The following is a 56,312-nucleotide window of genomic DNA, read 5'->3' as shown; positions in this document are numbered from 1 at the left end:
GTGTCGCGCTACACCTGGGCCCTGACGTCGAACCTCTACGTGGGGCCCTTCAACGGCGGTGGCCGGGCGGTGGATCCCAACCGCGTGGGCGTGAGGACGCGCACCTGGCAGGCCCGGTGGCAGGCGCGCTACGAGGACTTCATCCTCCGGACCTACTATTCGGAAGGCGTGTGGCGCGTGGCCGTGTGGCAGCCGGGGCCGTCGCTGTACCTGCTGGTGGCGGGCGTGCTCGTGGCCCTGCGGCGCCAGCGCGGCCTGTCCCCGCCGTGGATCCTGCTGGCCCCGCTGCTCAACGCGCTCTCGTGGCTGCTGGTGACGCCCAACCCGGACCTGCGGTTCGTGCAGTCCACCGTGTTGCTGGCGCCGGTGGCGCTGGCGCTGGCCCTGGCGCCGCGCCGGGTGAGGACCGAGGCGGCCGCGCGTCCCCTGCCGGAGGACGCGCCGCCCATGCCCGTGCCGCGCGAGTCCGCGGCCTGACGCAGGGGCCTACTTGTGCGGCACCACCGTGCCGCCGCGGAAGGCGGAGTCGCGCAGCACCAGGCCCTCCTTGAAGAGGCGCGCGGCGCGGTTGCCGACGAAGAAGTCCTTGGGGTCGCCCCGGCGGAAGGTCTTCTTCACGAACTCCTCCACCTCCAGGTACAGGCGGCGGAACTTGTCCGGGGCCGCGTCGCGACGGCCCGTCTGGGACGTCACCTCCAGCTCCACCCACATCTTGCCGCTGAGCAGCTCGCCCTCCTCGTTGCGGCGCGACCGCTCGATGAAGATGACGGGCGAGCGCACCTCGTCGATGCGCCAGAAGCCCTTGTCCGGGCCTCGCTTCACCTTGTCCACCATGGCGGGGCCAATCTCGCTGGCCACCAGGTAGAGGTCCTCCTCCGGCAGGCGCGGGATGTTGTCCGGGGTGGCCCGGAAGGGCACCCAGTCCGGCGGCACGCGCCGGGGGTAGACCTCCAGGACGTGGCGCTCCAGGAAGCGGAAGAAGGCGACCTCGTCGTCGGGTGCCATGAAGAATTGGAGGATGTTGGCCATCGCGGGCGACCTCATACCCTGGAAGCACGCTAGAAACACAGCCATGGACACCTGGCTGCGCTCGCGGATGCACGAGCTGAACGACCTGAACAGCGTCATCAACCTGGCTTCCTGGGACCGGGAGGTCTACCTGCCCTCCAAGGCGGCCTCCGCCCGCGCCCAGCAGCTGGCCACCGTCCAGGCCCTCCACCACGAGCGGCTGGTGGACCCCCGCCTGGGCGAGGCGCTGGCCCGCGCCGGCGAGGGCGGCCCGGACTTCGCGGCCCTCACGCCCGACGAGCGCGCCATGGTGCGCGTCCTCACCCGCGAGCGCGACCGCGCGGTGCGCCTGCCCGCCCGGCTGGTGACCGCGCTGGCGGAGGCGCAGGGGGAGGGCCTCCAGGCCTGGCGCGAGGCGCGCACGACGAAGCGCTTCGCCCGCTTCCAGCCCGCGCTGGAGGCGCTGCTCGCGCTGCGGCGTGAGCAGGCGGACGCGCAGGGCCACGACGGCGAGCGCTACGACGCGCTGCTCGAGGGCTTCGAGCCCGGCATGCGCGTGAAGCGCCTCACCCCGGTGCTCACCGCGCTGCGCGACGCGCTCATCCCCATGGTGGCCGCGCTGGGCGAGCAGAAGCGCCCCTTCCCCGCGTTCCTCTCCGGCCGCACCTACGACACCGGCGAGCAGTGGCGGTTCACGATGCGGCTGTTGAAGGCCGTGGGCTTCGACCTGGAGGCGGGCCGCCAGGACGTCAGCATCCACCCCTTCACCAACAGCGTGCACGCGCAGGACGTGCGCCTCACCACGCGCCTGGACGCGGCGTGGCCGCCCGCGGCCCTCTTTGGCACGCTCCACGAGGCGGGCCACGGCCTGTACGAACAGGGCTTCTCCCCGGAGCACCACCGCACGCCGCTGGCGTCGGTGCCGTCCATGGGGCTGCACGAGTCCCAGTCCCGCCTCTGGGAGAACCTGGTGGGCCGGGGCCGCGCCTTCTGGGTGCACCACTTCCCCGCGCTGAAGGAGGCCTTCCCGCAGGCGCTGGCGGACGTGGAGCTGGACGGCTTCCACGCGGGCATCAACCACGTGGTGCCGTCGCTCATCCGCGTGGAGGCGGACGAGGTGACGTACAACCTGCACATCGCCCTGCGCTACGAGCTGGAGCTGGCGATGCTGCGCGACGAGTTGCCCGTGTCGGAGCTGCCGTCCGCGTGGAACGAGCGCACGCGGCGCTACCTGGGCATCACGCCCCCGGACGACACCCAGGGCGTGCTCCAGGACATCCACTGGGCCTGGGGAGAGCTGGGCTACTTCCCCACGTACTCGCTGGGCAACCTCTACGCGGCCTCGCTGTACGCCGCCGCGAACCGGGCGCTGCCGTCACTGGAGGTGGACCTCACCCGGGGCGACACGTCGTCGCTGCTGGGGTGGCTGCGCGCGAACCTGCACGCGCACGGCTTCCGGCTGCCCGCGGAGGAGCGCGTGCGCGCCATCACCGGCGAGGGGCTCACGGACCGGGACTTCCTGGCGTACCTGCGCGCGAAGTACGGCGCGCTGTACGGCGTGAGCCTCTAACGCGCTTCAGGCCGCGAACACCAGCGGGCGGCACGCGCGCGCCAGGTGCAGCGCGTCCCGCGCGAGCGCGTGCGAGTCCGGGTCCTGCGCCTCCAGCCACGCGGCGCGGGCCACCTGGCTGCCCAGTTCGAAGCACAGGCTGGCGGTGCGGCGCGACAGCCGGCTCTCCTTCTGGAGCGCGCGCACGTTCAGCTCGCACAGCTCCGCGCACTGGCGCAGCAGCCGCACCGCGTCGTCATCCGCCGCGATGCCCTGGGCCACCAGGCGCGCCATGCCCGCCTCGCAGGCCGTCTGGCACTGCAGGCTCGCGGCGATGCACCGGGAGACCTCTGTCCGCGCCCCGCCTGTCCTGGCTCCCAGCATGACCACGCCCTCCCTTTGTGCGGCGTCAAAGGTACGCACGCACGCGGTTCTCGCAACCGGCACCGGAGCCGCAGATGGCGCTTGAACACCTGCGTTCCAGGGTCATGGACAGCGAGCCGCACAGGGATGCACAAGCCCCGCGCGTGATTCAGCCGAATCGTAGCCTGGCTGCCTCTTCGTCGCGGGCGAACGTCAGCTTCCCAGCACCGGAAAGGGTTGGAGCAGGGCGATCAGCTTGTCGCCGTACAACTTGATCCGCTTTTCCCCGAAGTAGGGCAGCTGCGACAGCTCCTCCGCGCTCGTGGGCGGCTTCGACGCCAGCGCGTCCATGAGCGGGTTGGTGAGCACCACGCTGGGCGTCACCTTGCGCAGCGTGGCCTGCTCGACACGGAACGCCTTGAGCGCGTCCTCGCGCTTGCGCCGGTGGGGGTCGCGCGGACCCTTGGGCTCGCGGTCCAGGTCCAGCTCGCCCCGGGTGGCCTTCTGCTGCTGTTCGCGGATGAGGGCGAGGATGGCGTCGCCGTGCGCGCGCACCACCGCGCCCCGCACGCCGGCCGCGCGCGCCAGGTCCTTGTGCGTGTCCGGCTGCTTCAGGGCCAGGTCGGTGATGGCCATGTTGGACAGCATGCGGCCCATGGGCACGTTGTCCTTCTCCGCCCACTCCAGCCGCAGCTTGTGCAGCCCCTGCGCGATGGCGTGCGCGAGCGCGTACTGCACCGGGGACAGGCCGCTGCGGGACAGCTTGGGCTTGTACTCGGCGCCCGTCTCCGGCCGGGCCTCGGCCTCCGCGCACATGCGCTCGCAGTCCAGCAGCACCTCCTCCAGGATGTCCGCCTCGCGGCACGCGTCGCGCACCTGACGGCCCAGCTCGCAGAGGTAGCGCACGTCGTTGGCGATGTAGTCCCGCATGCCCGGGGGCAGGGGACGCAGGGAGAAGTCGGACTGCTGGTGCTCCTTCGGCAGCTCCACGCCCAGCCGCTCACGCGCCAGGTCCGCCAGGCCCACCTTGGGCCACCCCAGGAGCGTCACGGCGCGGTGCGTGTCGAAGAGGCCTCGCACGCGCACGCCCGCTTCGGCCAGGAACTGCAGGTCGCCCTGGGCGGCGTGGAAGTACTTCGTGCGCCCGGGGTCCTCCATCATGGGGGAGAGCAGGCGCGGATCCACGCCCGGCTGGAGCGTGTCGAAGAGGAAGATGTCCGTGTCGGTGCCCAGCTGGAGGAAGCACAGGCGGGCCCGGAAGGCGTGCATGGCGTCCGCCTCCAGGTCCACGGCCACTTCCGGCGAGGCCTCCAGCACCCGCGTGGCGGCCTCCTCGCCCGCGCGGTCCACTACATCCACGGCTCCCTGAGGAAAGGTCGGCATCGCGGGGAGCAGGCTAGCGGACCGGCCCGCCCCTTTGACGTGTTTTTTCCCGAACCGCCGCTAGGATGGCCCCGCCGATGAACGACGCCCAACGTCTTGAAAAGAGCCTGCTTGGCCACATGGGCCGGGCCATCGCGGACTTCCGCCTCATCGAGGCCGGAGACCGCATCATGGTGGGCGTGTCGGGAGGCAAGGACTCCTACACGATGCTCCACCTGCTGCGCGAGCTGCAGCGGCGGGCCCCCGTGAAGTTCGACTTGCTGGCCGTGAACCTGGACCAGGGCCACCCCGGCTTCCCCGGCCACATCCTGGAGGGCTACTTCCAGAAGGAAGGCTACGCCTACAAGATGCTGAAGGAGGACACCTACAGCATCGTCCTGGAGAAGACCCCGCCCGGCAAGACGCAGTGCTCGGTGTGCTCGCGCCTGCGCCGGGGCATCCTCTACAACGCCGCCGTGCACCTGGGCTGCAACAAGATCGCCCTGGGCCACCACCGCGACGACCTCATCCACACGATGCTCCTGAACATGTTCTTCGCCGGGAGCCTCAAGGCGATGCCGCCGCTCCTGAAGAGCGACGACGGCCGCAACGTGGTCATCCGGCCGCTGTGCTACGCGCCGGAGAAGGAGATCATCCAGTTCGCGGAGGCGAAGCAGTTCCCCATCATCCCCTGTGACCTGTGCGGGTCGCAGGAGAACCTGCAGCGCAAGCGGATGCAGAAGCTGGTGGAGGACCTGGGCAAGGAGATCCCCAACGTCCGCCAGAGCCTGCTCAACGCGATGTCGAACGTGCGCCCCACGCACCTCTTGGACAAGACGCTGAACCCGGACCCGCTGAACGCGACGGAAGACGGGCCCGCGGTCACCCCCCCCACCACCGACACGCAAGGGAGCGCCAGTCTATGGCTCGAGAGCAGGCAGTGAAGGCGCGCAAGGAGCGCAACGCGGCGCTGGTGGAAGCCATGCTGCTGGCCGCCATGGCGGACGGCAGCGTGTCCCAGCGCGAGATGCAGACGCTGCTGGCGCGCGTGCTGGAGCGCCCGGAGTTCGAGGGCACGCAGTCCGGCGAGCTGAACCTGCTGGTGGAGTCCAGCGCGGTGCGGCTGTCGGAGGCGCGCAACCTGGAGGAGGTGCTGGCCTCGCTGCGCCGCCGGCTGCCGGACCACAAGAACCGGATGCTGGCCTTCGGGCTGGCGGCGGCGGTGGCGCTGGCGGACCAGCGGGCCACGCGCTCGGAATTGGGGCTGCTCAAGACGTTCCAGGCGGCGCTGGGCATCTCCGAGGACGAGGTCGCGCAGATCATCGACGTGATTGAGCAGGGGGGCAGCCTGTCGGAGGCGCTGGGCGAACCCCTGGAGCGGCTGTTCGCGGAGGTGATGGTGCTGGTGCTGGCGGCGGACGGCCAGCTGAAGGAGGCGGAGGCCCGCGCGATGGTGGAGAGCTTCGCGGCGGATCCGCTCTTCCAGAACGTGAGCCCGGAGCGGGCGCAGGGCTTCGTGAGCGAGTCGGTGGCGGCGCTGGCGTCGGACGGGCTGCCCCAGCGGCTGCACGTGCTGGCGCACGGGCTGGCCACGCACTCCCAGCGGGTGAAGGCCTACCAGCTTGCCACCAAGATTGCCCACGCGTCCGGGCGGACGAGCACCGCGGAGCAGCGCATCCTGGACCTGCTCCAGGCGACGTTCGGTCTGGCGGACGATGAAGTGGCGCGGTTGGACCAGCAAGGGTAAGCAGGGAGTCGCATGACCCCGCAAGTCCCCTCCGGTCCACGGCACTCCTTCCGTTTCGGCCTGCCGCCGTCGCTGGGCAGCGAGACGGCGCGCGAGCGTGCGGAACGGCTCGCGTCGTTCCTGCAGCGCGCGTTGGGCAAGCTGGTGGAGGTGAGCGTCGCCACCAGCTACGAGACCCTGGCGAAGGACCTGCTGTCCGGGCGCGCGGACGCGGCCTGGGCGCCGCCCTTCGTGTGCGCGCGCATGGAGGCCATGGGCGTGCGGGTGCTGGCGCGAGGGGTGCGCCGGGGCATGTCCAGCTACCGCTCCGCGCTGGTGGGGCGGGCGGGCTCCGGGCTGACGCTGGAGAAGCTGAAGGGCTCCACGGCGGCGTGGGTGGACCGCGATTCGGTGGCGGGCTACCTCTTGCCCAGCGCGTACCTCAAGACGCAGGGGCTGGAGCCGTCGCGGGTGTTCGTGGCGCAGCAGTTCACGGGCTCGTACCAGGGCGCGCTGGAGGCGGTGCTGGAGGGCAGGGCGCAGGTGACGAGCGTCTTCTGTCCGCCGGCCTCCACGGGGCTCACGTTCACCACGGGCGTGGAGGACGTGCTGGGGCGGGGGATGGGCGCGAAGTTCGAGCTCCTGGCCTACACGGACGAGGCCCCCAACGACGGCGTGCCGGTGGCGATGGGGCTGCCCGCCCCGCTGGTGGCGGCGCTGGAGGCGGCGCTGCTGGGGCTGACGGCCACGCCGGACGGGCAGGCGCTCCTGCGAGACATCTTCAACGCGGAGCGGTTCGAAGTGGCGCCGCGCATGGGCTACCGCGCGCTGTACCGCGTGGCCCTGGCCAGCCTGTAGCCGCGACGCGGTCTCGACGGAGCAGCGGCCTCCTCGCGGGCGGACTGTCGCGATAGCGCACCGGCCTCCTCGTGGGTGGCCTGTCGCGATAGCGCGGCGGCCTACTTGTCGGAGTCGGAACCGCCGCCGCGCGCGGGGCGCCGGGCGGAGGAGACGGACCCTTCCGTGGGGCGAGCCGTCTTCGCGGGCACCTTGCCGCCGACGGAGTCCTCCGGTGCGCGCACGGCCTTCGCGGCGGAGCGGCTGCCGGTCGTATCCGCGGAGGACTTCACGGCCTTCGCGGCGGGACGGCTTCCCGTGGAGCTGTCCGGCGCGCGCGACGGCTTCGAGGCGTCGGCGCGAACAGCGTCGTGCCTCGCGGTGGACGAACGGGGGGCCTCCCCGCGCACGGCCTCGTGCTTCGCGGTGGACGGGCCCTCGTCCTCATCGCTCAGGGGCCGGGTGTCCGCGAGGCTCGCGCCGGTGTGCTCCCGCGTCCTCACGGGCCGGGCGTCCGGGCGGCTCAGGCCGGAGGTCTCCCTCGTGCGCGGCGGCCGCCCCACGCCGGAGTCCTCCGGAGACGCGGCGGCCTTCGTCGACGACTGGCTCACCGACGGCTCCGGCGCGCGGGGCGGCGTCTTCGCCGGAGCCGGCTGCGCCTTGCCCGCGGACGGCGTCGTCCCCGTAGTCCCGGAGACCGGGGCCTTCGCGGCGGCCGCGCTGCCCGGCCGGGCCATCAGGCGCGGGTCGAAGTAGATCATCGTCGGCTCGGCCGCGAAGCGCTCCTCCTCCAACTCGTCCGCGTAGACGTCCCGCATGAACGCCGCCAGGTGCGCGCTGGTGCCGTGCAGCTTCTCCTGCTGGAGGAACTCCTCCAGCGCCAGCTGCAGCTCGCCCGCCGTGGTGAACCGGTCGTCGCGCTTGCGCGCCAGCGCCTTGAAGACAATCGGATCCAACGACTTCGGGATCCCCGGCACCGCCTCCGAGGGGGGGACGATCTTGTGCCCCACGACGGCCTTGAGCGTGGCCATCTCCGTCTCGCGCTTGAACAGGCGCCCGCCCGTCAACAGCTCGTAGAACACCGTCCCCAGCCCGAACACGTCCGAGCGCGCATCCAGCGGCTCGCCCCGCGCCTGCTCCGGGGACATGTACGCGTGCTTACCCTTGATGGTGCCCACCACCGTTTGCGACAGCTTCCCCTGCGCCTTCGCCACCCCGAAGTCGATGAGCTTCACGCCGCCGTTGAAGCCCACCAGCACGTTCTGCGGCGACACGTCCCGGTGGATGAGCGACAGCTTCCGGCCGGACGGACTGCGCGCGTTGTGCGCCGCGTCCAGCCCCGCCGCCGCCTCCGCGATGATCCGGCACCGCAGCCCCAGCGGAAAGCCGCCCGGGTGCGCGGACGCGCGCGGTACCAGCGAGCCCAGGGGCTCGCCGTGCACGTACTCCATCGCGATGTAGTACTGCCCGTCCACGTCCCCCATCTCGTAGATCTGCGCGATGTTGGGGTGGTTGAGCAGCGCCGCGATGCGCGCCTCGTCCAGGAACATCTGGAGGAACTCGTCGTCCTCCGACAGGTGGGGCAACAGCCGCTTCACCACCAGCAGCTTCTGGAAGCCCACCGGCCCCTTCTGCCGGGCAAGGTAGACGGCCCCCATGCCGCCGGTGGCCAGCTTGCGCAGCAATTCATAGCGGCCGAACGTTTCCACTCCGGCCGTGACGATAGCCGCGTCAGCGCGGATCTCAAAAGCCCGAGCACCCCCAAAAACGCGAACCGGGCCGGCCCCCTGGAGGGACCGGCCCGGCCGCGCTGCGTCACGACTTTGTATCGGCTACGGCCCCTCGGCTACGGCGTCGGCGCGCAGACGCTGCGGTAGCGGATCTCCACGGCCTGGCCCGGGGTGGGCACGGAGCCCGCCGCGAAGATGACCGCGTTGCGGCCCGCGTCGTAGGTCCACTGGTCCGCACCCAGGGGGCGGCCGTTCACGCGCACGCTCATCTCCTGCGTGCCGTCCGGCGTGGCGGTGAGCGGGAAGTCCGCCTGCGGCTCGCCGGCCTTCTGGATGATGGGGTCCAGGAACCCGCGGTAGTCCCCCTCGCAGATGGAGCCCACCGTGCCGCCCGTGCCCCTGGCGACCGCGGCGAAGCGGTCCGCGCTGCTGCTCGCGGTGGAGCAGGCGCCGTTGGGGATGAGCGCGTGCAGGTTGCTGCGCTGGGACATGCCCGTGCCCTTCAGCGTCTGGAGGAACTGGATGTAGCTGTCGGGCGTGAAGCCGGAGTGGTCGTCCTCGTCCGCCAGCACCACCACCGCCATGCGGGCCGCGGCGCGGGTGAAGCCCAGGTTGCCGTCGTTGGGCTGCGGGGTGCGGACGTCGTCGGCCTGCTCGGACAGCGGGGCGGACAGGGCCTGGCGCGTCGTCTCCAGGCCCTGCACCAGGTTGTGGCAGAGGCCCACGTCCAGGTTGGCCTGGATGGTGGCCGCCGCGTTGGCGCTGTTGCCGGACACCACGCGGGCGCGGCTGCCGTCCACCGGGAAGAGCCGGCCGGCCTCACCGCCGTTGGCGCCGCCGCCGCACAGCCCCTGGCGCTGCACCAGGCCCGTGCTGGTGACGCCCACGCGCACGTCCACGTTCAGCTCCTTCGCCCGCTGCAGCCAGCCGGGAATCGCGTTGCGCAGGCGCTGCTGGTAGGTCTCCATCGTGGTGGTGTTGGAGACCACGAAGAGCACGTCCAGCTGGCTGTCGGTGCCCTGCGTGAAGCGGTCCACCTGGATGCCCTCGTGGTTGGTCTCCGCGAGCAGCGGGACGAGGAAGCGGTTGGGCTCCGTGTCCGCCTGGAAGTACAGCGGGCTGTAGTGCTGGCCCAGCACGTTGCGGGCGTAGTCCACCTCCATCTCGAAGCCCTCGCCGGGCTGGAGCGTGATAGGCGCCGTCACCGGCGTGAGCAGCGAGAACTGCTTCGACGTGCCGTTGCCGATGGTGGCGTCCGCCACGGTGAGCGGCTCGCTGCAGCGGTTGGACAGGAACGTCTTGCGCGGCCTGGCCGGGCAGTCGTAGCGAATGGGCCCGAAGTCCACGAAGGACGGCGTGGCCACGAGGCAGGACGGGTTGGACACCGCGTGGATGGGCAGCGTCACCGTGGGGTAGGCCGGGTTGTTGACGGTGAGCATCAGCTCGCCGTTGAACTCGCCGCCCGTGGTGGGCGCCTTGAAGGCAATCATGGAGCTGAAGGCCGTGTCGTAGAGCACCACGCCGCCGGTGATGGGACCGCCGGGCATGGAGAACACGCCGCCGCCGTCATTGGACAGGTGCACGTCCTTGATGGCGCACTCGGCCCGGCCCGGGTTGCGGAAGTAGAAGCCCAGCACCGCGCCGCGGCCCGGCACCACGTTGGCGAACTCCAGCTTCGGCTGCGGCAGGAGCTCGTAGACGCAGGGGCCGGAGGCGCGGGCGCGGCCCGTCAGGACGATGGCGCGCTCGGGCGTGAACAGGTCGTTGGACTGCACGTAGAGCGTCGCGCTGAAGGTGCCCTCGTTCTTGGGCTCGAAGTAGACCTTCAGCTCCAGCGCGTCGTCGCCCGGTTGGATCTGCAGGCCGTTGGCCTCCAGCGCGGGCCAGGTGCCGCCCTTCCACGTATAGCCCTGCGTGCCGCGCGTGGGCGTGCCCACGTTGAACTGCACCGCGTCGCCGTCGGCGCGCACGCCGGTGAAGGTGAGCGGGCCGTTGCTGCCCGCGTTGGTGATGCGGATGACCTGCTCCAGCTTGCCGCCCACCGGCAGCTCGCCGAAGTCCAGCGCCACCGGGGCCACCGCCAGCGTGGGCCGGCCACCGCGCGCATCCAGCATCACGCGGGACTCACGCGACTTGTCGGACGCGTACGCCACCGTGAGGTTGCCCACGTTGGGGCCGGAGAAGCGCGCGGCGAACTCCATGCGCATCTCCACCACCTCGCCCGGCTGCACCGTGCTGCCCTCCGGCTTGGTCAGCGGAGAGAAGGCCCGGTCGCTCGTCGCCAGCGCGGAGATGGTCACCGGGCGCCAGGTGATGTTGCGCGCGCGGGTGAAGGACTCGGTGCGCTCGTGCACCGGGATTTCGTCGAAGGGCACGGGCGCCGGGTCGAACACGAAGGCGCTCGCCACGGAGTTGCCCTTCAAGTCCACCACGGACGGGGTGCACGTCTCGCAGGAGATGACCTCCAGCCGCGCGCCCATCTGCCCCAGCGCGCGGGGCAGGTACTTCGTCTTCACCACCTGGGTGCTGTTGGGCGGCACCGTGATGGTGTCCGGCGTGAAGGGGTCCGCCTGGTCGCCCGCCACCTTCAGCGTCAGCGGCAGGTCCACCGGGTTGGTGACGGTGACCTCCAGCGTGCGGTCGCTGTCCACCTCCAGCGTCTCGTAGTCCAGCACCGGCGGGTTCACGCCGATGCGCGTGGGCGTGCCCAGGCCCTGGACCTGGAGCTGCTGGAGCGCGCCCACGTTGGCGTCCGTCGTCACGCGGAGCGTCTCCTCCACGGGCCCCTCCTTCAGGGGGTGGAAGCGCACCTTGACGACGTGCGACTCGCCCGGCGGCACGCGGCCGCCTCCGTCCGTCAGCTCCACCTGGTACGACGGGTTGTTGCCAATCCCCAGCGCTTCCAGCGCGGAGAAGGGCACGTAGCCGACGTTGCGGATCCGGACCTCCTTCTCACGCCACTCGCCCACCGGCACCTCGCCGAAGTCGAGCGCGTCCACGTCCAGCACCGCCGTGGCCTGCACCCCGCGCGTCTGGTCCTCCTCGTGACACGCCATCGTCCCCGCGACCAGCGACGCCAGCAGGACGAACCGACCCCTCCACCCCATCACCATTGTCCGCTCCCCACCCTTCCCCACCACACGCACACGGATGCCCGGGACACGTGATCCATCTCGGGCTTCCCCTAATCAAGACCCGTGCCGGGCGGGGCCGTGGCCCCGCGCCCACCTGAATTCAGGGACTTGGCTCATGGTCCGGCGGCCAAGTGAGCGCTGGAGGGAACCGGGTTGCCCTGGAGGGTGAAAGGTTTTTCCCGACCTTTTGCCAACCTGCACCCCCAACTTTTCAGGTCATGAACTGGACGCTTCAGTCGCCGGGCCCGCGGAGGCCCCGGCGACGAAGGCCGCGATCGCATCGGCGATGGCGGCGGGCTGCTCCAGGTGCACGTGGTGGCCGCCTTCGAAGAAGCGGGGCGGGGCGGCCAGCGTGCGCAGGGCGGCCAGCCGCGCCTCCAGCAGCTCCGGGGCGGGGGACAGGCCGTCGGTGCCGCGAAGCAGCTGCACGGGGCAGGTGACGGCGGCCTCCAGCGCCAGCCACTGGGCCTCGTCGTAGCCCTGGCCGAAGCGGCGGCGGTGGCGGGGGTCGAAGGTGAAGGCGAAGTCGCCCTCGGACGTGCGGCGGGTGCCGTGGCGCGCGAAGAGGAGCGCCGCGTCCGGGGAGAGGGTGGGGTTCGCCTGACGCAGGCGCTCCGCGGCGGCCTCCACCGTGGGGTAGCGCTTGCGGTTCGGCGGCCGACGCGAGTCGTCCAGGAACCCGCGCAGCCGCTGCAGGGCGCCCGCGGCCGGGCCGCCGGAGGGGCCCAGGCTCTCAATGAGCGTCAGGCTGAGGACGCGCTCCGGGCGCGCGGCGGCGTACGCGAGCGCGACGATGCCGCCCAGCGAGTGTCCCACCAGGTGCACCGCGGGCAGGGCCAGCCCGTCCAGGGTGGCCTCCACGTCCAGCAGGTGGTCGCTCAGGTGGTACGCGGCGCCGGGGCCCGCGTGGCCGCTCTGGCCCATGCCGCGAAAGTCGAGCAGCACCGTGCGCCAGGACCCGGGCAGGTGCTCGCAGAGCGGATCAAAGCCGTGGGAGTGGTCCAGCCAGCCATGGAGGAACAGCACGGCGGGCGTGCCCTGGGGGCCGCGCTGCCGCACGTGCAGCGGCAGCCCTTCTGCGTCGACGGTGAGGGATTCGAATGCGGCGGCGGGCACGGGAGCCTCCTCGTGCCTTCACGCCTTACTCCGTCCCCCCGGGTGCTGGCGACCCTACGCGACGCTGCTGGACGACGCCGCCGGGCGCGGCGGGCCGCCGGTGTCCGGCTTGCCGAGCACCATGGCCAGCTGCCGGGCCTGGCCCTCCGTGGCGCAGCGGTACTCCTGGGTCTTGCCGTTGGGCCGGTCGATCCGAATCACCCAGACGTCATTCTCCTTGGTCACCACAGGCGCTTGAGACATGCATTCCCTCCGTGTCCGGCAAGAGAAGCATCCTTCGTGCCGACCCCATGGATGGAGCCAAATGCCTGATTTCCGGCCGTCTCCCGCACCAGGCAGGCAGGCGGGTGACAAAATTCGTTCAGCGAGCCGACAAATTTCGCCCGCCCGGCTCGCACTCCTTGCGTAGTCCCGGGGGGCAGGCCGGTGTCGTTGGAATGACAATCATTGCTCAGCCGGGTCCGGCCACTCCCAGGCGGAGCGGTAGCCGCCGTCCGTCTGGGTGCCCTCGATGAAGCGCGCGTAGAAGGGGTGGCTGCTGAGGGTGGCGGAGTCGCCCACGACGAACAGGTGCCGGCGGGCGCGGGTGAGGGCCACGTTCATGCGGCGCAGGTCGTTGAGGAAGCCCAGCTGCCCCTCGCTGTTGGAGCGGGTCAAGCTCACCAGGATGGCGTCCTTCTCCCGGCCCTGGAACGCGTCCACGGTGTCCACCTCCACCTCCGGGTGCACGGCCTCCAGCGCCTCGCGCAGGTGGCGGGCCTGGGCGCTGTACGGGGCGATGACGGCGACCTCGCGCGGGGACAGGCCCCGCGCCAGCAGTTCGCGCACGCGGGCGATGACGTAGGTGGCCTCACCCGGGTTGAGGAGGCTGTGCGTGGTGGGCTCCACCTCTTCGTCGAAGCCCTTGCCCGCGGTGTCCAGGTAGAGCACGGGCGGGGCGTCCACCTCCGCGCCGGGGTTGAGCACTTGCGCGAGCGTGCGGTCCGCCACGGACGGGTGGGCGCGCAATTCGCCGCCGTACATCTCCTTGGAGGGGAAGGCCATGATGGCGGCGTTCATCCGGTACTGCTCGCGCAGCATGCGCTTCACGTCGTCGCCGTGGTCCTGGAGCAGGCGCTCGAAGAGGCTCACGCCCAGGCCCGCCTTCGCGGCCTCCTGCGACAGCACGGTGGGGGGCAGCTGCTGCGGGTCTCCGGCGAGCACCACCTTGGGCGCGCGCAGGAAGCCCAGCAGGGCCAGCGGCTCGGTGGCCTGGGTGGCTTCGTCCAGGAGGGCGCGGTCGAACTCCTCGCCCGCGAGCACGCCGGAGCCCAGGCTCGCGAGCGTCACGCACACCACGTCCGCGCGGGCGAGCACGGCCTTCACGGCCTTCTTCTCCAGCTTGCGCGCCTCGTCCATCAGGTCCTTGGCCTCCGCCGTGGAGGAGCGGGCGTTGGAGAAGCGCTCGCGGCTGCGGCCCTGGTTGCGCTGGCGGCGCGCGTAGCCGAAGAGGTCGAAGGCCTCGTCGAACAGGTCGCGGCTGACGACGCGGTCCGGGTGCTCCTCCACTACGATGTCCAGCGTGTGCTCCTGCAGGCGGGCGGCGACGCGCGCGGGGTGGCCCACGCGGATGGCGCGCAGCCCCTGCTCCAGGCACAGCTCCAGCAGGTGGTCGACGGCGGCGTTGCTGGCCGCGGTGCACAGGAGGCGCTCTCCGCGCGCGACGGCCTGGGCCGCGACCTCCGCCAGCACGGTGGACTTGCCGGTGCCGGGCGGGCCGTGGACCAGGAAGAAGTCCTCCGCGGCCAGGGCGCGCTTCGCGGCGTCCTGCTGCTCCGGGTTGAGCGGGCGGGTGGGGATGAAGTCCTTCGTGTTGTCGAAGCGCGGGGGCTCGTTGCCCAGCAGCACCTCGCGCTTGTGCCGCTCCTGGCCCTTGTCCAGGGCCTTCACGCGCTGGAGGCCCGCGCGCACGCGCTCGTAGGTGACGTCGTTGGGGACGACGTCCAGGCGCAGGAGTCCTTCGGAGAGGTACGCGGGCGGCTCGCGGTCGAAGGCGAGCTGGATGCGGGTGGAGGTGGCGCGCGACACGAGCGCCTTCGCCGGGTCCTTCACCTCCGCGCGGCGGGGCAGCACCGCCACGAAGTCGCCGTTGGACAGGCGCGTGGGCAGCTTCCCCCGGTCCGCGCGGGCGAGCGTGAGGAGGATGCGGCCGCCCAGGCCCACCTCCTCCTCGACGGTCTCCAGGTCCAGCACGGACAGGCCCTGCTCCTCGCGCTCGCGCAGGGAGAGCCCCTGGGCGAGCGCGGTCGTGCGGGCCTTCTCCGCCTCGCGCTCCTGGGCGAGCAGCGAGGCGAGCTTGTCGAAGAACGAGACGTCACGGGCCATGCCCCGGGTCATGCCATCCCGGGGCGCCCGCCGTCACGGCCCGTGTGCCGGACTGTCCTCCCGCATCACTGGCCGGGCTACTGGCAGGAGTACGTGTACGAGGCCGGCGTGCTCCAGGTGCCGTCCGGGTTGATGTTGCGCACGGTGTAGCCGCTCGCCGGGTAGGCCGTCGTCCAGCAGTCGCGGGCGCGCACGTCGTTGCGCAGGGCGGTGCCCAGGTCCCAGTTGCCACGGCGGCGCTGCTTCTCGTACGCGGCCACGCGGTCCACCGCGTCCACCCAGGTGGAGTCCCCCGCCAGCACGTCGCGGCGCTTCTCCAGGAACTTCTGGAGCCAGGCCGTCTCCGTGATGCCGTTGTAGCCAATCACCGGCGCCACCTGCCCGCTGTTGCCCAGCGCCGTGTTGGCCTGACGGATGAGGTCCTTCATGCCGTCGAAGCCGTGGTTGATGGACGCGTCGTAGAGCGCCGCCTTGGTGAGCGCCTGGGTGAGGCCCCACTTCGCGGCCTCGTTGATGGTGGGCGTGTAGTAGAGCGCGTCGCTCACCTGGTCCTGGCACTGCTTGAAGTCCGCCTTCGTGGCGGCGGTGTTGAAGCTGGCCGCCCAGTCCGCCGTCCAGTTGCCCACGGCGTCCAGCTCCGCCGTGGACGCCTGCGACTCGCCGGTGGACAGGAATCGGTTGTTGATGACGGTGAGGCCATTCCAGTACTTCGCCAGGCGGTTGCCATTGGCCTCGGTGCGCAGGGCCCGGTAGCACTGCACCACCTGGATGGCGTCGCCCGTGCCGGTGCAGAAGCCCGCGCGCCCGTTGGTGTAGCCGCGCCCGTCGCCGATGTTCTCCGAGTAGGCGTAGTCCAGCGTGGGCGTGTCGTTCTCCCAGATGCTCGTGAGCGCCTCCGCCACCTTCTTCTGGTTCGCGGTGAGGCCCGTGCCGCCGGGGGACGTGCCACCGCAGCTGTCGGACTGGACCTTCACGTTGGCCGCGGTGAAGGACGTGTTGGAGTCCGTGGAGTAGTTGAACGTGTACGACGCGCTCACCGCCACCGTCAGCGACGACGTGCGCGTGAACGTGCACGTGCGGCCCGACTGCGTGTGCGTCCAGCCGGGTTGATCATCATCGCACGTCACCCCCGTGGGCACGTCCAGCGCGATGACCGGGTTGGCGATGGCCACCGTGCCCGTGTTCTTGAACACGAGCGTGCCCCAGTAGTCCGGGCCGTCGTACGTGTTCGTCGTCACCGAGTGCGTGCACGCGCCCAGCGCCTGCTCCACCCCCGCCATCGCAGGGGACTCCGACTCCCCCGCCGCGCCGCAGCCGGTGGCCAGCGCCACCAGCCCCACCGTCATCCACATCCGTGAACGTTCCATGTGCCTGCCCCCACCTGGGAAAAAGGGATGCATCCCAGATAGAGCAGGAATACTGGAATTGAATGCGAACCGCCAGCGCGCTCAGCCGGGGGCGTCCGGCAGCGGCAGCACCCGCCACAGCTGCGGCTTGTCGTACTGCGGAGGAATCATCCCCAGGGGCCAGCCTTCGGCGGTGAGCTCCGCGTACTGGTACCCGCGCCCCGCGAAGGGGATGCGGGTGCCGGTGCCGGGCAGCCCCACGCCGATGGCCGCGTGCGCGAGCGCGTCCGAGTAGAGCATCACCGCGTCCACGCCCACCTGCCGCAGCAGCATCAGCGCGAGCACCGCCTTGGAATCGCAGTCGCCCCGGTCCTGCGCGGGCACCAGCCCCGGCGGGACGATGCCGAAGGGCTCGTCGCCGGGCAGCTCGTAGCGGATGCGGCGCACGAAGCCGAGGATGAGCTCGGTGGCCTGCGCCGCGTCCAGGTCGCGCTCGCGGATGGAGGTGGCGAAGCGCTCGCCCAGCACGCGCACCGGCTCCGCGTTGCTGCGCATCAGCTCCACGTAGATGCAGCGCATGTCCGTACCGCAGCCCGGCGGTGCCACGTAGGTGAAGCGCTCCGGGCCCATGGCGCGGTAGCGCAGCCGCACGCTGTAGTCGCGGTGCGCCTCTTCCAGCCCGCGCTCCACCGCTTCGCCCAGGCCATACGCCAGCTGCTGACGGGCGGGCTCCAGGCCCTCCACGCGCCAGTCATAGGCCTTCGCGCGCTCCGGCGGCGTGTCCTCCGGGACCAGCACCAGGCCCAGGTCCTTCCGCGCCTCCTGGGGATCGGCCGGGGGCACTTCCCCTTCCGGTTGTGGGGCCTCCGCGAGCCGGCCCGCCTTGCGCGCCAGCACCCCCTCCCAGCCGGTGAAGGCGAGCAGCCCTCCCACCAGCACCAGCGACAGCGGCGTCTTCCACATGCGCGCGACCATGGCGGCGGCTCAGGCGGGCGCGCGCAGCATGCCGGTGGGCAGCTGCGGGAAGGGGATGAGGCCGTTGAGCGCGGCCTGGAGGCCGGGCGCGGTGAGCAGCGCGATGACCAGCAGGAAGGCGCACAGCATCAGCGCGGCGGCGATGTTGCCCTTGCGCACCTCCTCCAGCTCCTCGATGCCGGGCGTCATCTTGTCGAACAGCCGCACGCCCAGGGCGAGCACCGCCACGCCCACCGCGAGCGACAGCCCCACGTGCACCAGCGCCAGCCCCAGCAACTGGAGCACGGAGACGGCGGACACAGGCGGGTTCTGCACCGCCAGGTCCACCGCGTCGCTGGTGGCCTTCAGCGCGTGCTGCACGAGCAGGCCCAGCGACACGAGGCTGGTCGCGTGCACCAGGCCGGAGGCGACGTTGCCCTGGCGCAGCTCCTCCACGGGGTGGCTGTCCAACAGGCGGCTCAGGCCGCGCATGCTCAGGCCGATGCCGAGCGCGGCCACGAGGCCGCCGAGGACGACCTTCACGAGTCCGACGACGAAGAGGGTGAGGTCCATGGGGGCCCGGGGGACTGTAGCGGAAGTCCCCCGCGCCGCCACGGCCCAGAGGTCACCCGCGCGGCCGGCCGTCCTTCAGACGGCGGCTGAGCGTCCAGGCGAGGGCGAGCAGCGCCACCCAGCCCACCCCCGACGACGGGCCGCTGCCCACCGAGCAGCCCAGGCCCTGCCGCATGTCGCTCGTCGGGTCGTACGCCACGGTCAGGTGGAAGTTGCAGAGGGACGCGTTGCCGGCCGCGTCGATGGCGGTCACCTGCACCGAGTGCAGGCCCGGCGCGAGCGGCGTGCCCACGACGGGGCTGTAGGAGATGTCCGCCGCGGAGACGGCGTCCTCGGCGGTGGCGAGCGGGTACTCCGCGCGGGTGCCGGTCATCACCGCGGTGGTCAGCGTCTGGTCCTGCGGGCAGGTGAGCAACGGCGGCCGCGAGTCGCGCACCCGCACCTGGATCTCGCAGGGGGTGCTGTTGCCCGACTCGTCGGTGCTGATGACCTCCACGCGGGTGAGGCCCAGCGGGAACAGGTCCCCGGACGCGTGCGAGCTCTTGACGCTCACCTGGCTGGAGATGCTGTCGGTGGGCGTGGGGTCCGGCCAGTACGCGTGCGCGCCCTGGGGCCCTTCCGCCTCCACGCGGACCTCGCTCACCTTGCAGGCCCTGGTGGGCGCCTGGCCGTCGCGGATGGTGACGGGGAAGGCGCAGGTGCTGACGTTGCCCGCCGAGTCCTTCGCCGTCATCGTCACCCGGGTGGTGCCCAGGGGCAGCACGCTGCCGTTCTCCGGGCTGTAGGTGACGAGCACGTCCGGGCTCGTCTCGTCCTGGATGTTCGGGGTCGGGTAATAGAAGGTGAGGCCCTGGGGCGAGCGCGTGCCCAGGGTCAGCTCCGTCGGGCAGCCGTTGATGGCGGGCCCCGTCAGGTCCCGCGACGTCATCGTGGTGGAGCAGTACGCGAGGCGGCCCGTGGCGTCCTCGGCCTGGGAGGTGACGAGCGTGGGCTGGTGGAGACGCAGCAGGCTGGAGTCCGGGTGGGTGGTGCGGACCGAGACCTGGGACGGATTGCCCACCAGCGCCGGGGTCAGGTTCCGCACCAGCGTGCCCTCGGGCCGGTTGGAGGCCACGTCCCGGGCAACCGGACACACGAAGGTCGGCGGCGCATCATCCCGCTCCATGCGCCACAGGGCGCGCGGCGTCCACGGGTCCCCGGCCGTCGTCAGCAGCGCGCCCTGGAGCGACACCAGCCCCGTGGGCAGCGCGGAGGGGTTGCCCGCCGGCAGCCGCGTCAGCCGGGACGTGCCCGCGTAGGTGCCGTCCGTGCGCCACAGCTCGCTCGCGCCCAGGGCCGTCGTCACGATGTAGGCGAGCCCGCCCTCGAACGGAGTGAAGCCGCGCACGGACTCGAGCCCGAACTCGGTGGGACGCGGGATGCGCACGGTGTTCGCGCTGGTGCCGTCCGTCACCCACAGCGAATCACCGGAGGCGCCGCCCCGGCCCATCACGTAGACGCGGTTGCCCACCGGGACGAGCGTCACGCCCGGAGGCCCTTCGAGCATCGTCCGGGGCAGCGTCATCACCGGCAGGGTGCCCGCCAGGGTGCCATCCGTGCGCCACAGCTCGATGCCCTGGGACGTGCCGCTGATGATGAAAAGGAGTTTGTTACCCAGCGCGGTGAAGTGGTGGAGGCTGGGACCCGTGCTGGTGGTGAGGAACTCCATGACGAGGACGGTGCCTGCCTCGGTGCCATCCGACTTGAAGAGCGAGCGGGCGCGCTGGCCGTCCTCGGCGGTGAAGTAGAGCGTGCTGCCCACGGCGGTGAGCTGGAGCGGAGTGGAGTCGCCCAGGCCGGGACGGAGGTCGCGCACCAGCCGGGTGCCCGCCTCGGTGCCGTCCGTGCGCCACAGCTCCAGGCCCTGGGGGCTCCGCGCGGTGAAGAAGATCGTGTCCCCCGCGCGCACGAAGGAGCCGGCGGAGGCCGAGGAGCGCCCCGGGTCGATGTCCTTCACGGGCACGGTGCCCGCCTCGGTGCCGTCCGACCTCCAGAGGTCGAACTCCGTCTCGCCCATGCCCGCGGGCGTGAAGAGCACGAAGTCACCGGCGACGAAGACGGGCGCCTGGTAGCCGACGCCGTCGAACCGGCCCGGGTTGAGCTCGCGCGTGACGTGCGTGCCCTCGCGCGTGCCGTCGCTCGTCCACAGCTCGCGGCCCATGCCCGGCGACGTCGCGGTGAAGAACAGGCGGTGGGGCGTGGCGCGCAGCGACCCCGGGTCGATGCGCGTGTCCTGCGGCAGCAGCTCCGCTTGCACGGAGCGGGTGCCCGCGGGCGTCCCGTCCGTCACCCAGAGCTCCTCGAACGGGTAGCCGGTGCCGGCCGCACGCGCGGTGGCGAGGAAGTACAGGCGCCCGTTCAGCTCGGCGGTGGCCGGCAGCGTGGGCCTGTTGAAGTCGGGCTCGAAGTGGGGCTCGGAGGTGACGTCCACCAGCCGACGCACGCTCATCGGATCCGGCGTGACGGGCTCGCCCTGCGCGAACGCCGGGACCGCGCCCACCACCAGCGACAACGCCGAAAGCCACGCACGACCGCTGACCGTCCCCATGCCCGCCTCCCACGCCCGCCTGCCCGCCACCTGTCCTGCTGGGAGCGCACCGTCATCACGCCCCCGCCCGGCTACAACCCGGGGCCCGCTCGACTGTTCGCCAGCCACCGTCCCCGCCGGTGTCACACCTGCCGCATGTGTTCACCATCAAGCGGGGCGCAGGCACGCGACCCCGTGCGCGTGGCGGTGGGTCGCCAGCGCTCCGACGCGACGCCCACCACGGGCACCCTCTACCTGGGTGGTGGGCGAGAGAAGCTGGAAGTGCCGGTCCGCTGCGAGCCGGTGGCGCGCGAGGCGCAGTGAGCCCGCGGCCGCACCGGCCGTCTCAATCCAAGACGCATTTCGCGACGTGTCATGGTGGTTCATGAAACAGACCCCGCGAATCTTCCGGGTCTGCTCTTCCTCGGCGTGAAAGCGGGCCTTCCCCGGTTCTCGTGTTGAGACATCGCGATTCCTAGACTGTCTTTCCCCCTCAGCTGGAGAAAGGCAGACATGGATTCCGATTCAGGCCATCCCGAGCGCCGCGTGCGGGTGGCGTCGCCGGAGGCCGTCCCGTTCCTGCTGGTGCCGGAGCCCCTCCTCCCGGAAGTCGAGCACCCCTGCCGCATCCCGGTGAAGGACGTGGAGGAGGCGGAGTTCCTGGCCGCCGTGCTCCAGGAGCACTGCGGTCTCTACCTGGGCACGCGCGCCGCCGAGTTCCCCGCGCTGGCGGAGTGGGCGGACGCGACGCCCGTGGGCGTGCGCGTGGGCGGTCCGTGGAAGCGGGACCCGCCGGAGAACGTCTCCGAGCTCCTGGCCCGCATCCCCGTGCGCAACCCCGTCTCCGAAGGCCGGCAGTCCTTCAGTGAGGCGGAGCAGGCCCGTCCGCTGGAGCGCATCGACCCGGTGCTGGTGCACAAGCGCGACCCGGCGAACGTGCTGCTCGCCAACGCCTGCCGGGTGGGCGCGCTCCAGCAGTTCAACGCGTTCACCGAGTCCCCGGAGTTCGTCTTCGACCATCCCTCCGAGCACGTGCAGGGCATGCTCCTCACGGAGTTGGCGCGGCAGGCGAGCATCGCGACCATCCACGGCGTGGGGCTGCCCCTGGACTGGTCGCTCATCATGACGCGGCTGTCCTTGGAGTTCCGGCGCTTCGTGCGCAACGACGTGCCGGTGGTCATCCGCACCTTCGTCAGCTTCCGGCTGCCCGAGTGGGCGGAGCCGGTGCGCACCGTCGGGCGCCGCGCCCGCATGTGGATCGCCGTGCAGGGCTGGCAGGAGGACACCTGCTGCTTCCACGGTCTGATTGGCGCGCTGAGCGCGAAGGAGGCGTCATGAAGAACCTGCACCGTTGGATGCCCACGCTGCTGCTGGTGACGGGCGTGGGGCTGCTCATTCCGCTCGGCCTCCGGCAGGTCCTGCGCACGCCGGAGGACAGCCGGCCCATCGCGGCGCTGATGCTGGGCCTGTACCTGACGTGGATGCTGGTGGAGAGCCGGGTGACGCTGCGGGAGACGCGCAAGCCCACCGCGGAGCGGGACAGCGCCACGCTGGAGCTGTATGCGATTGCGCGGCTGGCCACCCTCCTGCTCGCGGTCGCGTTCCCCACGCTGGACGTGGGCCCCGCGCCGCGCGCGGTGGGGTTGTTCTGTTTCATCGCCGGGGTGTCGCTGCGCCTCACGGCCATCCGCACGTTGGGGAAGGCCTATTCGCACCGGGTGCGGCTGCCGGACGCGAGCCTGCTCGTCACGGAAGGCGTGTACCGGCGGCTCCGGCATCCGGCGTACACCGGCATGCTGCTGGCGCACGTGGGCTACCTGCTGGTGTTCCCCGCCGTCGTGGGCATCGCGGTGTTTGCGCTGATGTTCATTCCGGCCGTGCTCCTGCGCATCCGGCACGAGGAGCGGCTCCTGCTGGGCTCCTTCCCTGGCTACGCCGAGTACGCGGCGAGCCGCAAGCGGCTGGTCCCATGGGTCTGGTAGGCGGCTTCGGCGTCGTGCTCACGGGCGCGACCGGCATGGTGGGGCAGGCCTTCCTGCGCCAGCGCGGAGCGCATCTCGTGCACGCGCTGGTGCGCTCGCCCGACGGCCGTGACTGGGGAGACGGCGTGCACGTCGTGCGCGGAGACCTGCACGGCATCCCCGAGGCGCTGTTTCCCCCGTACCCCTACGTCGTCCTGCACCTCGCCATGAAGCAGCGGGACACCGATGGAACGGGCTTCGAACGGACCAACGTGGACGGCACGCGGCGGCTCCTGACGCGGCTCCAGGGGGACTGCCGGGGCGTTCTCCTCGGCAGCTCCATGTCTGTCTATGGCCCGGGGCCGCACCGGGGCGTGAAGGAGGAGCATCCGCTGCGTCCCATCACCGCTCTGGCCCGCTCGCGCGTGGCGGCCGAGGACGTCGTCATGGAGCACTCGGTCCGGAACGGCCTCCACGCGGCGCTGCTCCGGCCGCGCTTCCTCCTCGGGCGCGGGGACCGGTTCGTCCTGCCCGCGATGGTGAAGCTCCTGAAGCGAGGGGTCCAGGTCGGGGACGACAGGGTGGGGTGCTCGGTCATCGACGTGGATGACCTGGGCCGCATCCTCTGGCGGCTCGCGAGCCGGATGGTGGAGACGCCGCGTCCCGAACAGCAGGCGCTCAACGTCGCTTATGCACAGCCGCTCCTGCGCGGGGAGTTCCTGGGCACGGTGGCGCAGCGGCTGGGCCTGGAGCGTCCCACCGTGAAGGTCCGAGCCCCGGCCTGGTTCCCGCGAGTCCTGCGGGAGGTCCCCAGCCGGCGTGCCCGGGCGATGGCGGAGCGTCTGGAGTTGCTGACCCAATCACAGTGTCTGGATGTCTCGCGGCTCGCGGAGGTGCTCGGGCCGGAGGACCTGTTGTCGCGGTCCCCGGTGGATGCCCTGCGAAGCGCGCTCAATGACTTTCCACCCTGAAGGAATCCCTCCCATGTCTTCCCCCCTTCCGCTCGTCTCGATGACCGAGGCCAGCGATCCCCAGCAGGTCGGCCAGAAGTTCGCGCGCCAGCAGCACCTGGCGAAGCACGGCTTCCCGGTCCCCGAGTTCTTCTGCCTCACCACCACGATGTTCCAGGAGGTGGCGAGGCCCCTCCAGTCCTCCATCGACCGGCTCACCACGTCGGTGGACCGGACCTCCCATCAGGACATCCGCCGCGTCGCGGAGGAGATTGAAAAGCTCTTCCTCCACGTCCCCCTGGGCGCCGAGCGTGAAGCCACCATCCTGGACACCTTCGACCGGACCTTCGGCGCGGGAGGCATGGTGGCCGTGCGAGCCTCGGTGGTGGCCCGGGGATTGGAGGAGAGCGAGGACTCGGAGACGGATCCATTCGCGGGCGTGAGCTCCACGTTCCTCTACGTGCGGAGGGGCACGCTGCTGGACCGCATCCGCCGCTGCTGGGCGTCCGCCTACACGCCGGAGGGGCTCATCTACCGGCTCGCGCAGGGCCGGGACGTCCGGGGACTCATGGTGGCGGTGGGCGTGCAGCGGATGATTCCCGGCCGCCGTTCCTTCGTGGCCTTCACGTGCGACCCGAAGACGACGGAGCGCCGCACGCTGGTCGTCGCGGGGCACGGCATCGGGGAGGGTGTGGTCCAGGAGCGGGTAGGGGTGGACCACTACTTCATCCACCCGGAGACGGGGCACATCGAAAGGCAGCTGGGCCACAAGGCGGACATGCTCTGCGAGAACCCCGAGCCCGGAGGCGAGCTGCTCAGCCGACCCGTGCCGGAGCCCCTGCGGGACGCGCCCTGTCTGACGGATGACGAGCTGAAGCGGCTGGCCGCGCTGGCGAAGGACATCGAGCGCAGCTTCGGCATGCCCCAGGACATCGAGGGCACCTTCACGGAGGACGGCACACTGCACGTGTTGCAGGCGAGGCCCATCGCCTTCGACTTCCGGAAGATCCGCGTCTGGGGTTGCGGCAACGTGTCGGAGAGCTTCCCGGGTGTCACGACGCCGCTGACGTACTCGCTGGCCAGCTACTTCTACGAGGTCATCTTCTACGACCTGCTGCGCCGCATGAAGGGCGCGGACGCGAAGGCGCTGCACGACCAGACGCCGGCCTTCCAGAACATGCTGGGGTTCATCGACGGGCGCGTCTACCACTCGCTGTCGAACCTGATGCACGTCAATGGCATCAACCCGTTCATCGCGGCCACCTCCATGCGGGACCTGGAGGACGTGCTCCAGCGGGATGCGTCGCTGGTCATCCGACTCCCGGGCCACCGTGAGAGCTTCCCCAGCACCGCGAGCTACGCCTACGCGCTGGGCCGTTCGGCGCTGGGAGCGCTGACCGTCACCGCGACGTTCCATCGGGACTTCGAAGCGTTCGAGACGTGGTGGAAGCAAACGCTCGCGGGGCTCCGCGCGCTGCCCGTGGAGAGGGAAGACCCGCTGGTCCTCATCCACCACTTCCGGCGTGTCTGGACGGAGGTGGGGAACTGGTGGGGGCTGACGCTCATCAATCACTGGTACATCAACACGTGCTTCGGGCTCGCGCGCAGGCTGCTGCTCAAGTGGACCGGAGAGGACCCCAGCGCGCTGCTGGTGGGCCTGCTGTGCGGGGCGAAGCCTGACGCGGGCACGCACGCGCTGCTCTCCGCGGTAGCGCTCGCGGAGAGGGTGCGCGCGGATCCGGCGCTGGCGAAGCGCTTCGACGAAGGGGAGGCGGAAGCCCTCTGGCGAAGCATCAACGCCGGGGAAGTGCCGCCCGCGTTCGCCCGAGCGTTCCGCGAACACCTGAGCGAATACGGAGACCGGGGAGTCCAGGAGCTGAACGTGGAGCGCCCGAACCTGCGGGACACGCCATGGGACCTGGTGCGAGTCGTCCAGTCCTACGCGCGCACGTCCGTCACGCGCGAGGAGCTGAGGACATCGGACAAGGCAAGGCGCATGGAGGCGGAGGCGCAGCTGGCTACGCTCCTCCAGGGGCATCCCTTGAGGAAGCTGGCGATCCAGCAGCTCCTGGAGCGGCTACGGACGGTGATTGGCCTGCGGGAGGACAGCCGGTTCTGGCGAGGCCAGCTCTTCGGCTTCAGCAAGCAGGTGTTCGCGGCGCTCGGGAAGCGGATGGCGGAGCGGGGCGTGCTGGATGCGCCGCTGGACGTGCACTACCTCACGATGCGCGAAGTCCTGGACCACTTCGAGGGCCGGAGCGTCACGAGGAACCTGGGCGAGCTCGCGAGGCTGCGGCGGAGGGAACAGCAGGACAACCAGGACCGTCAGCCGCCGCGAGACTTCACCACGGTGGGCAGCGTGGCGGATGGCATCCCGAGGGCCGTGGAGGCCGCCAGCGATGATGCCTCGTTGTTCAAGGGAATCGGTTCGAGCGCAGGAATCGTGGAGGGCAACGCGCGCGTCGTGCTGGACCCGGGAGCGGTGGGCTCGCTGGGCAAGGACGACATCCTCATCGCCAAGGAGACGGACCCGGGCTGGCTCTTCCTGATGCTGGCGTCAGGAGGCATCGTCGTGGAGCGCGGCAGCATGCTGTCGCACACGGCCATCGCGGGCCGGAAGTTCGGCATCCCCACGGTGGTGGGCGTGGCGAACGCGACCACGCGCATTCCTGACGGAGCGAGGGTCCGAGTAGACGGTTCCACCGGAACGGTCACGCTGGTGGCGGCATGAGCAGGACCGTCATTGACCGGGCGAAGGCAACACTGCGCTTCTCCGTGCAGCGTTACCCCCCGCTGTTCTACCTGCTGGTGATCTCCCTCTGGTGCGTGAGCCTGGACGGGATGTTTGGAGTGCTCGACGGGGCCCGGGGGCTGACGTTCTCCCCAGACCTGCTGCACGTCGCACTGAGCATCTTCGGCGTGGGCTACTTCATGCGCATCGTGGATGAGCTTCGTGACTATGAATACGACCTCGTCCACAACCCCAACCGGGGCCTGGCGAAAGGGGACGTCACCTTCGGGGACCTGTACGTCGCGCTGGGGCTCAATGCAGCTGTGTTGCTAGGGGCGAACCTGGCCGTGTCCTGGGTGCGCGCTGCCATCCTGCTCGGAATCATGGTGCACGCGATGGTGCTCTGGTGGCTGGAGAAGCACTGGGCCGCGTACCAGCGCAGCATGTTCTTGATGATAGGAATTGCCATCCAGCTCCACGTGGGACACGGCCTCTACGTCTGGGTGGCGCACGCGGAGCGCACCGGAAGGCCGCTGAGCCCACAGGGGCTGCTAGCCATCCTGGCAATGGTCTTCCTGTACCTGCACTGGGAGGTGATGCGGAAGACCGCGTGGCCCGGGACGACGAAGCCAGGGGAGAAGCTCTACAGCGACGAAGTGGGTTCCACGGCCAGCGCCGTGATTGCCTTCGCGGTGATGGCCGGAGCCTCAGGGCTCTACCTGGGCCTCACGAAACCCTGGCATTCGCAAGCCACGGGTTGGCTCTTTCTACTGCCCCTGGGAATGGCGGTCGTCAACCTGACGCTGTTCTTCAAGAACCGCAGGCCCCGTGCCCTTTCTGGACGGCTGGCGGCCAGGAGCTACTTCGCGTTCCTTTTCGTCATGCTGCTGTGTTCATCGCTCTGAGCGCCATCCACAAAGCGTTGCCCTGACCCAGGGCTCGTTTGACGCGATCGTCGAGGCTTGATCTCTCCCGGGGATGAGTGAAGGGCGTCCTACCCCAGAGAAGCGAGTGCCCACTACAGTCCTGACTTCAATCTTATCGAGCAGTGGTGGGCAGACCTGAAGCGGCAGCTTCGTCGGCTTGCGCCTTGAGCCATCGAGGACTCAGCGCGGACGGTGAGGCGGTTACGCGCGGCCACTCCGCTCGCGAAGCTCGCGGCTTGGTTTCGCCACTGCCTCTCCTTCCTTCAACTCAACGGATCCTGGCATTGGTTAATGCCTTGAGGCAGGATTGTGAATGCTTGTGCGGCCATCTGCGGTGACAGGATACGCGGTCGGTCGACGGCCCAACCCCATTGCCGCGACCCATCGCGGGCGACGCCGGTGCGGCGCCCGACTCATGAGGACTCATGAATACGAGAATGAACCTGTCGATTGTCACACTGGCTGTTCTGGTGATGTCCACGAGCGCGAGCTTCGCCGCCACACCTGACGTGGGGACTGTGTGTGCGGAGCAAGGCTCGCCGCCGTCCGGCTTCCCGAGCTGCGTGTGGTCGATTCCGGTGACGGGTGGCGAGGTGCTGTTCGACACGGTGGGCAGCGCCAGCGCTTCGGAAGTCCGCAAAGCGCTGGCCGAAGGGCGAGCGCCGAATCTCGCGCCCCACGTCGTGACCGACGAGGAAGGCGCGCTCACGGTCGAGGCGTTGCTGCTCGCGACGAGTGAACTCTCCGACGTGATCGGCAGCGAGCTGCCGGCCTACGAGCTGCCGGACGGTGACGAGCAGGTGACGGTGATGGCTGGCACGCTCAGCGGCCCGTGGGGCCAGCCAGGCCAGCTGGTCATGCTCAAGATCTATTTCTACAATTGGGGCAACGGCCACTGGACGCTCGTGATTGAGTTCAGCCCCCACCGTGGCGTGGCATACGACAGCGAGCACGGCTGGTTCATCCTGAACTGAAACGCACCTGCCGCCCCTCTCACTGGCGGCGGGAACTTCTCGCCCATTCGGGGCAAGGTCGCCACGCAGCTCAAGCGGCTGGTGGCCCAGAAGTCGGACGCAGCGGTGCGCGATTTGATGGAGGCGAAGACAGCACGCATGCGTGTTGTCACCAGCCTGCCCACGATGCAGCGAGTACTGCATCGGTTGGGCGATTCACACAAAAGTCCTTCGTCGCCTCCGAGCGGGATGCCCCCAACCTCGGGCGCAGGCGAGTCCTCGCCGCGCTCTTGAGTAAGTTCGCAGGGGGGCGACATGTGGTCGCGGCCGTCGAGGACTGCGTGGGATGCCTCCCTTCCGCCACTGCCTCTCATTCCCTCAGCTCGACGGATCTTGGCGTTGGATGTCCTCATCGCGAGGGGGAGGTGACGGGAGCACGAGTTCCTGCGCCTCGAGCGCCGCGGCTGTCACGCGCAGCCGCACGGGCCTGGGGCAGGTTCGACAGCCCGAAGTGCTGGAAGAGCGCATGTGCCAGGCGCTGATGCCAGTCCGCCTCCCGCGGTGTGTCACCCTCAAGGTTCGTCGCGAGCGTTGCACAGACCGTGACAAGGTCGTGCGGCTGCAGCAGTTCGTGAGCGCGAAGGAAAGCGAACTCACGGGACCAGAACTGGGTTTGCTCGGGAGCATGTGCGAGCCATCCTGGAGACATTGGGCGCCCGGACGATGCGCCCTCTGCTCTGGGCTTCGTTTGTGCCTCACAGGCCGGTCCTGTTCGCTCCCTTGATTGTGGATAATCAAGAAATATAAGTGAAGTCTGCTTACTTTGAATTTTCTTGCGGCCGTCCAGGAGGACTCCCATGGCATCACCCCGCCGTCGCGCGCTTGGCGCATCCGTCGCGTTCGTCGCCTGCTTGAACATCACGCTCCCGGCGGATGCCGCGCCTCGGCCCGTGTTCGCTCCTGGCGGAGGCGGGTTCGCGGACCCGACGGTGGTCAGCCACAACGACCAGTTCTACGGCATGTCGACCGGGAGCCTCGCCCCGTCGGCCCAGGGGAACATCGGCACCGGTCCCTGGACGTCGGAAGGACCGGCCCTGACCGCGAAGCCCTCGTGGGCCACGAGCGGCGTCATGTGGGCCCCCGACCTGGAGCGGATCAGCGCGAACGAGTGGGTGCTCTACTTCGCCGCTCCGGTGGACGGGCTGGACGCCAACCAGCGCTGTATCGGAGCGGCCACCGCCAGCTCGCCGCTGGGACCGTTCACGCCGGTCGCGGGCGGCCCGCTGGTCTGCCCGGGACTGGCGAACACGCCTGCCCCCGATGACAACGTCCCGGGCCGTCCGCTCACGAACGCGGGCGTCATCGACCCGTCCGGCTTCAAGGACAGCGATGGGTCGCGCTTCCTGCTCTACAAGACGCAGCAGTTGCCCTCGTCGCTGCGCATCGTCCGGCTCAACGCGGCGGGCACGCACGTGGCCAGCGGCGCCACCAGCCGCCAGTTGCTGCGCTCGGACCGCATCGTGGAGAACCCGGTCCTGGTGAAGCGCGCCGGGGACTACATCCTGTTCGCCTCGCGCGGGCCGTACAACCAGTGCACCTACGAGACCATCTGGATGCGGGCCCAGGGGCTTGGCACCAACGCCTTCAACACCGTCACGCAGCACCCCCTGCTCACGGATGGGAACACCGGCGGCGTGTGCGGTCCTGGCGGCGCGGACATCGCGGCGGCGCTCGACGGTGGGCAGCGCATCTTCTTCCACGGCTGGCTGTGCGGCAGCGGCCCCTGCCCGGTGAACTTCGACGCGCAGACGGACGATGGGGGCCGCCGGGGCATGTACCTGGGCGTGCTGGGCTGGGACTCCAATGACAACCCGGTCGTGAACAAGTTCCTCAGCCCGGAGTGAGCAGCTCCTTGAATGGGATTGCACGCGCAATCACCTTCACCGCCTCGCGGCCCGTGCCAGCCGCCGGGCGGACCGCTGCGCACCGAATCCTGTTGGGTGCGCAGCGGAAGTTCATGTCCTGTCAGGGCGTGGCGCGGCCGAAGATGCCCCCGCACTGAGTGCTGCTATCCGCGCAGCGGACGAAGTAGCAGTCATCGACGTCGATGCACTCCCGACCGGCGCACGGATGCGTTCCGGTGGGACCGAAGTAGCAAGTCCCGGCCCGACACTGACCCCAGCCAGAGGAAACCTCCTCGCACACGGCGGCCTCCTGCGTCTGGAGCGACTCCTCCGCCACGGGCTGTTCCATACCGCCACAGGCAGATATTGCCATCAACAGCATACCCATCATCAGACGACGCATGGAGGCTCCCTTGGGGTTTGGTGATGCGACCAGGAGTCTATCCCTGACAGTCTGTGCTTGCGCAAGCAATGATTTGGATTTGGGAGCTGCTTGCGCCGTGATGGCTGTTCTTGGATTGGAATTGGAGCCTTGACCTTGGACGGCTTTGATGCGGCTGGGCAGTGATTGAGGCTGCCGGGCAGTGTGAATGAAAGACTTCAGTCAGGCTTGAGGCTTTGCATCCGCCACACCGTGAACGTGTGCAGCCGCCGGCCCCGGAAGACGCCCGTGAGCTTCACCGGACCCTCCACGGACCCAAAGCGTTGCACCAGCTCCACCGGAGGCGCCGCGCCGTTCTCCGAACACCACAGCACGTCCTGCCCCGGCTTCAACTCCAGCTCAGGCCAGACGTCGTACTGACTCTTGCGCCGTGACGGCCCCACCGTGTCCGTCTCCGCGCCCGTCGCGTACGCCACCTGCGAGGCCAGTTGGTACGTGGGGGCGTAGACCTCCGTAGGCCCCGGCGCCATGCCCGGGAACAGCTGCTCCGGTGTCCTCAGCCGCTCCAGCACGCCCCAGCCGTGCGTCCTCGCCAGCACCACGTCGCGCTCGAACGTCAGCACCGGGAACAGCAGGTGCGACGTCACCGCCAGCACCACCGCCATCCCGCTCCACGCCGCCGTCCGCTGCCACACCGGCCGCATCCCCGCGACGCCAATGCACGCCGCCACGTATGCCGCCGCGGGCCAGTTCGCCTCACCCCGTGTTCGCGCCGCCGCGTAGCCGAAGAACAGCAGCGGAATCACCGTCGCCATGCGCAGCAGGAATTGCTCCCTCGGCCCTCGCACCGCGTACACCAGTGCCAGCGGAAAGAGCACCGGCCCGCCCATGGCGAACTGCCCCGCGACGTACTCGCCGAACGTCGCCCAGCCGCCGCTTCCGCCCAGGCCGTGGTTCAGCTGGAACTTGAAGCCCACCCATTCATGGCTCGCGTTCCACAGCACCACCGGCAGGAAGCACAGCAATCCCAACCCCGCCGTGAGCCACGCCCCGGACAGCAGCCTCCGCGCCCGCAGCGCCGCGACCATGAAGGCCAGCCCCAGCAGCACGGACGGGTACTTCGACAGCAGCGCGAGCCCACACGTCAGCCCCGCCAGCACCCACTTCTCGCGGTACAGCGCCCACAACCCCAGCGCCCAGAACAGCAGCATCGGGGAGTCCGGGGTCGCCCAGACACCGGAGAGGATTCCCACCGGCACCGCGCTCCACAGCGCCACCGCGCGCCACGCCGCTTCGCGCGAGCGGTACACGTCCAGGGCCAGCCCCCACACCGCCACGCCCGTCCCCAGCCCGCACAGGAGCGCCGTCCCCCGGATGCCCAGCGCGGCGATGAGCCACGCCACCATCGGCGGATGGTCGAAATATCCCCATGCGAGATGCCGGGCCCATTGCCAGTAATAGGCTTCGTCGAAGTAGACGTCCGTTCCCAGCGCCAGCGCGAGCCGCACCCCCACGCCCAGGGCCACCAGGGCGAGGCACGTCTTCATTCCCGGGCCGGGGCTGGAGTGGGCGGACGCACGCACGCCCCCGGACAAAGCGCACCGGAGGGCCGTTGGCCAGCAGGGAGTGAGGCCATTTCAGCTTGCCCCCGCGCACCCAGGCTCACAATGTGAAGGGCCGCGAAGCCGCTGCGCACCGGGAGCACCCCATGGATGACCGTCCCCCCTCTGGAAAAACCAACCGTCTGGCCCAGGAGCCGTCGCCGTACCTGCGCCAGCACGCCACGAATCCCGTGGACTGGTACCCCTGGGGGGACGAAGCCCTGGCCCGCGCCCGCGCGGAGAACAAGCCCATCCTGCTCTCCGTGGGCTACTCCGCGTGCCACTGGTGCCACGTCATGGCGCACGAGTCCTTCGAGGACCCCGACATCGCGCGCCTGATGAACGAGGGCTTCATCAACATCAAGGTCGACCGCGAGGAGCGCCCCGACCTTGACCAGATTTATCAAGGCGTCGTGCAGCTCATGGGGCAGGGCGGTGGCTGGCCCCTCACCGTGTTCCTCACCCCGGACCTGCGCCCCTTCTACGGCGGCACCTACTTCCCCCCGTCGGACCGCTACGGCCGGCCCGGCTTCCCGCGCCTGCTCTCCGCGCTGCGCGACGCGTGGGTGAACAAGGCCAGCGACATCGAAGAGCAGGCCAGCCGCTTCCAGGAGGGGCTGGGTGAGCTGTCCACGCACGGCCTGGACGCCGCCCCCGCGCACCTGTCCGCGGAGGACATCGTGGCCATGGGGCAATCCATGCTCAAGCGCATGGACCCGGTGAACGGCGGCTTCGGCAACGCCCCCAAGTTCCCCAACCCCATGAACGTCGCGCTGCTCCTGCGCGCGTGGCGCCGTGGCGGCGGCGAGCCCCTGAAGGCGGCGGTGTTCCGCACGCTGGAGCGCATGGCCCTGGGCGGCATCTACGACCAGCTGGGCGGCGGCTTCCACCGCTACTCCGTGGACGAGCGCTGGCTGGTGCCCCACTTCGAGAAGATGCTCTACGACAACGCCCAGCTCCTGCACCTGTACTCGGAGGCGGAGCAGGTGGAGTCACGGCCGCTCTGGCGCAAGGTGGTGGAGGAGACCGTCGCGTACGTCCGCCGTGAGATGACCGACCCGGCCGGCGGCTTCTACGCCACGCAGGACGCGGACAGCGAGGGCGAGGAGGGGAAGTTCTTCGTCTGGCGCCCCGAGGAGGTCCGCGCGGCCCTGGCCGTGGGTCAGCAGGCGGACACCGTGCTGCGCCACTTCGGCATCAAGCCCGGCGGCAACTTCGAGCACGGCGCCACGGTGCTGGAGGTCGTCGTCCCCGTGGAGCAGCTCGCGAAGGAGCAGGGCCGTCCCGTGGACGCGGTGGAGAAGGAGCTGGCGGAGGCGCGCCGTGTCCTCTTCCTCCTGCGCGAGCAGCGCGTGAAGCCGGGCCGCGACGACAAGATCCTGGCGGGCTGGAACGGGCTGATGATCCGCGGGCTCGCGCTGGCGTCACGTGTGTTCAACCGCCCGGACTGGGCGAAGCTCGCGGCGAACGCGGCGGACTTCGTGCTCGCGAACATGTGGGACGGCAAGCGGCTGTTGCGCTCGTACCAGCACGGCCAGGGCCGCATCGACGGCTTCCTGGAGGACTACGGCGACTTCGCCGCGGGGCTCACCGCGCTCTACCAGGCGACGTTCGACGCGAAGTACCTGGACGCGGCGGACGCGCTCGCGCACCGCGCGGTGGAGCTGTTCTGGGACGAGGAGAAGCAGGCGTACCTCTCCGCGCCCCGGGGACAGAAGGACCTGGTGGTGGCGGCCTACTGCCTCTTCGACAACGCCTTCCCGGCCGGCGCGTCCACGCTCACCGAGGCGCAGGTGACGCTCTCCGCGCTCACCGGCGACGTGTGCCACCTGGACCACCCGGAGCACTACGTGGCCAAGCTGCATGATCAGCTGGTGCGAAACCCCATGGGCTACGGCCACCTGGCGCTCGCGGCGGACTCGCTGCTGGACGGCGCGTCGGGCGTCACCTTCGCGGGCTCGCGCGAGGCGGTGGCCCCGCTGCTGGCGTCCGCGAATCGCACCTACGCGCCGGTGTTCTCCTTCGGCTGGCACGACACCAGCGTCCCGCCGCCCGCGCGCCTCCAGGAGCTCTTCGAGGGGCGCGAGCCGGTGGAAGGCAAGGGCGCCGCGTACCTCTGCCGCGGCTTCGTCTGCGAGCGGCCCATCACGGAAGCGGGCCTGCTCGCGGAGCGACTGGTCGCGGCCCCGGGCCACTGAAGAAGGCCGGGGGACGCGGCACCGTGACTACTTCACGTCCGTTACCTGCAACGCCCCGATGAGGGGCGTGATCTCCGCGTTGCCCTCGTAGCCCACGTAGAAGTGGGTGGCGTCCGCGACGGGCTGGTTGAAGGTGGGGTCCAGCTGGGTCCACTCGCCCACGTAGGCCTCCACCCACTCGTGCCAGTACAGCGCGGGCACGCCGTCGGAGTTCACCATGTAGATGACGCCGTCCACGCGGCGGGCGGGGATGCCGGACGCGCGCAGCATCGCCACCGTGAGCAGCGAGTGCTCCGTGCAGTCGCCCTTCTTCTGGCGCAGCACGTCCGTGGCCCGGTCCGCGCTGGCGCCGTAGTCCTTCTGCAGGTTGCTGTACACCCACGCGGACAGCATCCGCGCCGCCGTGTACGCGTCCTTCTCGTCGCGGATGATGCTCCTGGCCTGCGCCTTGATGGCCGGCGCGTCCGCCTCCACCGCGAGCGTGGACTTGAGGTTCTCCCCCTTGTCCGGATCCGCCACCGGCCGGGGCAGGCGGCCCTTGGGCGAAGGCGGCGCCGCCATCAGCGTGACCTCCACGCGGCCGTCCGGCAGCCGGTGGTACTTCTGCCGGTACGTGTCCTGCTGGAACTTCTCCGGCAGGTTCTTCATCACCAGCTTCACCTGGCCGGGCACCTCGCGCGCCTTCGCGGGCAGGGGCTGCGGCAGCACCACGCGCGTGAGGCCGAACACCTCCACCAGGTCCAGCCGCTTCGCCACCGTCTCCGACTCGGCGCGCGCCTGCATCGTCTGGCCGAAGTCCACCCGCACCATCTTGCCGTCCGTCGTCAGGAAGGCCGCCACCGGCACCTTCTCCTTGTCCGACAGCGTGCTCACCCGCGACAGCTTCACCTTCACGCCGCCCAGCATCTGCTCCTCGGGCGCCTCCACCGTGGTGACGGTGCGGTAGCCCTCCAGGTCCGTGCCGTCCAGCGCGACGCCCTCCACCTTCTGGCCGCGCAGGAGCGCCACGCGCGCCTGGTCCGCGTCCTCCACCGTCTCCTTGGGCAGGGGCAGCGGCTTGAGCACTTCATCCGGCTGGCCCGGGCGCTTGCGCACCACGCGCAAGGAGTCGCCCGTCACGGTGCCCACCAGCTCGTTGTCCCCGCCGTCGCCCTTCTGCGTGACGGTGAAGGAGAGGAGCTTGCCGCCCGGCTTCGCTTCGTAGACGCGCACCTCGCGGTGCACGCGCTCCGACACGCGCGTGCCCACCTGCGCCTTGAAGATGAGCTCGTTGATGCTCTGCACCTTGTTGCCCGGCAGCGCCGTCAGGTCGGTGAAGAACCAGCCCACCTTCTTGTCCATCAGGTACAGGCCGAAGTACTCGCCGCCCTTGGGGCGCGGGGCCTTCAGCACGTCGGAAAGCTGCTCCTGCGCCTGCGGGGCGCCGGGCGTCTTCGCCTGGGCCTTGGCCGCCGCGGCCTTCGCCTGGTTCTTCAGCGCGGCGGGCGCCTGGGCCCAGGCGGGGGAGGGTGCCCCTGTCAGCAGGGCGAGCAGGCTCAACAATCCCAGACGGGTGCGTCGCATCGGTCGGTTCATGGATGGCATCTGCCCGCTCCTGGCGGGGGACTACAGGCGCTTGGTCAGGATGATGAGGTCGTCGCCCTGCTTGTAGAAGTCCTTGATGCGGGCTTCCTCGCCGTACTTCATGGACGCGTAGAAGCCGCGCGTGGGGCCGTAGGCCTCCGTGGCGCTCGTCTCCACGCGGATGATGCGCGCCTTGCGGCGGCGCAGGTCGGCCTCCATGGCGGAGACGAGCCCCGCGCCGATGCCCTGGCCCCGGACTTCCGGCGCGGAGGCGATCCAGTACAGGTCGAAGGTGTTCTCCGTCATCGGCGTGGGGCCGTAGCAGCAGTAGCCCACCAGCCCGCCCCCGTCCTGCCCGCGGTCCGCCACCAGGATGGTGTAGTCGCGGTTGCCCGCGGTGAGCGCGGTGTCAACCAGCTCGATGGCGCAGTCCTGCTCCTCCTGCGAGAAGGTTTCGATTCGCCGGATCAGCGCGGCGAGCGGTTCCCGGTCCTTTCTTTCGAGTGTGCGGATTTCCATGGGCTCTTTCGAGAGCGACCTCCACGAGTCGCGAGGCCAGGGTCGCGTAGTCCATGCCGGCGGCCTGCGCCGCCTTCGCGAACCCCGCGCCTGGGTGAAGGTCGCAGTTGGGGTTGATGTCGATGACGTACGGCACACCCTCGGGCGACACCCGAAGGTCCACGCGTCCATAGTCCTGGCAGTCCAGCGCTGCAAATGCTTCCAGCGCCGTCTGGATGCAACGCGCTTCCTGCACTGCGTCGAGCCGGCAGGGCCCCGTGGGCGAGTCCCGGTACTCCGGCGACGCCTCCTCCCACTTGGCCCGGTACGACACGATGTTCGGCCGGTTGTCGAACGCGCGGCCGAAGTGGATCTCCGTGAGCGGCAGCGCCTGGCGGGGGCTGTTGCCCAACAGCGGAACGTAGACCTCCCGTCCCGCGATGAACTGCTCCACGAGCGCGGGCTGGTGGAAGGTGCGCAGCACGGACTCGCACGCCCGCACGAGCGCCGAGCGCTCCGTCACCACGGAGTCGAAGTCCATGCCCACGCTGGCGTCCTCGCGCGCGGGCTTCACGATGAGGGGCCACGGCAGGTCCACCGCCAGTGCGTCCTCGCGCTTCTTCACCAGGAAGGAGGCGGGCGTGGAGACGCCGTGGGCGCGCAGGATGTCCTTGGCCTTGGGCTTGTGCAGCGCCAGCCCCAGCGACAGGGCGGACGAGCCGGTGTACGGCAGCCCCAGCGCGTCCAGGAGGCAAGGGACGGCCATCTCCCCGCGGCTGTCGGCGGCCAGCGACTCGCAGAGGTTCACCACGAGGTCGGGCTGGAGGAAGCGCAGGGCCTCCATGAAGTCCAGCTTGTCGCCTTCGATGGCGAGCGGCTCGGCGTTCACGCCGTCCCGGCTCAGCGCGTGGGCCAGGCTCTCGGCCACCCGGACCACGTCCTCGCGGGCTTCGCGCCCGGGGTCGTCCTCGAGGAGGTCGTGGTCACGATTGTGCAGCAGGATGATGTGCATTCGGAGTGACCCGAGGGTTAGCACGTCCCCAGGGACCTTCCCAGCCTGTGACGTGGTGGCCGGTCGGCCCCTCACAGGGCTACCGCCTGTCAGGGTATGCGCTACGGTGGGTGACCTGTAGGAGCAGTTCCGGGCTTCTTGGGTGAGCAGGCGCCCGGCAAGGACGACATGCGGATTCGCGACCCCATCCACGGCGTCATCCCGGTGAGCGACCCGGAGAAGGCCGTCATCGACAGCCGCTTCTACCAGCGCCTGCGCTACGTGCGGCAGCTGGGCTTCGGGGACCTGGCCTTCCCCGGCGCGACCCACACCCGCCACGCGCACAGCCTGGGCGCCATGTACGTCGCCTCGCGCGTCTTCAACGCCGTGGCCAGCCGGTCCGACCTGCCGGACGATGTGCGTGAACATTTCTGCACCGCCGTGCGCCTGGCGGTGCTCTGCCACGACCTGGGGCACATGCCCTTCTCCCACGCGTCCGAGCGCATCGCGCCCCGGCGGTCGCTGCTGCGGCTGCCCGGCTGGCTGGACTCCGTGGCGGAAGGGGAGCAGGCGACCCACGAGGACTACACGGCGAAGCTGCTCCTGGACAGCTCGCTGACGGACATCATCCAGAAGGAGTTCGGCCCGCGCGGCATCACCCCCATGGCGGCGGTGGCGCTGATCACCGGCGCGAAGCCGCCCAGGGACCCGGGCTTCACGCACCAGGGCGTGGACTGGACGCCGCTGTTGCGCGCCATCGTCTCCGGGGAACTGGACGCGGACCGGATGGACTACCTGCTGCGCGACTCGTTCTACACGGGCGTGAACTACGGCCGGTACGACATGGATTGGATCGTCTCCAACCTGAACCCGGCGGTGAAGGACGGGCGGGCGGTGCTGGCCCTGTCGCGCGCGGCGGCGTTCGCGTTCGAGGACTTCCTGCTCAGCCGCTACCACATGTTCGTGTCGGTGTACCTGCACCACACGTCGGTGAACTTCGACCACATGCTGCGCCGGTACTACGAGGAGACGCCCGGCGAGTTCGAGATTCCCCACGACCCGGAGGCCTTCCTGCTCTGCGACGACGCGGCGCTCTGGTACACGCTGCGCCGGTCGAAGAACCGGTGGGCGGAGCGCATCAGCCGCCGGCAGGGCTTCAAGCTGCTGGCGCAGTTCACGGAGCGCGACACGGGCTACGACCTGGAGGTGCTCAACAGCGCGCTCACCAGCGGCGGCTTCGAGCACTACACCGTGCAGTCCAAGGGGGCGCTCAGCAAGTACGTGGGGTCCTCCGGGGGCAGCGGCAACCCGGGGCTGTTCATCCTGGACGTGTCCACGGGGCGGCTGACGGAGGTGGCGCGCTACACGCCGCTCTACCAGCGCTACAGTGGCGCGGTGCGACTGACGCGGCTCTACGTCCGGCCGGACCAGGCGGAGCGGGCGCGCGAGATGATGGGCCGGATGCTCGGCCAGACGACGCAATCCTGAAGGACGACGGTGCAACCATGAGCGAGCCCCTTCCCGGCATGGGCCTCTTCGGGCCCCACACCCCCGTGGAGCCCCGGCCCTCCTCGGTGGTCATCCTCTTCCGCCGCGCGCATGCGGGCGTGGAGGTGTTCTGGGTGAAGCGCGAGCGCGCGCTCACCTTCGCGGGGGGCTTCCAAGCCTTCCCCGGCGGCAAGCTGGACCCCGACGACCACGACGTGCCCGTGCAGGGCGCGCAGGGCGAGGAGGCCGCGCTGAGGTCCGCGGCGGCGCGCGAGCTGTTCGAGGAGGCGGGCGTGCTGGTGGCGGAAGGGGCGCGCGCGCTGTCGCCCCAGGCGCTGGAGGAGGGGCGCGCGGCGCTGCTCGCGGGCACGGTGAAGTGGAGCGAGTGGCTGGTGCGCCACACGCTGTGCTTACGCGCGGAGGACCTCAAGCCCGCGGGGCGCTGGGTGACGCCGCCGGCCATCCCGGTGCGCTTCGACACGCGCTTCTACCTGGTGGAGCTGCCGGAGGGCGCCGCCGCGAGCATCATCCCCGGCGAGCTGACGGAAGGGGCGTGGATCCGCCCGGAGGACGGGCTGTCGCGCTGGAGCGACGGCACGGCGCTCCTGCACCCGCCCGCTCAGCACGCGTTGCAGGTGCTGTCGGAGTTCACGGACGAAGCCGACGCGCGCGCGAAGCTGTGCACACCGCCGTACTGCCCGGGCTACGTGGCCCAGCGCATCGAGTTCCAGCGCGGCGTGCGCGTGGTGGCGCTGGAGACGCCCACGCTGCCGCCGGCGACGCACACGAACGCGTACGTGCTGGGCACGGGCGACCTGCTCATCGTGGACCCGGGTTCGTCGGACGTGAAGCAGTACGCGAAGCTGCTGTCGCTGGTGGCGGGCCTGAAGGCGGAAGGAGCGAGGCCGGTGGCGGTGGTGCTCACCCACCACCACGGCGACCACGTGGGCGGCGCGTTCGCGGTGAAGGAGCGGCTGGGCATCCCGCTCTGGTGCCACGCGCGCACGGCGGACCGGCTGGACTTCCCGGTGGAGCGGCTCCTGGAGGACGGCGAGGTGCTGAACCTGGACGGCCCCCTGGTGCAGCGCTGGCACGTGCTGCACACGCCGGGGCACGCGCGCGGGCACGTGTGCCTGGTGGACTCACGCAGCAAGTCCGCCATCGTGGGCGACATGGTGGCGAGCGTGGGCTCCATCGTCATCGACCCACCCGAAGGCAACATGGTGGACTACCTCGCGCAGCTGAAGCGGCTGCGCGACTGGCCCGTCACCACGCTGTACCCCGCGCACGGCTCGCCGGTGCCTGACGGCCCGGGCAAGCTGAACGAGTACCTGCGCCACCGCGCCCAGCGCGAGGCCCTCGTGCTGGAGGCGGTGCCCGCGACGGGCGCGACGCTGGCGGAGGTGGTGGCCACGGCCTACGCGGACACGCCGCCCATCCTGCACCCGGTGGCGGAGCGCAGCGCCCTGGCCTCGCTGGAGAAGCTGGTGGCAGAGGGCCGCGTGCGCGAGGACTCCTTCACCTGGTTCCGCGTGGGGGCCTGAGCCGCCGCGGCGGGGACGCCTAGAAGCTGCCCATCAGGCCCAGGTGCGGGCCCTTGCTGCTGTAGGTGGCCACGGGCATCAGGCTCACGGAGGGCGTGGAGGAGGCGTGCTCCTCGGCCTCCAGGCGCAGCGCCTTGCCATGGGACAGTTCGAAGCCCGCGCTCGCGCCCACCACCGGCAGGATGAAGAGGGCCGCGTTGACGGCCGGGGGCGCTTCGGTGCCGCCGCTGTTCACCAGCGTGAGCGCCAGGAACGTCGCGCCCCAGCCCACCATGCTCCCGGCCACCGTGGGGCCCACGCGTCCGCGTCCGCCCATGAACCGGCCGCCCGCGTACGTGCCCACCGGGATGCCGATGAGGCCTCCCGCCGCGGCGCCCGCGACGGCCATCACCAGGCACTCGTCACAGCCCACCGTGGCGGACCCCAGCAGGTAGCCCACGGAGCCCAGCACCGTCGCGCCCACCACGCCGCCCGCCGCGCCGCCCAGCACCTCCACCGCCACGCGCGGCACGGGGTCCTTCGCGGGCGCGGCCTTCAGGGACGGCAGGGCTTCCGGCGTGACGGACGCGCGCGTGGGCGTCTTGTCCTCCAGGGGGACGTCCGGGGGAGGTGGCACGTCCTCGACCGGCGCGCCCACCAGCGGTGGCGCCGTGAGGCTCCCGGCGGGAGCCCGGGCCGGCTCGGGGGGGGCCTCCTGGGCGGAGGCCAGGCCCGACACGAGCAGCAGGGCGAGGAGTGGGAACAGACGGGGGAGCTTCACCAGGACCCACGCTACCGCAAGGGCGGCGTCGGCGTCGCCCCGTCCCCGGAGGCGGGCGTCTCCACGCGGGGCCGGCGGCGCAGGGCCCGGTAGACGAGCGGCGCCATGGCCAGCAGCGCCTGCGGCACCAGCGACAGGGCGTCCGGGTACACCCCCAGCATGTCCACGTAGAGGAAGCGCACCGGCACCAGCGGCAGCGCGCCCACCTCCTGCAGCGAGTGGATGCCCTTGCCCAGCAGCATCACCGCCGTCACCACCAGCACCACCGTGGAGAGGTTGAACAGCGTCTTCATGGGCAGCCGGTAGCCCATGCGGTTGATGAAGAGCACCAGCAGCGCCAGCGCCGCGATGCCCGCCACCACGCCCCACGCCACGCCCGCCGCGGAGTCCACCGCCAGGCCCTGGAGAAAGATGGCCGTCTCGAAGCTCTCGCGCAGCACGGACGTGAACGCGATGGCGAACAGGCCGAACGTGCTGCCCCTGCCCAGCGCGCCCTGCATCTTCTGGCGCAGCTCGCCCATGAAGTGGCTCACGTTGGCGCGCGCGTTGAGCCACAGCGCCGCGTACAGCAGCATCGCCACGGCGACGAGCGCGGTGACGCCCTCCATCCACTCGCGCTGCGCACCGGCCAGCAGCTTGCGGCCGACGATGTACGCGATGGCGCCCGCGATGAGCGCGGACACCACGCCCGCGTGCACCACGCGCACCTGGTCCATGGCCTTCATCTTCTTCAACGCGGCGAGCAGCGCCGTGACGATGATGGTCGCCTCGAAGCCCTCGCGCAGCAGGATGAGCAGCGTGAGCCACGCCACGGACAGCACGTCCGTCGTGCTGCCGGTGGACTTGCGCGCCTGGTCCAGCAGCGACAGCAGCTCACGCCCCTCGTCCTGGAGGTGCGGGCTCTTGTGCTCGGCGGCGAGCCGCGCCTGGAGGAACGCCTCCTCCAGCTTCTGGGTGAGCGCCGGGTCGCGCCCGCGCAGCTTGGGCTCCACCGGCTCCAGGCCGTTCAAGTACGCGTCCAGGAGCGCCGTCTTCGCCGCCGCGTAGTCGCCGTCCGCGCCCAGGCGCAGCGCGTGGCCCACCGCCGCGCGCGCGTTGAGCAGCACCTTCTCCTCGTCCGCGTCCGGCATGTTCTGGCGCAGGCACGCCACCTTGTCCGCGCCGAACGCCTTCGCCAGCTCCGCGTCCGTGGACGTGGCCAGCCGCTCCAGCGACACGTTGGGCGGCTCGCCCTGGCACGGCGGCTGGCGCAGCGTGAAGACGAAGAAGGCCAGCGACCAGCGGTCGTCCTCGGTGAGCGTGGGGTAGGCCGGCATCGCGGTGCCGGGCACGCCGAAGCTGGTGGTGTTGAACGCCTTGTAGGGCGTCAGGCCGTCCTCCATCAGCTCCGGGTCGTGGAAGTCCGCCGGCCGGGGCTCCATGGTGGCCGCGATGGACACGTCCGCCTTGCCCTCCGCGCCGTGGCACGCGGAGCAGTTGGCCTGGAACAGCTGCTTGCCGTGCTCCAGGTCCGGCGCCACGCGAGGGCTGCGCGCCAGGCCCCCCGCCAGCACCAGGCTCTCCACCAGCTCACCGCAGTCGCGGCTCACGCCCTCTGGATCCGCGGCCTCGTTGACGCGCGCCTGGATGGCCTCCACGCGCGGCACGAACGTGGCCGCCGCCGGGCCCAGGTCCTTCGCCGCCGACAGCGCCTCCGCCGCGAAGCTCTTCTGCTCCGTCAGCTCGAACTCCGACTTCGACGACACCGCCGCCGGGTAGTCCGCCTGGAGGTACTGGAGGATGCCCACCAGCCTGTGCCAGGTGCGCCCCTCGTCGGACGCCGGCGCTTCGGCCCGGGCGGAAGAGGACAGCGCGAACAGCAGGCACAGCGAGAGGGCGGCGGCGTGTTTCACGTCCGCCTTCTACCAACCGCCCCCGGCGCGTTCAATTCTGCGAATCAAGATCAATTAATGGCACCCCCTCCGAAGACAGAGGGGGCGTGGGGGTCAACACTCCGGGTGTTCCCGGGGGCGACTCAGGGCAGGTCGACGCCGCAGTACTGGGGGTAGCGGCTGCACGGATAGCAGGGGCCGCCCGGGCCGTCGTAGCAGACCTCGCCGGCGGGACAGACGCCGCTCTCCGGGCACTGCCGCAGCTCCTGCTCCTGGGTGCCGGGCTCCATGCCCGTGCCGTCCTCGACGGCCCCGCCACAGGCCGCGAGGCCCAGCACCGCGAACAGCCCCAGCCCACGAATCAGGTGACGACGCATGCACGCTCCTTCGGTGTGAGGAGCCCGCACGATAAGTCGTCCCGAAATTTCCCGGAATAGTGGCTAGCCCTGACGCTCGTAGGTGAAGAAACCGAAGGGCAGGTCGCCCTCCGGGTGCCGTTCCTCCTCCACCTGCCTCCATCCGGAGAGGTCCACGGGCGGGAAGAACGCGTCGCCGGGGAAGTCCCGCTCGATGCGGGTGAGGTAGAGCCGGTGCCACAGCGCCTGCGTCTGCGCGTAGAGGTCCGCGCCCCCGGCGATGAAGACCTCGCTGTCGCCCTGGGCCTGCGCCAGCGCTTCCTCCACGGTGTGCGCCACGCGGACGCCCTGGGGCGCGGCCCAGTCGCGCTGGCGGGTGAGGACCACGGTGGTGCGGCCGGGCAGGGGCCTCCCGATGGAGTCGTACGTCTTGCGGCCCATCACGAGGGTGTGGCCCAGGGTCAGGCGCTTGAAGCGCGCCAGGTCCTGCGGCAGGCGCCAGGGCAGGGTGTTGCCCTGGCCGATGACGCGGTTCGCCGCCATGGCGACGATGGCGGACACGCGCGGGCTCATACGGCCACGGGCGCCTTGATGGCGGGGTGCGGGTCGTAGCCCTCCAGCGTGAAGTCCTCGTAGCGGAAGGCGAACAGGTCCTTCACGTCCGGGTTCAGGCGCATGCGCGGCAGGGGGCGCGGCTCTCGCTTCAATTGCTCCTGCGCCTGCTCCACGTGGTTCAGGTACAGGTGCGCGTCACCAATCGTGTGGATGAACTCGTACGGGGTGAGGCCCGTGGCCTGCGCCACCATCATCGTCAGCAGCGAGTACGACGCGATGTTGAAGGGCAGCCCCAGGAAGATGTCCGCGCTGCGCTGGTAGAGCTGGCAGGAGAGCTTTCCGTCCGCCACGTAGAACTGGAACATCACGTGGCAGGGCGGCAGCTTCATGGAGGGCACGTCCGCCACGTTCCACGCGCTCACCAGGTGCCGGCGCGAGTCCGGGTTCTTCTTCAGCCCGTCCACCAGCTGCTGCATCTGGTCCACGTGGCCGCCGTCCGGCGTGTTCCACGAGCGCCACTGGTGGCCGTACACGGGGCCCAGGCTGCCGTCGGCGCTGGCCCACTCGTCCCAGATGGTGACCCCCACCTCCTGGAGCGAGCGCACGTTCGAGTCCCCCCGGAGCATCCACAGCAACTCGTGGATGATGGACTTCAGGTGGAGCTTCTTCGTCGTCACCAGGGGGAAGCCCTGGGTGAGGTCGAAGCGGAGCTGGTGGCCGAAGAGGCTCAGCGTCCCCGTGCCGGTCCGGTCGCCCTTCTTCGTCCCGTGGTTCAGGACGTGCTCCATCAGACTCAGGTAAGGCTGCATGGGGCCCTTTTTCCCTAGGTGGGGTCGGGCAAGCGAGCAAAATATCGGCCGCTGTCCACCCGCGCACGGCGTCGCCGTGTCGCATCGTTAAACAAGGGCTGCCATGAAGATCTACACGAAGACCGGCGACGCCGGCGAAACGGGCCTCTTCGGCGGCGGCCGAGTGTCGAAGGACGACGCGCTGGTGGAGGCGTACGGCGAGGTGGACGAGCTCAACGCCACGCTGGGCCTCGCGCGCACGTTCTCGCTGCCGGCGGACCTGGACCACCTGCTCCAGCGCCTCCAGGACCAGCTCTTCACGGTGGGCGCGGTGCTGGCCACGCCGCCGCACACCAAGGCGGCGGCCCACATCCCGGAGCTGCGCCCGGAGTGGGTGGAGGAGATGGAGCGCCACATCGACCGCTACGAGGAGGAGCTGCCCAAGATGACGCACTTCATCCTCCCGGGAGGCGCGCCCGCGGCCGCGGCGCTGCACCTGTCGCGCACGGTGTGCCGCCGCACCGAGCGCCGGGTCGTGACGCTGCTGCGTGAGGACAAGGCCCCGCCGGCGGTGGCCATGTACTTGAACCGCCTGTCGGACCTGCTCTTCGTGGTGGCCCGGCTGGTGAACTTCCGCGCCGGCCTGCCGGACGTGAAGTGGATCCCCGAGAAGCCGACGAAGTAGCCCGTGTACGCGACGCAACTGCCCACTGCCCGGCTGCGGCAGCTCGCCCAGGACGTGGGCTTCGACCTCATCGGCTTCGCGCGCGCGGAGCCCATCCCGCCGTCGTCGCTGATGTCGTGGCTGGAGGCCGGCTACGACGCGGACATGGACTGGATGGGGTCGCGCGCGGAGGAGCGGCTCGACGTGTCGGTGCTCCTGCCGGGCGCGCGCACGGTGCTGTCCTTCGCGAACAACTACTACCGGGACGACGCACCGTCGCAGGGCTCGCCCATCGCGCGGTACGCGAGGGGCCGCGACTACCACTCCACGCTGCGCGACCGGATGAAGGCGTTCCGCAAGACCATCAACGCCTGGTACCCGGGCCTGGGCACCTACGGCGGCGTGGACAGCGGGCCCATGATGGAGAAGGTGTGGGCCGCTCGCGGAGGCCTGGGCTACGTGGGCAAGAACGGCTGCCTCATCACGGAGTCGCACGGCTCCTGGGTGCTCCTGGCCACGCTCATCCTGGACGCGGAGGTGGACGCGTATCCGGAGGGGCCGGTGGCGGACCGCTGCGGTTCCTGCCGGCGGTGCCTCATGGCGTGTCCCACGGGCGCGCTGGTGGGAAACCGGCAGGTGGATGCGCGGGCGTGCCTGTCGTACCAGACGATTGAGAACCGCGACCGCGACGTGCCGGAGGTGTTCCGGCTCAAGTTCGACAACCTCATCTTCGGCTGCGACATCTGCCAGCAGGTGTGCCCGCTGAACCGCAAGCCGGTGTTCGCGGAGGATGACCGCTTCGTGCCCCGCGCGGTGGCGTCGCTGGGCACGCTGGAGCTGGCGGCGCTCACCCCCGAGCAATACAAGGAGCTCATCCCCGGCACGGCGCTGGCGCGCGCGCGGTACGACGGTTTGAGGCGCAACGCTGTCTATGCACTGGGGGTCGCACGGCAGGCGCACGCCCGGCCGCTGCTCGAAAAACTCAGCGGCGACGGCAGTGAACTGGTACGCAGCGCCGCACGATGGGCGCTTCTGCAACTGGAGCCGTGACGTCTCCTTCCGCGCCGCCGCCGCTCGGGCGGGTGTACGCGGCGCTGACGGTGCAGGTGCTGATCAGCGCGGGCACGTACCTCGCAGCCAAGCGGGCGATGACGGAGCTGTCGCCGTTCACGGTGGTGCTGTGGCGCTTCCTCGTGTGCGGCGCCGCGTTCGTGGTGCTGCTGGCGGTGACGCCGGGGCGGAAGCTGCCGCCGCGCCATGCGTGGCCGCGCGTGGCGCTGCTGGGGCTGATGGGCGGGCCGGTGAACCAGACGCTGTTCTTCTCCGGCCTGTCGCGCTCCACGGCGGCGCACGCGGCGTTGTTCTACGCGCTCACGCCGCTGGGCGTGTACGTGGCCAGCCTGGTGCTGGGCCGGGAGCGGGCGTCCACGCGGACCACGGCGGGCATCCTCACGGCGCTGGTGGGCGTGGTGGTGCTGCTGCTGGGCCGGGGTCTGGCGAGCGCGAGGGGCACGCTGGAGGGCGACCTGCTCATCCTCGCGGCGGTGGTGGCGTGGGTGGTCTACACGACGGAAGGCAAGCCCCTGGCCTCCGAGCATGGACCGCTGCGCGCGACGGCGTGGACGATGACGGTCGCCACGGTGTTGCAGCTGCCGCTCATCCCGTTCGTGCTGGAGCCCGCGGCGGTGTGGGCCTCCAGCGCCGCCGCGAAGGCCTCCATTGTGTACGTGGGGCTGATGACGTCGGTGGTGGCGTACCTGCTCTGGTCCTACGCGCTGTCGAAGGTGCCCGCGTCGCGCGTGGCCATCTTCTCCAACCTGCAACCGGCGGTGACGGCGCTGGTGGCGTGGCTCTTCCTGGATGAAGCGCTGCACTGGGAGCTGGCGCTGGGCGGCGCGCTGGTGCTCGTGGGCGTGCGGCTGACGCAGAGCGTGCCGGTGAAGGCCGCGCCGGTGGTGGTGCGCGCGGGCTGAAGGCGTTGACCCGTGAAGGGTGGCGGTCGCACGCTGCCGCCCATGTTGCGCCCTGGAGAGGATCTGCTGAAGGTCGAGGACCGCCTGTGGCTGCTCACCGCGGCGACGGGGAAGGGCGTCTACGACTTCGCCTTTGATCGGTTCTTCGCCTGTCGGCGGCCGTACATGCTGCCCGACACGCCCATCGAGGTCGTCGCACGCGCGGGGGCGTGGCCTGACTACGCGGAGCGCTACCGGGAGCTGGAGGCGCAGGGCGTGCGGCTGGTGCATTCGCCAGAGCAGCACCTGCTCGCGACGGAGCTGCCGCACTGGTATCCGTTGCTGGAGGACCTGACGCCTCGCAGCGTCTGGTTCGACACGCCGCCGGATGCGCGCACGGTGGAGGAGCGGCTGGGCTGGCCGGTGTTCCTCAAGGGTGCGCGGCAGACGAGCCGCCATCGCAGGTCCCTCTCCATCATCGAGGGGCCGGACGCCTTCCGTCAGGCGATGGAGGCCTATGCGCGGGATGACATCCTGCACTGGCAGCAGGTGGTGTGCCGCGAGCTGCGGCCCCTGCGGCGCGTGGACGACACGCAGGGCGCGGACGCGCTGCCCCGCTCGTTCGAGTTCCGAACCTTCTGGTGGCGGCAGCAGTTGGTGGGCTTCGGGCCCTACTGGTGGCAGGGGACGCCGTACACGCTGACGCCCCAGGAGGAGCGGGATGCGCTCGCGCTCGCGGGAGAGGCGGCCCGCCGGGTGGCGCTGCCGTTCCTCGTCGTCGACGTGGCCCAGGAGGTATCCGGCCGGTGGATCGTCATCGAGTGCAACGACGGTCAGGAGAGCGGCTACGTCGGCGTGTCGCCCATCGCGCTCTGGCAGCGCGTCCTGGACGTGGAGCGAGGCCGCGCGGGCTGAGCGCCCCGCACGAACCTGTCCGACAGTCGGACCAGTTTGGAATCCGCCGGGCGGGAGGCGGAGCCGAGGGCTGATGGCCCCGGGCTCAGTCGCCGTTGGGATCCCAGTCGGAGATGTCCTTCTTGGGCTCCGGCGGGACCGTGGGACGCGGCGGCTCTGCGATACGGGGCGGCGGCTCCTTCCTCACCGGCGGGGGCGGAGGCGGCAGGTCCTCGTCTTCCGTCCGGCTTGGCCGCGCGGGCTCGGCCACCACCGGCTTCGGCTCGGGCTTGCGCGGGGGCGGATCCGCACGGGGCGGCGGCTCCGAGAAGGCTTCAATATCGGGGGCCTCGGAGCGCCTGGGCTCCGGCTCCGGCGCCACGGCGGGAGAGGGCGGCGGGGGCGGCTGGCGCGCGGGCTCCGTGGCCCGCGCGGGGACGGTGGCCTGCTGACGCGGGGGGGGCTTCGCGGGCTTCTCGTCCGACGCCCGGTAGCCCTTGCGCTCCGGGGGCGGCTCCGGCGGATCATCGTAGGAGTCGCGCACCGGCCGCGCGCGCGGCTGCTTGTTCTCCTCGTCGCCGAAGGGGTCCTCCTCGCGGCGGCGGTCCTTCTCCTCGATTTCGCGCAGCTTGGCCGCCTCCGTCTTGCCTCCCCGGCGCTCGGGCGCGGCCTCCGGTGCGTCCGGCGCCCGGTTGTTCACCGCGTTGAACTGACGGGCACACTGCGTGCGCGTCTGCAGGCAGCCCTCGAAACAGCGCGTCAGCTTCTTGATGGCCGCGCCGTTGCCGCCGTACTCGATGGTGCAGTCCTCCTTGCACGTGGCGGCGTCCTCCTCGCAGCCGGGCGGGACGGGCCCGGCCAGGGCGGGGGTTGCAAGAAGGACGCTGAGGACGACGAGGTGCGGGAGAAGACGCATGGCAAATGTGAAGGCTACCAGCCTTCCGCGCTTCCCGGGCGAGCCCCCCGCGATATCGTCAGGCCCACGCCCGACGACCGGGCGAGAGGAGACGCATGCCGGCGGTCAAGGTGGGCATCATCGGGGGCCACGCCCTCTACCAGGCCCTGGGGCTCCAGGGGCGCGGCGAACACCTCTCCGTGGAGACGCCCTTCGGGCCCCACAGCACCCCGCTCATCTCCACGGAGCTGGACGGCGTCCCCACCGTCTTCGTCTTCCGCCACGGCCAGGGCCACGTCCACAACGCCACCCGCGCCCCCTACCGCGCCAACCTCTTCGCCCTGAAGACGCTCGGCGTCACCCACGTCCTCGCCACCGGCACCGTGGGCAGCCTGCGCGAAGCCATCCAGCCGCTCCACCTGGCCCTGCCGGATCAGGTCATCGACCGCACCTACCGCCGCCCCTGCACGTTCTACGACGACGTCGCCGTGCACGTGGAGCTGGCCCAGCCCTTCTGCGCCACCCTGCGCCAGACGCTCATCGACGCGGGCCAGAAGAGCGACACCGTGGTGCACCCCTCCGCCACCTACGTCTGCATCGAGGGCCCCTCCCTCAGCACCCAGGCGGAGAGCCAGCTGTACCGCGCGTGGGGCGCGGACCTCGTGGGGCTCACCGCCATGCCGGAGGCGCGGCTCGCGCGCGAGGCGGAGCTGCACTACGCCCTCATCGCGCTGCCCACCGACCATGACTCCTGGCGCCCGCAGCCCGTGGGCCAGGAGCCCGAAGCGCTCCTGCCGCAGTTCGCCCAGCGGCTGGACGCCGTCACCGCCCACGGCGCCGCGCTCCTGCGCCGCGCGCTGCCCCGCATCGCCAGCGCGCCCGCCTCCTGCCGCTGCGCCAGCGCGCTCGCGCTGGCCATCTTCACGGACCGCACGCGCATCCCCGCGGAGGTGAAGAGCCGCCTGCGTCCGCTGCTGGGCCGCTACCTGCCCTCCGGACTCGTCTAGCGTTCAACACCCGGCGCTTCTGGCCGCGAGCGCCCGCCCGGCCGCCTGCTGCCGAATGCGCGAAGCGTTCACACATTGGCTCCCCACAGACCCGGAGGGGGAACCACATGGGGCTGCCACGGCTCAAGTACCTGACGTGGAGGGAGTTCGCGCGGCGCTTCTGGAAGGAGATTGAAGAGGACACCGTCACCGACGTGGCGGCGCAGCTGTCCTACTACTTCATCTTCTCGCTGTTCCCGTTCCTGTTCTTCCTCGTGACGCTGGTGGCGTACCTGCCGTTCGCGCCCGGCGCCGTGGACGCGATGATGGACCGCATCCGCCCGCTGGTGCCCGGCGACGCCATGGGCGTGCTCAGCCAGCACCTGACGTCCGTCGTCGGGGAGACGCGCCCCAAGCTGCTCACCGTGGGTCTGCTCGTGGCGCTGTGGTCCGCGTCGCGCGGCGTGGACGCCCTGCGCAAGGCCCTCAACCTGGCCTACGACGTGTCGGAGTCCCGGCCCTACTGGAAGACGCAGGGCCTGGCGCTGGCCGTGACGCTGATGGGCGGCCTGCTCATCCCCCTGTCCTTCGCCATCCTGCTCTTGGGCGGACGCGTGGGGGCGTGGGTGGCGGACAAGCTGGCGCTCATCGACGAGTTCCACGTCGTCTGGTCCTGGCTGCGCTGGCCCTTCACCGCGGCGCTGGTGATGCTGATGCTGTCGCTCTGCTACTACCTGCTGCCGGACGTGAAGCAGCGCTTCAAGTACATCACCCCGGGCTCCGTGCTCGGCACGCTCGCGTGGCTGGGCAGCACCTGGGGCTTCACCCAGTACGTGGAGCACTTCGGCAAGTACGACGTCACCTACGGCTCCATCGGTGGCGTGGTGGTGCTGATGCTGTGGCTCTACCTCTCCGGGCTCATCTTCATCCTCGGCGGGGAGCTCAACGCCATCCTCGAGCACGCGTCCGCGCAGGGGAAGGCCAAGGGCGCGCGCGACTTCGGTCAGCCCGCGCCCCTGGAGCCGCCCCTCAAGACGCCCGGCGCGGCCAAGAGCGCCGCCAGCGCCCGGAAGACGCGGCTCGCGCTGTTCAAGCGCAGGCGCCGCGTGGCGGAAGGAAAAGACCCGGAGCCCCCGGGCCTGGTGCCGGACGGGAAGGACACCCCGTCCATGCACTGAGCCCCAGGGCCGGTGAGGCACGGCCTACTGCTTGGGCAGCTTGGCCTGGATGGCCGTCAGCCCGCCCGCGGTGTCGCGGTCGCCCTTGTACCCGTTCTGCGCGATGACCTTCCGCAGGTGGGCGATGCGGTCCTCGTTGGTGGGGTGCGTGGACAGCCACTTGAGGACGCCCGGCGTGGAGCCCTGCTCCTTCTGGAGCTTCTGGAAGAAGGTGATGAGGCCGTTGGGGTCGAAGCCCGCCGCGGAGGCGTACTTCGCGCCGTACTCGTCGGCCTCCGTCTCCTCGCTGCGGCCGTGCGCCAGCTGCAGCCCGCCGCCCGCCAGCTGCGCGGCGATCTGCGCCGCGGTGCCCGGGTTCTGGCCCAGCGCCACCTGGGTGATGGCCTGCAGGCCGTAGGCGTTCACCATGGCGCGCGCGGAGTGCCGGCCCACCACGTGGCCCGCCTCGTGCGCCATCACGCCCGCCAGCTCCGCCTCCGTGTCCGCCGCGAGCAGCAGGCCCGTGTACACGTAGAGGAAGCCGCCCGGCGTGGCGAAGGCGTTGACCGTCTTCGGGTCGTCAATGACGTTGACCTTCCACTTCACCCCGGAGCGGTCCTTGTTGGCCTGCGACAGGATGGGCGCGGAGATGCTCCGGACGTAGTCCACCACCGCCGGGTCCTGCACGTACTTGATGTGCTCCTTCGTCTCCAGCTCCTGCTTCACCTGGAGGCCGAGCTGGTTCTCCTGCTCGTCGGAGATGAGCACCTTGGCGAGCGCCTTCTCCGCGCCCACGCGCTGCTTGGTGCAGCCCGTGGAGAGGCCCGAGGCCAGGGTCAGGGTCAGGAGTGCGGTGACCATCCGTTGCATGGGCGAGTCGTCCTTTTGTGCTGTGGCGGTTGGAAGCTTTCGCGGCCCGTCGTAGCCGCGCCCCCACGCCCCGGGCAAGCGGCTTCCCCGCGTGGCATCCACCGGGGGACATGCGCCGGAAACAGTCCGGTGGTATGCCCCCGCCCGGATGCCTGAGCTACCGGAAGTGGAGATCGCCCGGCGCAACCTGGAGCGCTGGTTCAAGGGCCACCGCATCGTGCGCGCGGAAGCGGACGCCACCCGCGTCTTCCGGGGCGCGGAGCTGGCGCGCTTCACCCGGCTCACCGGACAGGTGAAGGCCCTGGAGCGCAAGGGAAAGTACCTGCTCCTCACCCTGGAGGGTGGCCACGGCCTGATGGCCCACCTGGGGATGACGGGCAAGTTCGTGCGCCGGAAGGAGGGGGAGGCCGTCCCCCACAGCCGCGCCCGCTTCCACCTGGACGACGGCCACGTGGTCCACTTCGCTGATCCACGCCTCTTCGGCCGGATGGAGCCCGTGCCCGCGAAGGACCTGTGGGAGCTGCCCTCGGTGAAGGCCCTGGGGCGGGATCCGCTGACCGAAGGGCTCACCGGGCCCCAGCTCCAGGAGGCGGTGGGGGACTCGAAGCAGGACCTGAAGGTGGCGCTGATGGACCAGGGCCGCGTCGCGGGCCTGGGCAACATCCACGCCGCGGAGGCCCTCTTCCGGGCGGGCCTGCACCCGGCGCGCAAGCCCGGCACCCTCACCCCCGACGACTGGAAGCACCTGGCCCGCGCCATCCACGCCGCGTTCGACTTCGCCTTCAAGGAGCAGGAGGGCGAGGACATCACCTACCTGGAGGAGGCTGGCTCCGTGAACCGCTTCCGCGTCTACGGGCGGGCGCAGGGGCCGTGCTCGAAGTGCGGAACCCCCGTGGAGTCCTTCACCCAGGGTGGACGCACCACGCATTTCTGTCCGAAATGTCAGCCGCTCTCCAGCGTTGCCTCCCGCGCGCCCCGGAAGGGGCCGGCGGCGGGGAAGGGGACGGCCCCCGCCGTTGCAAGTACGAAGCCCCGCTCCCGTAGACGTTGACACCCCAGGGGTGCATGGCTTGAATCGCCCGCCCTTTACACCCGGCCGCGTCATGTCGCGGCCCCGGAGACCGTTGACCATGCCTCACGTCCTGCTGGCGGCGCTGCTCGTCGCCTCGTCCACGGCCACCGCGCAGACGCCGGTGCCCGATGGTGGCGCGCCCTCGGCACCCCAGGAGTCGGCGCCCGCCGAGTCTCCCGCGCCCGCCGCACCGGCCACCGCCGCCCCCACCCCCAGCGAAGGTTCCGTCAGCCGCGAGGAGCTGGAGCAGCGCCTGGAGGCCACGCGTCAGGAGCTGCGCGAGGACATCCGCGCCCAGACGGCCACCCAGGCCGTGGCCAACAACGACTGGCAGGAGGAGTGGACGGAGGAGAAGCGCAAGCTGGAGCTGTTCACGCTGGACGGCTACCTGCGCGTGCGCCCCACGCTCTTCTACAAGTTCGACCTGGGCAAGCCCGCGCTGCCCTCCGGCACGCCCCTGGGCCGCCAGCTGTGGACGCGCTCGCCGCGCTCCGCCGCGGAGCAGACCCAGGCCGGCGCCAACATGCGCTTCCGCCTGGACCCGTCCTTCAACGTCTCCGAGGACGTGCGCATCAAGGCGCAGGTGGACGCGCTGGACAACATCCTGCTGGGCTCCAACCCGGACAGCGCCTACAGCGGGGATGGGCGCAACAACTTCACGCTCTTCTCTGAGAACCAGTCCCCGGCCAACTCCGCCATCAACGCGTTCAAGGACTCCGTCCATGTCCGCCGCGCGTACGGCGAGGTGACGACGCCGGTGGGCATCCTGCGCTTCGGCCGCATGGGCAGCCACTGGGGCGTGGGCATGCTGCGCAACGACGGCAACTGCCTGGACTGCGACTACGGCGACACGGTGGACCGCATCCAGTTCGTCACCGAGCCGTTCGCCGGCTGGTACGTGACGCCCATGCTGGACTTCAACAGCGAGGGGCTGTCCACGGAGAAGGCCAACGCCCTGGGCGAGCCGGTGGACCTCACCCAGTCCGACGACGCGCACAGCCTGGTGCTGGCCATCGCGCGGCGGGACACGGACCAGCAGCAGAAGGCCAAGCTGGACAACAACCAGGGCGTCCTCAACTACGGCCTGTACTTCACGTACCGCACGCAGCGCTACGCGACCACGACGGAGACGGGCGTCCCGTTCGACGACGCCAACCCCTCCATCCCCGTCACCACCACCGCGCCGGCGTTCGTCCCGCGCGGCGGCACGCTCTACATCCCGGACCTGTGGTTCAAGTACGAGGAGAAGCGCTTCCGCATCGAGGCGGAGTTCGCCGCGCAGCTGGGCAACATCGACGGGCGCGCGCTCACGGCCACCGAACCCACCACCCAGTCGCTGCGCGTCGCGCAGTTCGGCGGCGTGCTCCAGACGGAGTTCCACGTCATCCCGGAGAAGCTGCACCTGGGCATCGAGCTGGGCTTCGCCTCCGGTGACAGGGCGCCGGGCTTCGGCAACTACCCGGGCCGCCAGGGCACGGGCTCCGACGGCAACACCGCGCCGGGCGACGTGGAGGGCCGTCAGTACAGCTGCGACACCGGCGGCTGCAGCGACAACGCCATCCGCAACTTCCGCTTCAACCGCGACTACCGCGTGGACCTCATCCTGTGGCGGTCCATCCTCAATGGCGTCACGGACGCGTTCTACGTGAGGCCGGGCCTCAAGTACTCCATCGCGGAGGGCTTCGACGTCTTCGGCAGCGTCATCTACTCGCAGGCGTTCTACGAGGAGTCCACGCCGTCCTACACCAGCAAGGCGCTGGGCCTGGAGGCGGACATCGGCGCGCGCTACGTCACGGAGGACGGCTTCGTGGCGGGCATCGACTACGGCATCCTCTTCCCCCTGGACGGCCTGAAGGACCTGGGCCTGCCGGGCCAGGAGCTGAGCACCGCGCACGCCATCCGCGGCATGCTGGCCATCCGGTTCTAGCCCATGCGCTCCTCGCTCCTGCGGCTGTGCGCCGCCACCAGCCTGACGCTCGCGCTGGTGGCGTGCGGCATCAAGGGCAGCCCCCACGCGCCCCGTCCGGCGCCGCCACCCGCGCCCACGCCGGAGACGGTCCCCCCGCAGGAGCCGCCGCACGGACCCGTGGAGCCCTCCGGCCCCACGGTGCCGCCGTCCTCCGTGGACGCCGGGCTGGCCGAGTGAACGCCTTCAACTACAAGAAGGGCGTGCTGCACGCGGAAGGGGTGCCCCTGTCCGCCATCGCGGACGCGGTGGGCACGCCCACCTACGTCTACGCCACCGCCGCCCTCGCGGAGCGCTTCCGCGAGGTGACGGACGCGTTCCAGGGGCACAAGCACCTCATCTGCTACTCGGTGAAGGCCAACTCCAACCTGGCCATCCTGCGCCTCTTCGCGGGGCTGGGCAGCGGCTTCGACATCGTGTCCGGCGGCGAGCTGGCGCGCGTGAAGCAGGCCGGCGGCGAACCGGGCAAGACGGTGTTCGCGGGCGTGGGCAAGACGCCGGACGAGATGGCCCAGGCGCTGGCCCAGGGCCTGCTGCTCTTCAACGTGGAGAGCGCGGAGGAGCTGGACGCGCTGGACGCCGTGGGCCGCCGGCTGGGCAAGCGCGCGCCGTTCGCCCTGCGCGTGAACCCGGACGTGGACGCGCGCACGCACCGCTACATCTCCACCGGCCTGAAGACGTCCAAGTTCGGCGTGCCTTTCGAGGAGGCGGTCGCCCTCTACGCGAAGGCGAAGAAGCTCAAGGGGCTCAAGGCGCTGGGGCTGGACTGCCACATCGGCTCGCAGCTCACGCGCACCGCCCCCATGAAGGCCGCCATCAGCAAGGTGGCGGACCTCTACGGCACGCTCAAGACGCAGGGCCACGCGCTGGAGTACCTGGACGTGGGCGGCGGCCTGGGCATCACCTATTCGGACGAGACGCCGCCCAGCCCCCAGCAGTACGCGCGCACGGTGCTGGACGCGACGGAGGGCACCGGCGCCACGCTGCTCCTGGAGCCGGGGCGTTCGCTCGTGGGCAACGCGGGCGTGCTGCTCACGCGCGTGCTGTACCGGAAGCCCACCGAGGCGCGCACCTTCGTGGTGGTGGACGCGGGCATGAACGACCTGCTGCGCCCGGCCCTCTACGAAGCGCACCACGAACTCCAGCCGGTGGTGAAGCGCCGCGGCCGGGACGTGGAGGTGGACGTCGTGGGGCCGGTGTGTGAATCC

At 70.7% G+C, this 56,312-nt stretch carries 49 protein-coding genes (2 of these 49 only partly in view); 26 read left to right on the top strand and 23 right to left on the bottom strand.

All coding sequences use genetic code 11. The features are described 5' to 3' along the window. Positions 1-477, top strand: the 3' portion of a protein-coding gene (locus AABA78_RS07525; protein ID WP_338262281.1) for a hypothetical protein. 1,476 nt of this gene lie to the left of the window's left edge; the window shows 477 of its 1,953 coding nt (coding positions 1,477-1,953); its start codon lies beyond the left edge, outside the window; its stop codon occupies positions 475-477. 9 nt (positions 478-486) lie between these two features. Here the strand turns inward: AABA78_RS07525 and AABA78_RS07520 are convergent, their stop codons facing one another. After that, positions 487-1,029 (bottom strand): hypothetical protein, encoded by a 543-nt coding sequence (locus AABA78_RS07520; protein ID WP_338262280.1) that lies wholly within the window; start codon positions 1,027-1,029, stop codon positions 487-489. Between the two features lie 43 nt (positions 1,030-1,072). Here AABA78_RS07520 and AABA78_RS07515 point away from each other — a divergent pair, with 43 nt between their 5' ends. Further along, positions 1,073-2,578 carry a carboxypeptidase M32 gene (locus tag AABA78_RS07515; protein WP_338262279.1) on the top strand — a complete coding sequence of 502 codons (1,506 nt, stop codon included), beginning with the start codon at positions 1,073-1,075 and terminating at the stop codon, positions 2,576-2,578. A 6-nt stretch (positions 2,579-2,584) separates the two neighbouring features. Here the strand turns inward: AABA78_RS07515 and AABA78_RS07510 are convergent, their stop codons facing one another. Further along, the gene (locus AABA78_RS07510; RefSeq protein ID WP_171415832.1) at positions 2,585-2,941 is read right to left on the bottom strand and encodes a four-helix bundle copper-binding protein; all 357 of its coding nucleotides are present in this window, start codon (positions 2,939-2,941) and stop codon (positions 2,585-2,587) included. A 192-nt stretch (positions 2,942-3,133) separates the two neighbouring features. After that, positions 3,134-4,303 carry a ribonuclease D gene (locus AABA78_RS07505; RefSeq protein WP_171415830.1) on the bottom strand — a complete coding sequence of 390 codons (1,170 nt, stop codon included), beginning with the start codon at positions 4,301-4,303 and terminating at the stop codon, positions 3,134-3,136. 65 nt (positions 4,304-4,368) lie between these two features. On the opposite strand from AABA78_RS07505, the gene ttcA reads away from it, so the two are divergent. From ttcA to AABA78_RS07490, 3 genes are read left to right on the top strand one after another with little or no spacing between them, the layout of a single operon-like run. Continuing rightward, positions 4,369-5,226, top strand: coding sequence for a tRNA 2-thiocytidine(32) synthetase TtcA (gene ttcA / locus AABA78_RS07500; RefSeq protein WP_338262278.1), 858 nt, complete (start codon positions 4,369-4,371; stop codon positions 5,224-5,226). Further along, a complete protein-coding gene (locus AABA78_RS07495; protein ID WP_120528546.1) occupies positions 5,205-6,029 on the top strand; it encodes a tellurite resistance TerB family protein in 825 nt (274 codons plus the stop codon). Before ttcA ends, AABA78_RS07495 begins: the two co-directional genes overlap by 22 nt. 12 nt (positions 6,030-6,041) lie before the next feature. Continuing rightward, positions 6,042-6,866: a phosphate/phosphite/phosphonate ABC transporter substrate-binding protein gene (locus AABA78_RS07490; RefSeq protein WP_338262277.1), complete on the top strand. Its 825-nt coding sequence runs from the start codon at positions 6,042-6,044 to the stop codon at positions 6,864-6,866. A 101-nt stretch (positions 6,867-6,967) separates the two neighbouring features. Here the strand turns inward: AABA78_RS07490 and AABA78_RS07485 are convergent, their stop codons facing one another. From AABA78_RS07485 to AABA78_RS07445, 9 genes are all read right to left on the bottom strand, one after another. Beyond that, positions 6,968-8,554, bottom strand: coding sequence for a serine/threonine protein kinase (locus tag AABA78_RS07485; protein ID WP_338262276.1), 1,587 nt, complete (start codon positions 8,552-8,554; stop codon positions 6,968-6,970). A 137-nt stretch (positions 8,555-8,691) separates the two neighbouring features. Then, positions 8,692-11,688, bottom strand: a complete 2,997-nt coding sequence (locus AABA78_RS07480; RefSeq protein WP_338262275.1) for a choice-of-anchor D domain-containing protein — start codon at positions 11,686-11,688, stop codon at positions 8,692-8,694. A gap of 237 nt (positions 11,689-11,925) precedes the next feature. Continuing rightward, the gene (locus AABA78_RS07475) at positions 11,926-12,825 is read right to left on the bottom strand and encodes an alpha/beta fold hydrolase (protein WP_338262274.1); all 900 of its coding nucleotides are present in this window, start codon (positions 12,823-12,825) and stop codon (positions 11,926-11,928) included. A 54-nt stretch (positions 12,826-12,879) separates the two neighbouring features. Further along, on the bottom strand, positions 12,880-13,068 hold the full coding sequence (locus AABA78_RS07470; RefSeq protein ID WP_171420989.1) for a hypothetical protein: 189 nt from the start codon (positions 13,066-13,068) through the stop codon (positions 12,880-12,882). A gap of 201 nt (positions 13,069-13,269) precedes the next feature. Further along, positions 13,270-15,189 (bottom strand): AAA domain-containing protein, encoded by a 1,920-nt coding sequence (locus AABA78_RS07465; RefSeq protein WP_338262273.1) that lies wholly within the window; start codon positions 15,187-15,189, stop codon positions 13,270-13,272. A 77-nt stretch (positions 15,190-15,266) separates the two neighbouring features. Further along, complete coding sequence (locus AABA78_RS07460; RefSeq protein ID WP_338262272.1) at positions 15,267-16,556, bottom strand: chitosanase; 1,290 nt, start codon at positions 16,554-16,556, stop codon at positions 15,267-15,269. Positions 16,557-16,637: 81 nt separating this feature from the next. Next, positions 16,638-17,510 carry a hypothetical protein gene (locus AABA78_RS07455; RefSeq protein ID WP_338262271.1) on the bottom strand — a complete coding sequence of 291 codons (873 nt, stop codon included), beginning with the start codon at positions 17,508-17,510 and terminating at the stop codon, positions 16,638-16,640. 9 nt (positions 17,511-17,519) lie between these two features. After that, positions 17,520-18,062 carry a DUF350 domain-containing protein gene (locus AABA78_RS07450; protein ID WP_338262270.1) on the bottom strand — a complete coding sequence of 181 codons (543 nt, stop codon included), beginning with the start codon at positions 18,060-18,062 and terminating at the stop codon, positions 17,520-17,522. A 52-nt stretch (positions 18,063-18,114) separates the two neighbouring features. Beyond that, positions 18,115-20,649 carry an HYR domain-containing protein gene (locus tag AABA78_RS07445; protein ID WP_338262269.1) on the bottom strand — a complete coding sequence of 845 codons (2,535 nt, stop codon included), beginning with the start codon at positions 20,647-20,649 and terminating at the stop codon, positions 18,115-18,117. Between the two features lie 135 nt (positions 20,650-20,784). On the opposite strand from AABA78_RS07445, the gene AABA78_RS07440 reads away from it, so the two are divergent. From AABA78_RS07440 to AABA78_RS07405, 8 genes are all read left to right on the top strand, one after another. Next, the gene (locus tag AABA78_RS07440) at positions 20,785-20,952 is read left to right on the top strand and encodes a hypothetical protein (protein WP_338262268.1); all 168 of its coding nucleotides are present in this window, start codon (positions 20,785-20,787) and stop codon (positions 20,950-20,952) included. Between the two features lie 189 nt (positions 20,953-21,141). Then, positions 21,142-21,966 carry an AfsA-related hotdog domain-containing protein gene (locus tag AABA78_RS07435; RefSeq protein WP_338262267.1) on the top strand — a complete coding sequence of 275 codons (825 nt, stop codon included), beginning with the start codon at positions 21,142-21,144 and terminating at the stop codon, positions 21,964-21,966. Next, a complete protein-coding gene (locus tag AABA78_RS07430; RefSeq protein ID WP_338262266.1) occupies positions 21,963-22,610 on the top strand; it encodes a methyltransferase family protein in 648 nt (215 codons plus the stop codon). Before AABA78_RS07435 ends, AABA78_RS07430 begins: the two co-directional genes overlap by 4 nt. After that, positions 22,598-23,560, top strand: a complete 963-nt coding sequence (locus AABA78_RS07425; protein WP_338262265.1) for an NAD-dependent epimerase/dehydratase family protein — start codon at positions 22,598-22,600, stop codon at positions 23,558-23,560. Before AABA78_RS07430 ends, AABA78_RS07425 begins: the two co-directional genes overlap by 13 nt. 13 nt (positions 23,561-23,573) lie before the next feature. Continuing rightward, positions 23,574-26,270 carry a PEP/pyruvate-binding domain-containing protein gene (locus AABA78_RS07420; RefSeq protein WP_338262264.1) on the top strand — a complete coding sequence of 899 codons (2,697 nt, stop codon included), beginning with the start codon at positions 23,574-23,576 and terminating at the stop codon, positions 26,268-26,270. Beyond that, entirely contained in the window at positions 26,267-27,175 is a 909-nt protein-coding gene (locus AABA78_RS07415; RefSeq protein WP_338262263.1) for a UbiA prenyltransferase family protein, read from the top strand. Before AABA78_RS07420 ends, AABA78_RS07415 begins: the two co-directional genes overlap by 4 nt. Before the next feature lie 458 nt (positions 27,176-27,633). Then, entirely contained in the window at positions 27,634-28,170 is a 537-nt protein-coding gene (locus tag AABA78_RS07410; RefSeq protein WP_338262262.1) for a hypothetical protein, read from the top strand. 836 nt (positions 28,171-29,006) lie between these two features. After that, the gene (locus AABA78_RS07405) at positions 29,007-30,053 is read left to right on the top strand and encodes a glycoside hydrolase family 43 protein (protein WP_338262261.1); all 1,047 of its coding nucleotides are present in this window, start codon (positions 29,007-29,009) and stop codon (positions 30,051-30,053) included. A 600-nt stretch (positions 30,054-30,653) separates the two neighbouring features. Here AABA78_RS07405 and AABA78_RS07400 read toward each other — a convergent pair. Continuing rightward, complete coding sequence (locus AABA78_RS07400; protein WP_338262260.1) at positions 30,654-31,982, bottom strand: ArnT family glycosyltransferase; 1,329 nt, start codon at positions 31,980-31,982, stop codon at positions 30,654-30,656. Positions 31,983-32,143: 161 nt separating this feature from the next. Here AABA78_RS07400 and AABA78_RS07395 point away from each other — a divergent pair, with 161 nt between their 5' ends. Beyond that, positions 32,144-34,234 (top strand): thioredoxin domain-containing protein, encoded by a 2,091-nt coding sequence (locus tag AABA78_RS07395; protein WP_338262259.1) that lies wholly within the window; start codon positions 32,144-32,146, stop codon positions 34,232-34,234. Between the two features lie 27 nt (positions 34,235-34,261). Here AABA78_RS07395 and AABA78_RS07390 read toward each other — a convergent pair whose 3' ends face one another. The 3 genes from AABA78_RS07390 to AABA78_RS07380 are packed head-to-tail and all read right to left on the bottom strand — an operon-like array spanning position 34,262 to position 37,307. Next, positions 34,262-35,797: a transglutaminase-like domain-containing protein gene (locus AABA78_RS07390; RefSeq protein WP_338262258.1), complete on the bottom strand. Its 1,536-nt coding sequence runs from the start codon at positions 35,795-35,797 to the stop codon at positions 34,262-34,264. Between the two features lie 42 nt (positions 35,798-35,839). Then, positions 35,840-36,316, bottom strand: coding sequence for a GNAT family N-acetyltransferase (locus tag AABA78_RS07385; RefSeq protein ID WP_338262257.1), 477 nt, complete (start codon positions 36,314-36,316; stop codon positions 35,840-35,842). After that, positions 36,207-37,307 carry a D-alanine--D-alanine ligase family protein gene (locus tag AABA78_RS07380; protein WP_338262256.1) on the bottom strand — a complete coding sequence of 367 codons (1,101 nt, stop codon included), beginning with the start codon at positions 37,305-37,307 and terminating at the stop codon, positions 36,207-36,209. The genes AABA78_RS07385 and AABA78_RS07380 overlap by 110 nt, the downstream gene beginning before the upstream one ends. A 168-nt stretch (positions 37,308-37,475) precedes the next feature. Here AABA78_RS07380 and AABA78_RS07375 point away from each other — a divergent pair, with 168 nt between their 5' ends. Both AABA78_RS07375 and AABA78_RS07370 read left to right on the top strand, forming a co-directional pair. After that, positions 37,476-38,774, top strand: a complete 1,299-nt coding sequence (locus AABA78_RS07375) for an HD domain-containing protein (protein ID WP_338262383.1) — start codon at positions 37,476-37,478, stop codon at positions 38,772-38,774. Between the two features lie 17 nt (positions 38,775-38,791). Next, entirely contained in the window at positions 38,792-40,318 is a 1,527-nt protein-coding gene (locus tag AABA78_RS07370) for an MBL fold metallo-hydrolase (protein ID WP_338262255.1), read from the top strand. 19 nt (positions 40,319-40,337) lie between these two features. Here AABA78_RS07370 and AABA78_RS07365 read toward each other — a convergent pair whose 3' ends face one another. The 5 genes from AABA78_RS07365 to AABA78_RS07345 all read right to left on the bottom strand — a co-directional run bounded on the left by AABA78_RS07365 (position 40,338) and on the right by AABA78_RS07345 (position 44,669). Beyond that, the gene (locus AABA78_RS07365; RefSeq protein WP_338262254.1) at positions 40,338-41,078 is read right to left on the bottom strand and encodes a GlsB/YeaQ/YmgE family stress response membrane protein; all 741 of its coding nucleotides are present in this window, start codon (positions 41,076-41,078) and stop codon (positions 40,338-40,340) included. A gap of 11 nt (positions 41,079-41,089) precedes the next feature. Beyond that, positions 41,090-42,970, bottom strand: coding sequence for an FTR1 family protein (locus tag AABA78_RS07360; protein ID WP_338262253.1), 1,881 nt, complete (start codon positions 42,968-42,970; stop codon positions 41,090-41,092). Positions 42,971-43,092: 122 nt separating this feature from the next. Next, on the bottom strand, positions 43,093-43,326 hold the full coding sequence (locus tag AABA78_RS07355) for a hypothetical protein (protein ID WP_338262252.1): 234 nt from the start codon (positions 43,324-43,326) through the stop codon (positions 43,093-43,095). Positions 43,327-43,389: 63 nt separating this feature from the next. Further along, on the bottom strand, positions 43,390-43,878 hold the full coding sequence (locus tag AABA78_RS07350) for a dihydrofolate reductase (protein ID WP_338262251.1): 489 nt from the start codon (positions 43,876-43,878) through the stop codon (positions 43,390-43,392). Next, entirely contained in the window at positions 43,875-44,669 is a 795-nt protein-coding gene (locus AABA78_RS07345) for a thymidylate synthase (RefSeq protein ID WP_338262250.1), read from the bottom strand. The genes AABA78_RS07350 and AABA78_RS07345 overlap by 4 nt, the downstream gene beginning before the upstream one ends. A 103-nt stretch (positions 44,670-44,772) precedes the next feature. On the opposite strand from AABA78_RS07345, the gene AABA78_RS07340 reads away from it, so the two are divergent. From AABA78_RS07340 to AABA78_RS07325, 4 genes are read left to right on the top strand one after another with little or no spacing between them, the layout of a single operon-like run. Continuing rightward, a complete protein-coding gene (locus tag AABA78_RS07340) occupies positions 44,773-45,333 on the top strand; it encodes a cob(I)yrinic acid a,c-diamide adenosyltransferase (RefSeq protein ID WP_223739209.1) in 561 nt (186 codons plus the stop codon). Positions 45,334-45,336: 3 nt separating this feature from the next. Beyond that, positions 45,337-46,362, top strand: coding sequence for a tRNA epoxyqueuosine(34) reductase QueG (gene queG, locus AABA78_RS07335; RefSeq protein WP_338262249.1), 1,026 nt, complete (start codon positions 45,337-45,339; stop codon positions 46,360-46,362). After that, on the top strand, positions 46,335-47,285 hold the full coding sequence (locus AABA78_RS07330; protein WP_338262248.1) for a DMT family transporter: 951 nt from the start codon (positions 46,335-46,337) through the stop codon (positions 47,283-47,285). Before queG ends, AABA78_RS07330 begins: the two co-directional genes overlap by 28 nt. 12 nt (positions 47,286-47,297) lie before the next feature. Next, entirely contained in the window at positions 47,298-48,179 is an 882-nt protein-coding gene (locus AABA78_RS07325; protein ID WP_338262247.1) for an ATP-grasp domain-containing protein, read from the top strand. 85 nt (positions 48,180-48,264) lie between these two features. On the opposite strand, the gene AABA78_RS07320 is transcribed toward AABA78_RS07325, so the two are convergent. Beyond that, the gene (locus AABA78_RS07320) at positions 48,265-49,074 is read right to left on the bottom strand and encodes a hypothetical protein (RefSeq protein ID WP_338262246.1); all 810 of its coding nucleotides are present in this window, start codon (positions 49,072-49,074) and stop codon (positions 48,265-48,267) included. Between the two features lie 95 nt (positions 49,075-49,169). Here AABA78_RS07320 and AABA78_RS07315 point away from each other — a divergent pair, with 95 nt between their 5' ends. Together AABA78_RS07315 and AABA78_RS07310 are read left to right on the top strand one after the other, a co-directional pair. Beyond that, positions 49,170-50,060, top strand: a complete 891-nt coding sequence (locus AABA78_RS07315) for an MTAP family purine nucleoside phosphorylase (protein WP_338262245.1) — start codon at positions 49,170-49,172, stop codon at positions 50,058-50,060. Between the two features lie 107 nt (positions 50,061-50,167). Continuing rightward, positions 50,168-51,217 (top strand): YihY/virulence factor BrkB family protein, encoded by a 1,050-nt coding sequence (locus AABA78_RS07310; RefSeq protein ID WP_338262244.1) that lies wholly within the window; start codon positions 50,168-50,170, stop codon positions 51,215-51,217. Between the two features lie 24 nt (positions 51,218-51,241). On the opposite strand, the gene AABA78_RS07305 is transcribed toward AABA78_RS07310, so the two are convergent. Then, a complete protein-coding gene (locus tag AABA78_RS07305; protein WP_338262243.1) occupies positions 51,242-52,066 on the bottom strand; it encodes a M48 family metallopeptidase in 825 nt (274 codons plus the stop codon). A gap of 148 nt (positions 52,067-52,214) precedes the next feature. Here AABA78_RS07305 and mutM point away from each other — a divergent pair, with 148 nt between their 5' ends. From mutM to lysA, 4 genes are all read left to right on the top strand, one after another. Beyond that, a complete protein-coding gene (mutM, locus tag AABA78_RS07300; RefSeq protein WP_353544615.1) occupies positions 52,215-53,117 on the top strand; it encodes a bifunctional DNA-formamidopyrimidine glycosylase/DNA-(apurinic or apyrimidinic site) lyase in 903 nt (300 codons plus the stop codon). A gap of 79 nt (positions 53,118-53,196) precedes the next feature. Further along, positions 53,197-55,065 (top strand): TIGR04551 family protein, encoded by a 1,869-nt coding sequence (locus AABA78_RS07290; protein WP_338262242.1) that lies wholly within the window; start codon positions 53,197-53,199, stop codon positions 55,063-55,065. A gap of 3 nt (positions 55,066-55,068) precedes the next feature. Then, positions 55,069-55,284: a hypothetical protein gene (locus AABA78_RS07285; RefSeq protein WP_338262241.1), complete on the top strand. Its 216-nt coding sequence runs from the start codon at positions 55,069-55,071 to the stop codon at positions 55,282-55,284. Next, positions 55,281-56,312, top strand: partial view of a diaminopimelate decarboxylase gene (gene lysA, locus AABA78_RS07280; RefSeq protein ID WP_338262240.1) — the 5' portion only. Its footprint extends 210 nt past the window's final position; the window shows 1,032 of its 1,242 coding nt (coding positions 1-1,032); its start codon is at positions 55,281-55,283; the stop codon falls past the right edge of the window. Before AABA78_RS07285 ends, lysA begins: the two co-directional genes overlap by 4 nt.

This window comes from Corallococcus caeni (genome assembly GCF_036245865.1).
Classification (GTDB): Bacteria; Myxococcota; Myxococcia; order Myxococcales; family Myxococcaceae; genus Corallococcus; species Corallococcus caeni.
Note: the sequence above shows the minus strand (reverse complement) of the source record. Positions and strands in the feature narration are given on the sequence as shown.

Excerpts from the sequence above, each read along its gene's own strand:
- AABA78_RS07385 (WP_338262257.1), bottom strand. The coding sequence starts at position 36,316 with ATGGAAATCCGCACACTCGAAAGAAAGGACCGGGAACCGCTCGCCGCG.
- AABA78_RS07285 (WP_338262241.1), top strand. The coding sequence starts at position 55,069 with ATGCGCTCCTCGCTCCTGCGGCTGTGCGCCGCCACCAGCCTGACGCTC.
- AABA78_RS07515 (WP_338262279.1), top strand. The coding sequence starts at position 1,073 with ATGGACACCTGGCTGCGCTCGCGGATGCACGAGCTGAACGACCTGAAC.
- AABA78_RS07460 (WP_338262272.1), bottom strand. The coding sequence starts at position 16,556 with ATGGAACGTTCACGGATGTGGATGACGGTGGGGCTGGTGGCGCTGGCC.
- AABA78_RS07350 (WP_338262251.1), bottom strand. The coding sequence starts at position 43,878 with ATGAGCCCGCGCGTGTCCGCCATCGTCGCCATGGCGGCGAACCGCGTC.
- AABA78_RS07435 (WP_338262267.1), top strand. The coding sequence starts at position 21,142 with ATGGATTCCGATTCAGGCCATCCCGAGCGCCGCGTGCGGGTGGCGTCG.
- AABA78_RS07450 (WP_338262270.1), bottom strand. The coding sequence starts at position 18,062 with ATGGACCTCACCCTCTTCGTCGTCGGACTCGTGAAGGTCGTCCTCGGC.
- AABA78_RS07305 (WP_338262243.1), bottom strand. The coding sequence starts at position 52,066 with ATGCAACGGATGGTCACCGCACTCCTGACCCTGACCCTGGCCTCGGGC.
- ttcA (WP_338262278.1), top strand. The coding sequence starts at position 4,369 with ATGGCCCCGCCGATGAACGACGCCCAACGTCTTGAAAAGAGCCTGCTT.
- AABA78_RS07410 (WP_338262262.1), top strand. The coding sequence starts at position 27,634 with ATGAACCTGTCGATTGTCACACTGGCTGTTCTGGTGATGTCCACGAGC.
- AABA78_RS07505 (WP_171415830.1), bottom strand. The coding sequence starts at position 4,303 with ATGCCGACCTTTCCTCAGGGAGCCGTGGATGTAGTGGACCGCGCGGGC.
- AABA78_RS07320 (WP_338262246.1), bottom strand. The coding sequence starts at position 49,074 with ATGCGTCTTCTCCCGCACCTCGTCGTCCTCAGCGTCCTTCTTGCAACC.
- AABA78_RS07390 (WP_338262258.1), bottom strand. The coding sequence starts at position 35,797 with ATGCGACGCACCCGTCTGGGATTGTTGAGCCTGCTCGCCCTGCTGACA.
- AABA78_RS07495 (WP_120528546.1), top strand. The coding sequence starts at position 5,205 with ATGGCTCGAGAGCAGGCAGTGAAGGCGCGCAAGGAGCGCAACGCGGCG.
- AABA78_RS07420 (WP_338262264.1), top strand. The coding sequence starts at position 23,574 with ATGTCTTCCCCCCTTCCGCTCGTCTCGATGACCGAGGCCAGCGATCCC.
- AABA78_RS07455 (WP_338262271.1), bottom strand. The coding sequence starts at position 17,510 with ATGGTCGCGCGCATGTGGAAGACGCCGCTGTCGCTGGTGCTGGTGGGA.
- AABA78_RS07355 (WP_338262252.1), bottom strand. The coding sequence starts at position 43,326 with ATGCGTCGTCACCTGATTCGTGGGCTGGGGCTGTTCGCGGTGCTGGGC.
- AABA78_RS07510 (WP_171415832.1), bottom strand. The coding sequence starts at position 2,941 with ATGCTGGGAGCCAGGACAGGCGGGGCGCGGACAGAGGTCTCCCGGTGC.
- AABA78_RS07380 (WP_338262256.1), bottom strand. The coding sequence starts at position 37,307 with ATGCACATCATCCTGCTGCACAATCGTGACCACGACCTCCTCGAGGAC.
- AABA78_RS07465 (WP_338262273.1), bottom strand. The coding sequence starts at position 15,189 with ATGGCCCGTGACGTCTCGTTCTTCGACAAGCTCGCCTCGCTGCTCGCC.
- AABA78_RS07520 (WP_338262280.1), bottom strand. The coding sequence starts at position 1,029 with ATGGCCAACATCCTCCAATTCTTCATGGCACCCGACGACGAGGTCGCC.
- AABA78_RS07490 (WP_338262277.1), top strand. The coding sequence starts at position 6,042 with ATGACCCCGCAAGTCCCCTCCGGTCCACGGCACTCCTTCCGTTTCGGC.
- AABA78_RS07470 (WP_171420989.1), bottom strand. The coding sequence starts at position 13,068 with ATGTCTCAAGCGCCTGTGGTGACCAAGGAGAATGACGTCTGGGTGATT.
- mutM (WP_353544615.1), top strand. The coding sequence starts at position 52,215 with ATGCCTGAGCTACCGGAAGTGGAGATCGCCCGGCGCAACCTGGAGCGC.
- AABA78_RS07430 (WP_338262266.1), top strand. The coding sequence starts at position 21,963 with ATGAAGAACCTGCACCGTTGGATGCCCACGCTGCTGCTGGTGACGGGC.
- AABA78_RS07315 (WP_338262245.1), top strand. The coding sequence starts at position 49,170 with ATGCCGGCGGTCAAGGTGGGCATCATCGGGGGCCACGCCCTCTACCAG.
- AABA78_RS07395 (WP_338262259.1), top strand. The coding sequence starts at position 32,144 with ATGGATGACCGTCCCCCCTCTGGAAAAACCAACCGTCTGGCCCAGGAG.
- AABA78_RS07480 (WP_338262275.1), bottom strand. The coding sequence starts at position 11,688 with ATGGTGATGGGGTGGAGGGGTCGGTTCGTCCTGCTGGCGTCGCTGGTC.
- AABA78_RS07415 (WP_338262263.1), top strand. The coding sequence starts at position 26,267 with ATGAGCAGGACCGTCATTGACCGGGCGAAGGCAACACTGCGCTTCTCC.
- AABA78_RS07425 (WP_338262265.1), top strand. The coding sequence starts at position 22,598 with ATGGGTCTGGTAGGCGGCTTCGGCGTCGTGCTCACGGGCGCGACCGGC.
- AABA78_RS07405 (WP_338262261.1), top strand. The coding sequence starts at position 29,007 with ATGGCATCACCCCGCCGTCGCGCGCTTGGCGCATCCGTCGCGTTCGTC.
- AABA78_RS07330 (WP_338262248.1), top strand. The coding sequence starts at position 46,335 with ATGGGCGCTTCTGCAACTGGAGCCGTGACGTCTCCTTCCGCGCCGCCG.
- AABA78_RS07310 (WP_338262244.1), top strand. The coding sequence starts at position 50,168 with ATGGGGCTGCCACGGCTCAAGTACCTGACGTGGAGGGAGTTCGCGCGG.
- AABA78_RS07370 (WP_338262255.1), top strand. The coding sequence starts at position 38,792 with ATGAGCGAGCCCCTTCCCGGCATGGGCCTCTTCGGGCCCCACACCCCC.
- AABA78_RS07340 (WP_223739209.1), top strand. The coding sequence starts at position 44,773 with ATGAAGATCTACACGAAGACCGGCGACGCCGGCGAAACGGGCCTCTTC.
- AABA78_RS07400 (WP_338262260.1), bottom strand. The coding sequence starts at position 31,982 with ATGAAGACGTGCCTCGCCCTGGTGGCCCTGGGCGTGGGGGTGCGGCTC.
- AABA78_RS07290 (WP_338262242.1), top strand. The coding sequence starts at position 53,197 with ATGCCTCACGTCCTGCTGGCGGCGCTGCTCGTCGCCTCGTCCACGGCC.
- AABA78_RS07345 (WP_338262250.1), bottom strand. The coding sequence starts at position 44,669 with ATGCAGCCTTACCTGAGTCTGATGGAGCACGTCCTGAACCACGGGACG.
- AABA78_RS07440 (WP_338262268.1), top strand. The coding sequence starts at position 20,785 with ATGTGTTCACCATCAAGCGGGGCGCAGGCACGCGACCCCGTGCGCGTG.
- AABA78_RS07445 (WP_338262269.1), bottom strand. The coding sequence starts at position 20,649 with ATGGGGACGGTCAGCGGTCGTGCGTGGCTTTCGGCGTTGTCGCTGGTG.
- AABA78_RS07375 (WP_338262383.1), top strand. The coding sequence starts at position 37,476 with ATGCGGATTCGCGACCCCATCCACGGCGTCATCCCGGTGAGCGACCCG.